The 43395-nt window shown below is 46.5% G+C and carries 43 protein-coding genes; 20 read left to right on the top strand and 23 right to left on the bottom strand.

The window, feature by feature from the left end; genetic code table 11:
- Positions 1–318 precede the first annotated feature (318 nt).
- From V4C51_RS06560 to V4C51_RS06485, 16 genes are all read right to left on the bottom strand, one after another.
- Positions 319–810 carry a hypothetical protein gene (locus tag V4C51_RS06560; protein WP_330925344.1) on the bottom strand — a complete coding sequence of 164 codons (492 nt, stop codon included), beginning with the start codon at positions 808–810 and terminating at the stop codon, positions 319–321.
- Between the two features lie 214 nt (positions 811–1024).
- A complete protein-coding gene (locus V4C51_RS06555; protein WP_330925343.1) occupies positions 1025–1546 on the bottom strand; it encodes a hypothetical protein in 522 nt (173 codons plus the stop codon).
- A gap of 214 nt (positions 1547–1760) precedes the next feature.
- On the bottom strand, positions 1761–2273 hold the full coding sequence (locus V4C51_RS06550; protein WP_330925342.1) for a hypothetical protein: 513 nt from the start codon (positions 2271–2273) through the stop codon (positions 1761–1763).
- Positions 2274–2512: 239 nt separating this feature from the next.
- A complete protein-coding gene (locus tag V4C51_RS06545; RefSeq protein ID WP_330925341.1) occupies positions 2513–3022 on the bottom strand; it encodes a hypothetical protein in 510 nt (169 codons plus the stop codon).
- Positions 3023–3236: 214 nt separating this feature from the next.
- Positions 3237–3752 (bottom strand): hypothetical protein, encoded by a 516-nt coding sequence (locus V4C51_RS06540; RefSeq protein ID WP_330925340.1) that lies wholly within the window; start codon positions 3750–3752, stop codon positions 3237–3239.
- Positions 3753–3991: 239 nt separating this feature from the next.
- On the bottom strand, positions 3992–4492 hold the full coding sequence (locus V4C51_RS06535) for a hypothetical protein (RefSeq protein ID WP_330925339.1): 501 nt from the start codon (positions 4490–4492) through the stop codon (positions 3992–3994).
- Between the two features lie 241 nt (positions 4493–4733).
- Complete coding sequence (locus V4C51_RS06530) at positions 4734–5246, bottom strand: hypothetical protein (RefSeq protein ID WP_330925338.1); 513 nt, start codon at positions 5244–5246, stop codon at positions 4734–4736.
- 577 nt (positions 5247–5823) lie between these two features.
- Positions 5824–6234 carry a hypothetical protein gene (locus V4C51_RS06525; protein WP_330925337.1) on the bottom strand — a complete coding sequence of 137 codons (411 nt, stop codon included), beginning with the start codon at positions 6232–6234 and terminating at the stop codon, positions 5824–5826.
- A gap of 627 nt (positions 6235–6861) precedes the next feature.
- A complete protein-coding gene (locus tag V4C51_RS06520; RefSeq protein WP_330925336.1) occupies positions 6862–7365 on the bottom strand; it encodes a hypothetical protein in 504 nt (167 codons plus the stop codon).
- Positions 7366–7691: 326 nt separating this feature from the next.
- Positions 7692–8204, bottom strand: coding sequence for a hypothetical protein (locus V4C51_RS06515; protein ID WP_330925335.1), 513 nt, complete (start codon positions 8202–8204; stop codon positions 7692–7694).
- Between the two features lie 33 nt (positions 8205–8237).
- Positions 8238–8774 (bottom strand): hypothetical protein, encoded by a 537-nt coding sequence (locus V4C51_RS06510; RefSeq protein WP_330925334.1) that lies wholly within the window; start codon positions 8772–8774, stop codon positions 8238–8240.
- Positions 8775–8955: 181 nt separating this feature from the next.
- Positions 8956–9462 (bottom strand): hypothetical protein, encoded by a 507-nt coding sequence (locus V4C51_RS06505; protein ID WP_330925333.1) that lies wholly within the window; start codon positions 9460–9462, stop codon positions 8956–8958.
- 34 nt (positions 9463–9496) lie between these two features.
- Positions 9497–10033: a hypothetical protein gene (locus V4C51_RS06500; protein WP_330925332.1), complete on the bottom strand. Its 537-nt coding sequence runs from the start codon at positions 10031–10033 to the stop codon at positions 9497–9499.
- Positions 10034–10344: 311 nt separating this feature from the next.
- Entirely contained in the window at positions 10345–10839 is a 495-nt protein-coding gene (locus V4C51_RS06495) for a hypothetical protein (protein ID WP_330925331.1), read from the bottom strand.
- 859 nt (positions 10840–11698) lie between these two features.
- The gene (locus V4C51_RS06490) at positions 11699–12265 is read right to left on the bottom strand and encodes a hypothetical protein (RefSeq protein ID WP_330925330.1); all 567 of its coding nucleotides are present in this window, start codon (positions 12263–12265) and stop codon (positions 11699–11701) included.
- A gap of 201 nt (positions 12266–12466) precedes the next feature.
- Positions 12467–13516, bottom strand: a complete 1050-nt coding sequence (locus tag V4C51_RS06485) for a GlxA family transcriptional regulator (RefSeq protein WP_330925329.1) — start codon at positions 13514–13516, stop codon at positions 12467–12469.
- Between the two features lie 120 nt (positions 13517–13636).
- Here V4C51_RS06485 and V4C51_RS06480 point away from each other — a divergent pair, with 120 nt between their 5' ends.
- The 7 genes from V4C51_RS06480 to V4C51_RS06450 all read left to right on the top strand — a co-directional run bounded on the left by V4C51_RS06480 (position 13637) and on the right by V4C51_RS06450 (position 21538).
- Positions 13637–15475 carry a beta-ketoacyl synthase gene (locus tag V4C51_RS06480; protein WP_330925328.1) on the top strand — a complete coding sequence of 613 codons (1839 nt, stop codon included), beginning with the start codon at positions 13637–13639 and terminating at the stop codon, positions 15473–15475.
- A gap of 281 nt (positions 15476–15756) precedes the next feature.
- The gene (locus V4C51_RS06475; protein WP_330925327.1) at positions 15757–17130 is read left to right on the top strand and encodes a hypothetical protein; all 1374 of its coding nucleotides are present in this window, start codon (positions 15757–15759) and stop codon (positions 17128–17130) included.
- Between the two features lie 667 nt (positions 17131–17797).
- Positions 17798–18598 carry an ankyrin repeat domain-containing protein gene (locus V4C51_RS06470; RefSeq protein ID WP_330925326.1) on the top strand — a complete coding sequence of 267 codons (801 nt, stop codon included), beginning with the start codon at positions 17798–17800 and terminating at the stop codon, positions 18596–18598.
- Positions 18599–18825: 227 nt separating this feature from the next.
- Positions 18826–19797: a cysteine synthase A gene (cysK, locus tag V4C51_RS06465; RefSeq protein WP_330925325.1), complete on the top strand. Its 972-nt coding sequence runs from the start codon at positions 18826–18828 to the stop codon at positions 19795–19797.
- 15 nt (positions 19798–19812) lie between these two features.
- Positions 19813–19935, top strand: a complete 123-nt coding sequence (locus V4C51_RS06460) for a hypothetical protein (RefSeq protein ID WP_330925324.1) — start codon at positions 19813–19815, stop codon at positions 19933–19935.
- Between the two features lie 206 nt (positions 19936–20141).
- On the top strand, positions 20142–21086 hold the full coding sequence (locus tag V4C51_RS06455; protein ID WP_330925323.1) for an SPFH domain-containing protein: 945 nt from the start codon (positions 20142–20144) through the stop codon (positions 21084–21086).
- On the top strand, positions 21086–21538 hold the full coding sequence (locus V4C51_RS06450) for an NfeD family protein (protein WP_330925322.1): 453 nt from the start codon (positions 21086–21088) through the stop codon (positions 21536–21538). The genes V4C51_RS06455 and V4C51_RS06450 overlap by 1 nt, the downstream gene beginning before the upstream one ends.
- Positions 21539–21611: 73 nt before the next feature.
- Here the strand turns inward: V4C51_RS06450 and V4C51_RS06445 are convergent, their stop codons facing one another.
- Positions 21612–22601, bottom strand: a complete 990-nt coding sequence (locus tag V4C51_RS06445; protein ID WP_330925321.1) for a fumarylacetoacetate hydrolase family protein — start codon at positions 22599–22601, stop codon at positions 21612–21614.
- Positions 22598–23743, bottom strand: a complete 1146-nt coding sequence (locus V4C51_RS06440) for a homogentisate 1,2-dioxygenase (protein WP_330925320.1) — start codon at positions 23741–23743, stop codon at positions 22598–22600. The genes V4C51_RS06445 and V4C51_RS06440 overlap by 4 nt, the downstream gene beginning before the upstream one ends.
- A 173-nt stretch (positions 23744–23916) precedes the next feature.
- Between V4C51_RS06440 and V4C51_RS06435 the strand changes: the two genes are divergently transcribed.
- From V4C51_RS06435 to V4C51_RS06415, 5 genes are all read left to right on the top strand, one after another.
- On the top strand, positions 23917–24123 hold the full coding sequence (locus tag V4C51_RS06435; RefSeq protein ID WP_330925319.1) for a hypothetical protein: 207 nt from the start codon (positions 23917–23919) through the stop codon (positions 24121–24123).
- A gap of 244 nt (positions 24124–24367) precedes the next feature.
- A complete protein-coding gene (locus V4C51_RS06430; RefSeq protein ID WP_330925318.1) occupies positions 24368–24874 on the top strand; it encodes a hypothetical protein in 507 nt (168 codons plus the stop codon).
- Positions 24875–24980: 106 nt separating this feature from the next.
- Positions 24981–25481, top strand: coding sequence for a hypothetical protein (locus V4C51_RS06425; protein WP_330925317.1), 501 nt, complete (start codon positions 24981–24983; stop codon positions 25479–25481).
- A gap of 110 nt (positions 25482–25591) precedes the next feature.
- The gene (locus tag V4C51_RS06420; protein ID WP_330925316.1) at positions 25592–26140 is read left to right on the top strand and encodes a hypothetical protein; all 549 of its coding nucleotides are present in this window, start codon (positions 25592–25594) and stop codon (positions 26138–26140) included.
- Positions 26141–26227: 87 nt separating this feature from the next.
- The gene (locus tag V4C51_RS06415; RefSeq protein ID WP_330925315.1) at positions 26228–26764 is read left to right on the top strand and encodes a hypothetical protein; all 537 of its coding nucleotides are present in this window, start codon (positions 26228–26230) and stop codon (positions 26762–26764) included.
- 249 nt (positions 26765–27013) lie between these two features.
- Here V4C51_RS06415 and V4C51_RS06410 read toward each other — a convergent pair whose 3' ends face one another.
- Entirely contained in the window at positions 27014–28960 is a 1947-nt protein-coding gene (locus V4C51_RS06410; protein ID WP_330925314.1) for a fructose-1,6-bisphosphatase, read from the bottom strand.
- 304 nt (positions 28961–29264) lie between these two features.
- Between V4C51_RS06410 and V4C51_RS06405 the strand changes: the two genes are divergently transcribed.
- Positions 29265–30317 carry a potassium channel family protein gene (locus V4C51_RS06405; protein ID WP_330925313.1) on the top strand — a complete coding sequence of 351 codons (1053 nt, stop codon included), beginning with the start codon at positions 29265–29267 and terminating at the stop codon, positions 30315–30317.
- A 31-nt stretch (positions 30318–30348) separates the two neighbouring features.
- Here the strand turns inward: V4C51_RS06405 and V4C51_RS06400 are convergent, their stop codons facing one another.
- On the bottom strand, positions 30349–31131 hold the full coding sequence (locus V4C51_RS06400; RefSeq protein WP_330925312.1) for a class II glutamine amidotransferase: 783 nt from the start codon (positions 31129–31131) through the stop codon (positions 30349–30351).
- A 53-nt stretch (positions 31132–31184) separates the two neighbouring features.
- Positions 31185–31574 (bottom strand): hypothetical protein, encoded by a 390-nt coding sequence (locus V4C51_RS06395; RefSeq protein WP_330925311.1) that lies wholly within the window; start codon positions 31572–31574, stop codon positions 31185–31187.
- 193 nt (positions 31575–31767) lie between these two features.
- Between V4C51_RS06395 and V4C51_RS06390 the strand changes: the two genes are divergently transcribed.
- Complete coding sequence (locus tag V4C51_RS06390) at positions 31768–32481, top strand: DUF599 domain-containing protein (protein WP_330925310.1); 714 nt, start codon at positions 31768–31770, stop codon at positions 32479–32481.
- A gap of 2 nt (positions 32482–32483) precedes the next feature.
- Here V4C51_RS06390 and V4C51_RS06385 read toward each other — a convergent pair whose 3' ends face one another.
- Together V4C51_RS06385 and V4C51_RS06380 are read right to left on the bottom strand one after the other, a co-directional pair.
- Complete coding sequence (locus V4C51_RS06385) at positions 32484–34808, bottom strand: diguanylate cyclase (RefSeq protein ID WP_330925309.1); 2325 nt, start codon at positions 34806–34808, stop codon at positions 32484–32486.
- A gap of 417 nt (positions 34809–35225) precedes the next feature.
- Positions 35226–36416 carry an aminopeptidase gene (locus V4C51_RS06380; RefSeq protein WP_330925308.1) on the bottom strand — a complete coding sequence of 397 codons (1191 nt, stop codon included), beginning with the start codon at positions 36414–36416 and terminating at the stop codon, positions 35226–35228.
- A gap of 84 nt (positions 36417–36500) precedes the next feature.
- On the opposite strand from V4C51_RS06380, the gene pxpB reads away from it, so the two are divergent.
- From pxpB to V4C51_RS06350, 6 genes are all read left to right on the top strand, one after another.
- Complete coding sequence (pxpB, locus tag V4C51_RS06375; protein WP_330925307.1) at positions 36501–37190, top strand: 5-oxoprolinase subunit PxpB; 690 nt, start codon at positions 36501–36503, stop codon at positions 37188–37190.
- On the top strand, positions 37187–38146 hold the full coding sequence (locus V4C51_RS06370; protein WP_330925306.1) for a 5-oxoprolinase subunit C family protein: 960 nt from the start codon (positions 37187–37189) through the stop codon (positions 38144–38146). The genes pxpB and V4C51_RS06370 overlap by 4 nt, the downstream gene beginning before the upstream one ends.
- The gene (locus V4C51_RS06365) at positions 38143–38910 is read left to right on the top strand and encodes a 5-oxoprolinase subunit PxpA (RefSeq protein WP_330925305.1); all 768 of its coding nucleotides are present in this window, start codon (positions 38143–38145) and stop codon (positions 38908–38910) included. The genes V4C51_RS06370 and V4C51_RS06365 overlap by 4 nt, the downstream gene beginning before the upstream one ends.
- 348 nt (positions 38911–39258) lie before the next feature.
- A complete protein-coding gene (gene topA / locus V4C51_RS06360) occupies positions 39259–41904 on the top strand; it encodes a type I DNA topoisomerase (protein ID WP_330925304.1) in 2646 nt (881 codons plus the stop codon).
- A gap of 222 nt (positions 41905–42126) precedes the next feature.
- The gene (locus V4C51_RS06355; protein ID WP_330925303.1) at positions 42127–42609 is read left to right on the top strand and encodes a DUF6586 family protein; all 483 of its coding nucleotides are present in this window, start codon (positions 42127–42129) and stop codon (positions 42607–42609) included.
- 93 nt (positions 42610–42702) lie between these two features.
- Positions 42703–42948, top strand: a complete 246-nt coding sequence (locus V4C51_RS06350; protein ID WP_330925302.1) for a hypothetical protein — start codon at positions 42703–42705, stop codon at positions 42946–42948.
- The last annotated feature ends 447 nt before the right edge of the window (positions 42949–43395 follow it).

The raw sequence follows: 43395 nt of genomic DNA, 5'->3' as shown, positions 1-43395 counted from the left end.
TTGCGCGAATAGTTGACCTATTTAAGCAAATTCATCGGAAAATATGGCCGCTCTTTCTGGATTTCAGGCCGAAATTGCCTTAAGTCCGACAGGCTCCTACTGTTCATTGCTGCTATCAGATTACAGATAGCGAGAGCCATGGGGTTAATACGTAACGGGTGCCAGCGAAGACGCTTTAACCCGCTTTTTAAAAGAATGCGTGTGCTGAACGAGTTGGAGATTGCTTGAAATAAAAGTTTGCGCAAATTAAATAATAATCTCACTCTTCAGTTACTCATTCCTTTTTCTCAAATCAACAGTTTACTCAATATTTTTCATTTAGTAGCCCCCAGGTATGATATTTAATTTGTTGGGTTTAGTTATTAGAATTGCAAACGCCATAAAGTTCTCAGGGTTTTCTATCATTTTTATAGTGGGTCTAAAGCCTAACGGCTTATACCATGTAAACCTGCCCACAATATTTCCTGTATCCATGTTTGTTACCTTAAAATTCTGAGTACTTTTGTGATTCAGACAACTCCCTGCAGCAGAATAATGTATGCCTATTTTAAAACAGCGTTTACTGTAACGGACAGTTTGTGAAATGGGACTATACACTCCGATCATGCAGTAACCTTTGCCCTCAGCTTCAACTTTATAGCCGTTTTTTGAGTAATAGGGATGATGTGGAGGTATTAGATTTTTAATTTGAATAATAGTATTTAAGCCATAAGCGTTACCTATGATGGATAAGCTCAAGAGGCCAGTAAAAAAAATAAACGATTGGTTTACCATGAATTTTCTGACTCGTGATTGATATTTCTTGTGCATGATATACACCTACCGTTCATTGCTGCTATCAGATGACAGATAGCCAGAGCCATGGGGTTAATACGTAACGGGTGCCAGCGAAGACGTTTTAACCCGCTTTTTAAAAGAATGCGTGTGCTGAACGAGTTGTAGGTTGCTTGAGGTAAAAAGTTTGTAGCCATTAAATGACAACCTTAATCTTCAGTCACTTATTCCTCTTTCTCAAATCAACAGTTTACTCGGAATTATCCTCTAAATTGTTATTGCTACACTTGAGATTCAATTTGTCAGGCTTATTCATTTTACCCGTCGCTTCTACCATAAAGTTGCCAGGATTGTTAATTATATATATTTGCGGTCCACCCTGTGGTACCGACCACATACAATGAAATACGCCCGCAGTATTATTTGTGTCATTATTTCTCACCTCAAAGCGCGCCGAATTGAATTCGCGGTGCGCACAATCCCCGGTGGTACGATAATTTATTCTAATGTGTTGCCCAGAGGAGCCACCATAAATGGCAGTGTATGACTTTGGATTCACTGAGGCAACGCAGTGACTTTTGCCGTCATTTATAACGGTATAGCCTTTTTTTGAGTAATGTGGGTGATTTGGAGGTATTAGATTTACAATATAAACAACAGTATTTATGCTATAAGCGTTGCTGATGATGGATAAGCTCAACAGGCCAGTAAAAAAAATAAATGACTTGTTCGCCATGAATTTTCTGACTCGTGATTGATGCTTCTTGTACATGAGATACACCTACCGTTCATTGCTGCTATCAGACTACAGATAGCAATAGCCGTGGGGTTAATACGTCACTGGTGCCAGCGAAGACGCTTTAACCCGCTTTTTAAAAGAATGCGTGTGCTGAACAGGCTGTAAATTGCTTGAGGTAAAAGGTTTTCACCCATTAAATGACAACCTCGATTTTCAGTCACTCATTCTGTCCTGTCAAATCAATATTTCACTCAACATTGTTCCCTCTATATAGCTTAAGATTCAATTTGTTGTTCACATTGGTTTTAAGTCCCGTTACATTCACTATAAAGTTGTCAAGGTTTGTTGATATTTGCAGATATCCAATTTTTTCTTTGGAATCATGCCATTTAAATCTGCCCACAATCTTTCCTGTATCATTGTTTATTATCTTAAAATTTTGATAGCTTCCAAGTCCTAAACAGGGAGGTAAACTATGTATAGGATATACGCCTATTTTACCATAGGGCGCACCATAAATGGCGGTGTATGAGGTTGGAGACACTCCGAACATGCAGCAACCCTTGCCAACAGGTTCAATTTTGTAGCCTTTTTTTGAGTAATGTGGCTGACTTGAAGGTATCATATTTTTAACTGAAACATAGGTATGGATATCGCCATAAGCGAAATCTGTGACGGATAAGCTCAACAGGCTAGTAAAAAAAATAAATGACTTGTTCGCCATGAATTTTCTGATTCGTGATTGATGCTTCTTGTACATGATGGATTCCTACTGTTCATTGCTGCTATCAGATGACAGATAGCGAGAGCCATGGGGTTAATACGTCACTGGTGCCAGCGGAAGCGTTAACCCGCTTTTTCAGAGGATAAGTGTGCTGAGCAAGGTGTAGATTGCTTGAAGTAAAAGGTTTTCACCCATTAAATGACAAGCTCGATTTTCAGCCACTCATTCCCCCTCTCACATCAATGTGTCGCTCGGAGTTGTCCCCTAAATGATCATCAATAGTTAGTGTTGAAATTTAATTTGTTCTCCTGATCTCTATCTTTAAGTTTCGTTACATCCACCATAATTTTTCCAGGATTTTGATACAGAGTTACATAATTCCTTTTATTATATTGGTATGAATGCACCCATTTGATTTTGGCCACAACCTTTCCTGTATCATTGTTAATCACGTTAAAATTATGCGTTGCAAAAAGTTCTCCACAACCCACGTCCCCCCAATCGTCATTATATTTTATGTTTATTTTACCATAGGGGGCACCATACATGGCTGTGTATGACGTTGGACTCAGATGCTTAATGCAGTCCCCAGATCCAATGCTTTTAACTGTATAGCCTTTTTTTGAGTAATAGGGGTTATTTGGAGATATATTATTTTTGACTGAAAGAGAGCCATCCAAGCTATAAGCGAAATCTGTGACGGATAAGCTCAACAGGCCAGTAAAAAAAATAAATGACTTGTTCGCCATGAATTTTCTGATTCGTGATTGATGCTTCTTGTACATGAGATACACCTACCGTTCATTGCTGCTATCAGACTACAGATAGCGATAGCCATGGGGTTAATACGTCACTGGTGCCAGCGAAGACGCTTTAACCCGCTTTTTAAGAGAATGAGTGTGCTGAACAGGCTGTAAATTGCTTGAGGTAAAAGGTTTTCACCCATTCAATGACAACCTCGATTTTCAGTCACTCATTCTGTCCTGTCAAATCAATATTTCACTCAACATTGTTCCCTTTATATAGCCCAGCCCTAAGATTCAATTTGTTGTTCACATTGGTTTTAAGTCCCGTTGCATTCACTATAAAGTTGTCAGGGTTTGTTGATATTTCCAGATATCCACCTTCGGACTCATACGATTTAAACCTGCCCACAATCTTTCCTGTATCATTATTTATTACCTTAAAATATTGATAGCTTCCAAATCCCCAACAGTGAGGTGGACCATCTCTATAATGTACGCCTATTTTAACATAGGGTGCACCATAAATGGCGGTGCATGAGGTTGGGTGATACACTCCGACCATGCAGTGACCCTTGCCATCAGGTTCAATTTTGTAGCCTTTTTTTGAGTAATGTGGCTGACTTGAAGGTATCATATTTTTAACTGAAACATAGGTATGGGTATCGCCATAAGCGTTATCTATGACGGATAAGCTCAACAGGCCAGTAAAAAAAATAAATGACTTGTTCGCCATGAATTTTCTGACTCGTGATTGATGCTTCTTGTACATGATGGATTCCTACTGTTCATTGCTGCTATCAGATGACAGATAGCGAGAGCCATGGGGTTAATACGTCACTGGTGCCAGCAGAATCTTTAACCCGCTTTTTAAAAGAATAAGTGTGCTGAACAGGCTGTATATTGCTTGAGGTAAAAAGTTTGTAGCCATTAAATGACAAGCTCGATTTTCAGTCACTCGTTCCCCCTCTCAAATCAATATGTCGCTCGGCGTTTTCCCCTAAATGTTCATCAATGGCTAATCCTGAGGTTTAATTTGTTGTTCTGATCTTTTTTATATTTCGCTACAACCACCATAAAGTTGCCAGGATTTTTATACAGAGTTATATGATCCCCATCAACTCTGAATGAATGCCCCCATCTGAAGTTGCCCGCAACCTTTCCTGTATCATTGTTAATCACGTTAAAATTTTTCGATGCAAAAAAATTTTTACAAGACTCGTCCCCCACATCGTAAAAGTTTATGCCTATTTTACCATAGGCGGCACCATACACGGACGTGTATGACGTTGGATGCACATGCTTAATGCAGGTACCAGTGCCAACGCTCTGAACTGTATAGCCTTTTTTTGAGTAATAGGGGTTTTTCGAAGGTATGTTATTTTTGACTGAAACAGAGGTATTCCAGCTATAAGCGTTACCTGTGAGGGATAAGCTCAACAGGCCAGTAAAAAAAATAAATGACTTGTTCGCCATGAATTTTCTGATTCGTGATTGATGCTTCTTGTACATGAGATACACCTACCCTTCATTGCTGCTATCAGACTACAGATAGCGAGAGCCATGGGGTTAATACGTAACGGGTGCCAGCGAAGACGCTTTAACCCGCTTTTTAAAAGAATGAGTGTGCTGAAAAAGGTGTAAATTGCTTGAGGTAAAAGGTTTTCACCCATTCAATGACAAGCTCGATTTTCAGTCACTCATTCCCCCTCTCACATCAATGTGTCGCTTGGAGTTGTCCCCTAAATGATCATCAATAGTTAGTGTTGAAATTTAATTTGTTCTCCTGATCTCTATCTTTAAGTTTCGTTACATCCACCATAATTTTTCCAGGATTTTGATACAGAGTTACATAATCCCTCCTATCATATTGGTATGAATGCGCCCATTTGATTTTGGCCACAATCTTTCCTGTATCATTGTTAATCACGTTAAAAATCTGCGTCGCAAGAAGTGTGTCACAAGAATCAGCATCCGCAAAATCGTCATAATATTTTATGTTTATTTTACCATAGGGGGAACCATACATGGCGGTGTATGACGTTGGATTCAGATGCCTAATGCAGCCCCCAATGCCAACGCTTTTAACTGTATAGCCTTTTTTTGAGTAATAGGGGTTATTTGGAGGTATGTTATTTTTGACTGAAAGAGAGCCATTCAAGCTATAAGCGAAATCTGTGACGGATAAGCTCAACAGGCCAGTAAAAAAAATAAATGACTTGTTCGCCATGAATTTTCTGACTCGTGATTGATGTTTCTTGTACATGATATACACCTACTGTCATTTATTAACAAAAAGTTATCTTAAAAGTCACAACCTGTTAACATCGCGAGAACATATATAAAATACCATTGTTGCTTGATAATAAACGGAGTCAGACTTTTACTATCTGCTCAATGTACTAACCCATGGAGCAGAGGAGGTGAGCGAGTTCTGACCCTTTCTCTGGAGCATCGGGTGCAGGGTTTGGTAATACGGCAATTCATCTTGAATACTTGAATCAGATAATGGACCAACCAGTGATATAAGGCTTGCTCGACTAAAGGAATGAGTCAGCAGACAACGTTTTCACCTCTAGGAACCTGTCGGGCTTAAGCTTTCGAGTATAAAATTCAGTAAAGCGAGTCAGGTTTTTCGATGGATTTGTGCGAATAGTTGACCTGTTTAAGCAAATTCATCGGAAAATATGGCCGCTCTTTCTGGATTTCAGGCCGAAATTGCCTTAAGTCCGACAGGCTCCTGGCCTTAGCCTTTATGGTGCCCAATCCTGAAATTTAACGCGTTTTTCATATCGCTTGGAAAATTCGTTGAATCCACCATCAAATGGTTATAACCCCTCATGTTATATATACGGGTCAACCCCAGCATGCTTTATCCATTCAAATGTGCCCACGAGTTTTCCTGTGTCATTGTTTGTCACCTTAAATTTCTGAGTGCTTTTATCGTCCCAACACACACCTGAAGACTTAAAATGTATGCCTATTTGACCATAGCCTCGATCATAAAGGGCAGTGTGTGAAGACGGACTATATACTCCGATCATACAATAACCCTTGCCCATAGCTTCAATTTTATAGCCATTTTTTGAGTAATAGACGTGATGTGGAGGTATTAGATTGATGATTGAAATCTCGGTATTTCTGCCATAAGCGTTACCTAAGGCGCATAAACTCAAGACGCCAGTAAAAAATACAAAGGACTGGTTTGCCATGCACTTTCTGAGCTGTAGCTGTAGTAGAGGCTTTTTGCACATGATAGACTCCTGTTGTTTATTACTGCCAACAAGTCATCTTAAAAATCATCCACTGTGAGTGTTATGAATATATATATAAGACTATTGTTGCTTGATTATAGCCCCAGGCAGGCTCCTAGAGCCTCTTTAGCAAGGGTTCGCACTAAGGCCATTCATGTCTGGTACTTGAATGGTTGATAACTAACAACTAGCGATATCGGTTTGCTCGGCTGAAGGAATTAGCAAGTAGACAACACCTGTCCTTTGAATATTCCCTGTACAGGTGATGAGATACCGACCATTGCGACACTTCTGTAAAAAGCAAATTAAACAGCGGCAACCTGACATTCAGAAGTGGGCAAGTTATGAGAATAATATTGTTTTCAGAGTAATATAAAAACACGAAAGTGCAAGGCCGTTATGTGATGCGCAATGAAAAGTGTACGGGGTATTACCACTAGGAGCCTGTCGGGCTTAAGCTTTCGAGCATGAAATTCAGTAGGGCGAGTCAGATTTTTCGATGGATTTGTGCGAATAGTTGACCTATTTAAGCAAATTCATCGGAAAATATGGCCGCACTTTCTCGCATTTTCTCGCATTTTCTGGATTTCAGGCCGAAATTGCCTTAAGTCCGACAGGCTCCTGGCCTTAGCCTTCATGGTGCCCAGTCCTGAAATTTAACCTGTGTTTCATATCGAATGGAAGATGCGTTACATTGAACATCAACCATCTATCACCCTTTATGTTATGTATATACGGGTTATCCCCTGCCTCCTTTTTCCATTCAAATGTGCCCAGGAGTTTTCCCGTGTCATTGTTTGTCACCTTAAATTTCTGAATGCTGTCCCTGAATGCACACCCCCATGCAGACTTATAATGTATGCCTATTTGACCATAGGGTTTACCATAACGGGCGTTGAGTGAATGGCGATTATATACTCCGATCATGCACTGGCCCTTGCCCATAGGCTCAATTTCATAGCCCTTTTTTGAGTAATACGGGCTATCTGGAGATATTAGATTTTTAATGGAAATTTCGGTATTTCTGCCGTAAGCGTTACCTAAGACGCATAAACTCAAGACGCCAGTAAAAAATACAAAGGACTTGTTTGCCATGCAAGTTCTGAGCTGTAGTAGAGGGTTTTTGCGCATGATAGACTCCTGCCGTTTATCGAATAGTTCAGGATTAAAGCCCCCACCAGGCTCCTGGCTTGGTGGAGCAAGCAACCACAGGCATTTTGGCGCTTTGCCTCGAAGATTGTGTCGTTTAGGTGGCGTTCACTCGCCACCTGAAACGTGTGGAGCGAAGCGACATCCTTTTTGACTGGGGGATTGATGTCAACCTGAAGAGACGTTAAGGGACTTTTCCAGAGCATGAGCCGTGCTGAGCAAATGACAGAATGCTCGAGGAAAATAGTTTGCGCTATTTTGAACAATACCGGTTTTCAGCCACTTATTCCACCAATCCAATCAACATGTCATTCGATAGTGTTCCCTTTATGGTGCCCACACCTGAAGTTTAATTTGTTGCTCGAATCGTTTTTATGACCCGTTACATCCACCATAAAGTTTCCAGGATTGTCTATCATATCTATACGCGGATCAGCCCCTGTATTCTTATACCAGGTAAACGTGCCCACAACATGGCCGGAATCCCTGTCTATCACCTTAAAATCCTGGAAGCTGTCCCACACTTGACACCACCCTGAAGACTTAAAATGTATGCCTATTGTCCCATACCCTTCACCATAAATGGCAGTGTGTGAATAGGGGCTGTATATTCCAATCATGCACTGACTTATGCCATCAGGGACAATTCTAAAGCCGTGTTTTGAGTAATGGGGGTGATGTGGAGAGATTAAATTTTTAATGGAAATTTCGGTGTTTCTGCCGTAAGCGTTACCTAAGACGCATAAACTCAAGACGCCAGTAAAAAAAAACGACTTTTTTGCCATGATTTTTTTAACGCGTAATAGAGACTTCATGTTCATGATATACTCCTGTTTTACTTCTCAAATAAACATTTAATCGAAATTGGCCCCTGAATGTTTGCTACACTTTAGATTTAACGCGTTGGGTTCAGAAGGAAGACCTGTTATATCCACCATAAAGCTATCAGGATTTTCCTGAAATATTATATACGGCTTTTTCTTCTTGGCTGGAGGCGGAAGACGGTCTGCTTTCTTTTTCCATTGAAGCGTGCCGACAACTTTTCCAGTATCATTGTTTATCACGATAAAGTTCTGCGAGCTGTCCTTGAATGCGCAGCCCAAAGAAGACTTATAATGTATACCGACAAAACAAAAGCCGTCACCATTAGCGACAGTGCATTTATGGGGACCATACACTCCCAACATGCACGAACCATGACCACTGGCTTTCAGTGTAAAGCCTTTTTTTGAGTAATAGGGTTGACCCTGGGGGATTGCGTCTTTCATTAAAAGAAAGGCATCTTTACTATAAGCGTTGTCTAAGGCGCATAAGCTCAACACGCCAGTAAAAAATACAACCGATTTGTTTGCCATGCACTTTCTGAACTGTAATAAAGGCTTTTTGCGCATGATAGACTCCTGCCGCTTATCGAATAGTTCAGGATTAAAGCCCCCACCAGGCTCCTGGCTTGGTGGTGTAAGCAACCGCGGGCATTGCGGCGCTTTGCCTTGAGGGTCGTGTCGCTTAGGGGGCGTTCACTGGCCACTTATTCCGCCAACCCAATCAATATGTCATTCGATTTTGTTCCCTTTATGGGTGCCCACACCTGAGATTTAATTCGCCTTGCGCATCGGTTTTATGACCCGTTACATCCTCCATAAAGCCTCCAGGATTGTTTATTTCTATTATATCTATACGCGGATCAGCCGCTACCGGCTTATACCAAGAAAACGTGCCCACAACACGGCCGGAATCTTTGTTTATCACAGCAAATTCCTGGGAGCTGAAATCCCCTATACACGACAACCCTGAAGACTTAAAATGTATGCCTATTTTCCCATACCCTTTACCATAAATGGCAGTGTGTGAAGAGGGGCTGTATACTCCGATCATGCAATGACCTGAGCCATAAGGGACAATTTTAAAGCCTTTTTTTGAGTAACTGGCGTAGTACTGTGGAGAGATTAGATTTTTAACATAAAGTTCGGCATTTCTGCCGTAAGCGTTACCTAAGACGCATAAACTCAAGACGCCAGTAAAAAAAAACGACTTTTTTGCCATGAATTTTTTAACGCGTAATAGAGACTTCATGTTCATGATATACTCCTGTTTCACTTCTCAAATGAACATTTTAATCAAAATTGACCCGTGAATATTTGCTACACTTTAGGTTTAATGCGTTGGGTTCAGAAGAATGACCTGTTATATCCACCATAAAGCTATCAGGATTTGCCTGAAATATTATATACGGCTTGTTCTTCTTACCTGGAGGCGCAAGACGATCTTCTTTCTTTTTCCATTCAAACGTGCCGACAACTTTTCCAGTATCATTGTTTATCACGATAAAGTTCTGCGAGCTGGCATTGAATGCGCACCCTCCTGAACACTTATAATGTATGCCGACATAACAAAAGCCGTCACTATTAGTGACAGTGCATTTATGGGGACCATACACTCCCAACATGCACGAACCATGGCCACTGGCTTTTAGTGTAAAGCCTTTTTTTGAGTAATGTGGTTGACCCTGAGGGATTGCGTCTTTCATTAAAAGAAAGGCATCTTTGCTATAAGCGTTGTCTAAGGCGCATAAGCTCAACACGCCAGTAAAAAAAACAACCGATTTTTTTGCTATGAACTTTCTGACTTGTAATAGAGACTTCATACTCATAATTTGCTCCTACTGCCCAATTTTTATACCTAGGAGCCTGACCGAGAATAGCGCCCGTAGCGAGGATTACGAGAAATTGAGGATAAAAATTTCTGCTTCTGAGGATAATAGTGGGGCTATTTGACGAAGAAGCAGGAATTTTTAGACCAATTTATCGCAACCGCAGTAGGGCAGTCTATTCTCGGACAGGCTCCTAGCACACGGTCTGCGTTTTTTTCCATGTAAGGGTGCCGACAGCTTCTCCAGTATCGTTGTTTATCACGATAAAATTCTGGGTACTTCTGGCGAATTCACACTGAACGGCTGTCCGTTCAATCTTTTTTAGTCATGAAATTCAATGCGTTGGGTTCAGAAGAAAAACCCGTTACATCCACCATAAAGTCGTCAGGGTTTTCTTTGATGTTTATAGTTGGATTATGTCCCGCCCGTTTTATCCATTTAAGCGTGCCGACAACTTTTCCAGTATCATTGTTTATCACGATAAAATTCTGGGTACTTCTGGCGAATCCACAATGAAGGGCAGAAGCATAATGTACGCCGACATGACAAAAGTCATCACCATTTCTGGAAGTGCATTTAGGGGGACCATAAACTCCCAACATACACGTACCATGACCACTGGCTTTCAGTGTATAGCCTTTTTTTGAGTAATGTGGTTGAATTTGGGGGATTGTATCTTTCATGTAAATACGGGCGTTATTGCAATAAGCGTTGCCCATGATGATCAGGCTCAAGACGCCAGTAAAGAAAACAAACGATTTGCTTGCCATGGACTTTCTGACTCGCAATAGAGACTTAACACTCATGATATACTCCTATCGTCCATTACTACCAAGAAGCCATCTAAAAATCATATTCTTTTGACATCAGGAGAACGGGCATAAAAATTGTTGTTGCGTGTGATCTTAATCAGAGGCAAAGGTTTACTATCAGTTCTTCCTGCTAACCCGTTGAGAGGGTGTCACAAAAAGGTTGTCACAAAAAGGTTAAATACACTTGTCTGAGCCTTTTCTGTCCTTCTTGCGAAGGCAGGAATCCGTTGTCAGCGCTGACGCCAACGCTTTACAGGTATGACGAAAGTGGAGGTGATTGCCAGTCTATAGCACTTTTGCGACACCCTGGTTGAGTAGTGGGGGGGAGCGCTGGCTTTTTTCTCAGGCCATCCAGCGCAAGGTTTCGCACTACAGCAATTCATATCAAGTACTCTAATGATTGATAATACCCAGCCTGTGATATCCGGCTTGTTCGACTCAAGGAGTTATTCGTCGATCGGCGTTTTGTTTTTGCTCACTGGCTGTACAAAAAAATAAAACACGGAATTTTGCATTACATACACAAAGAATAAGAAGAATACAAAGAGGAAAATAAACGACAATGATTTTGTATTCAGAAGTTGGCTGGTTTTGAAAGTACATAAATAATGGGAAAAAATCTGTAATGAGAATAATATAGAATCATGAAAATGCAAACCGTTATTTGGGGGAACAATGAAATATCCGGGCTAGGAGCCTGACCGAGAATAGCGCCCGTAGCGAGGATTACGAGAAATTGAGGATAAAAATTTCTGCTTCTGAGGATAATAGTGGGGCTATTTGACGAAGAAGCAGGAATTTTTAGACCCATTTATCGCAACCGCAGTAGGGTAGTCTATTCTCCGACAGGCTCCTAGGAGCCTGTCGGACTTATTTGATGGCGGTATAAGTAGACAGGTGTTTTATAAAGATCACCGGCTGTGATGATGTGTTCGGGAAGCCAGCCAGGTAGCTGGAAGGTATGGCTGATTACCCAACAGTTCTCAGGCAATTGTGACTTCAGTTGTATCGCCAGCCGCTGCATACCTTTGGTGTAAAGATAGCATACGACCAGTCCCGCCTGTGACAAATTGACGGTAAAAATATCTTCAGCGGTGATGGTGGTGCCCTTGGTGCAATAACAGTTTTTCACCAGTTTTGAAAAGGCGCGTGGCAGTGGTGATCGTTCATGACCAAACAGGCGGTGTTGTGGATAATGACTGCTCAGCAGAGGCAGTAAATGCCCCCAGCCAGCCCCCAGTTCGTGGATTTCCCCTCTCACGCGGTCAGCGCAAGGCAGCATTTGGCTCAGTGCCTTTTTAACTGAATGGGATGTGGGCGTCGGTGTAATACCGAGGCGCAGACTCCAGAGAACCAGTGAAAAACAGCATACCAGCAGACTTGCGACTATTATCAGTTTAAGTAATGCAGTGGCATCCAATGCGATGGCTCCTTGTTTCCAGTGCTCTGTATTGCCAGCTCCTTAGCCCACCATGTATAAGCCTTTTTCCTGCCTCAGGATTATCACCGTTATTTTTCAGGCTTGTGAGCGACCGAGTAGTAACAGGGCGGGATCACCAGGCTTCCAGTATACCGCTCTTATCAAGGCGTGTCATAGGGGGAGTCCACCGCTTTTCTTCAGTTAAACCGAACCACCTTGCCCTGGTGAAAATTCTGCTTTGTTGATATGGAACAGCTTCTCCCGCACGCTTTTTTTGTAATTAGAAGGCGTTATTTGGCAATGCTTGAAAAAAAGGCGGGAAAAATAGTCCGGGTCATTGATGCCTACCATCATACCAATATCGGCAATACCAAGGTTAGAATCTTTCAGGAGCGCTTTCGCCTGTCTTATGCGACAGTGGGCCAAATAGACCATGGGCGTACAGGTGGTAGCCTGTTTGAAGCGTCGGCTCAGAGTGCGAGGGTGCAAGCCGGTATAGTCAGTCATGGTTTTTAGTGTAATCGCGCTGGCATAATTAATGTCCAGCCACTCTTGTAACTGAATAACGGACTCGTCCTGATGAGCGCGCGCGTCTTTTTCTGTGAACCCGTTATCTTCAAAGGATTTTCTGATTTCATGGGAAAACTGCTGCTCAACCTTTGCTGCGACGGTAGAACCCATAGTGAGCTTGATGATATGCACCATTAAATCTGCCATGGAGTTAACGCTGCCGGCACAGTAGATACGATTGGAGCACGTCATTAAATGATGGGGTTTAAAATGCACCAGAGGGTATTGATGTTGCAGGCGCTTGAGGTAGAACCAATGCGTTGTCGCGGGCTGGTTGTTGAGAAGGCCGGCTTCGGCCAGAAAGGTAACGCCCGTTCCCCCCACGGCAAAAAAGGGCTGACCGGACTGTTGTTGCCGTAACCAGCGCAGTAATGCCGTGTGACGGCGAACCTGGGGAATAGGATTACGCCAGAGGGCGGGTACCAGAATCAGGTCTGCCTGTCCGGTATCGTGATAGCAGGTATCAGGCGTCAGCATGAGGCCACCTGTCGTTTTTACCGGTGAGAGCGTTTCAGCGCATAGAATGATCTTCAGTGTTTTGTGGTGATGGGTCAGGGCACAATAGGCGCGGGCAGCTTCCAGCATTTCCAATGGCAGAGTAATGCTGGTGGCAATCATACGGGGTACCAGTGGAATGGCGATGGTTGACAGTGATGGCAAAGGTGTTTGTGAGGCGGTCATGTTGTCTTAAATATCGGGTCTTTTATCTTCTTTGTCCAGTTTAGACCATGTAAGAGATCTTAAACTACTCTATATTCATTTTTTACTCCATATTCCATAAACGCTACAGGGAGTTGTCACTTGTCCAGATTACCCGTTATTGTTGCCCAAGGTGGTGTCAGTCCTGCTGGCCGGACATCCGGCTTTCATGGGTATCGTCGCCTGGTTATTGATGCGCTGTCGACACAGGACAGGCAGCGGACACTCCAGTCACTGTCCGCGCTGACTGGCGCTTCTCCAGAAACGCCAGATGACACGCTGTTGTCCCGCAGCCTGATTCGCAGGCTCGATAACTCACAGTTTGACCGTGACGCGTTGTACTACCATCACCCCGCAACGGTAACCGGTGACTCGGTTATGGTGATGGCTGAACGGGGTTTACCTGATCGGTTGCCGGAAAACTGGGAAATAACAAAAAAGGAAGCCGGGCAGGTATATGTGAAAGTAAAAGGGCAACAGAGGGTGATGATGCCAGCCTGTCGCCCGTCTGTGGTGAATGCCGCGGGGCAGCTGCCCAGTGGATTTCAGCCTGAGTCCTTGTACCAGTCACGGCATCATCCACGCTCATTGGCAATGACGGTATTTGGCGCGTCGGACGCCATTGGCTCTTCAGGACTGGACTGGAGTGATTTAAAAAGGCGGTTATCCCCGGATGAAATAGCCGTTTACGCCGGTAGTGCCATGAGTCAGCTCGACTATAACGGCAATGGTGGTATGTTACAGGCTCGTTTACTGGGTAAACGGGTGACGTCCAAGCAATGCCCCCTCGGTTTTGCTGAAATGTCCGCCGATTTTATTAACGCGTATATTTTAGGCTCCCTGGGGGCGACAGGTACCAGTATGGGGGCTTGCGCGACCTTACTGTATAACCTGGAGCAAGGCGTGGCGGATATTTGCCGTGGCAAAAGACGCCTGGTGGTTGTGGGTAACAGCGAAGCCCCTATTACGCCTGAAATTATGGAAGGTTATAGCATGATGGGAGCGCTGGCCAGCGACGAGGCGCTGCGTAAACTGGATAACCTCAGCAGTGATGATCCTTTGGATTTACGCAAAGCCTGTCGTCCTTTTGGCAATAATTGCGGGTTTACCATTGCCGAATCGGCGCAGTATTTCGTGCTGATGGATGATCAGCTGGCTATGGAGTGTGGTGCTGAAATCCTGGGGGCTGTCGGAGATGTCTTTATTCATGCTGATGGCTATAAGAAATCCATTTCAGCGCCAGGGGCGGGTAATTATCTGACCGTGGCAAGGGCAGCGGCATTAGGCCGGGCTATTGCCGGTGAAGAAGCCTTGCGTCAACGCAGCTTCCTTCAGGCACACGGTACCGGCACACCACAAAACCGGGTGACTGAATCCCATATTATGGACCAGGTGGCGCGCGCTTTTGGTATTAACTCCTGGCCGCTTTCGGCAGTGAAAAGTTATGTTGGTCACTCCCTGGGAGCAGCAGCGGGAGACCAGATAATGTCAGCCCTTGGTATATGGCGTTATGGGCTGATTCCGGGTATTCAAACCATTGAAGCGCTGGCAGATGATGTTCATGCCGACTCGCTGAATATTCTTATGGCGCACCAACACATCGATAAGGCCGCGATGGACCTGGGACTGATTAATGCTAAAGGGTTTGGGGGTAATAATGCGACGGCGCTGATGCTAAGCCCACAGTTGACAGAAAAAATGTTGCGTGCAAAGCATGGAAGGCGGGCGATCGCTCAGTGGCAAAAAACGCGTGAAGGCGTCGCGGAGCAGCAGGCTAGCTACGAGCGCCACGCGCAGGACGGGACGGCAACCCCTGTTTACCAGTTTGGAGTCAAGGTACTGGACGATATCCACCTGTCCATGACCAGTAGCCAGATTCGTGTGCCTGGTTATGGTAAGCCGTTGGATCTTGACGTTGAAAATCCGTTTTGGCAGTTTTAACAAGGGGAGCGGGCTAAACGTGTCATGTTCAGTTTTAAAATATCCAATCATCAAGGATGTCGCTTCGCTTCACATGCTTTAGGTGGTGAATGAGCGCCACCTAAGCAACACAACCTTCGAGGCAAAGCTTCGCGATGCCCGCGGTTGTTTCCTCCACCAAGCTAAAGCTCTGGTGGGGGTTTTGACCTTGCGCTATTTGATAAAATACGGGCCTGCTTTTATGTCCGTCCCCGCATGTCTTACACTGTTAATTTTCATGGGTATAGCATGGAGTCTTTCTGATGATGATAAAAAAGCACGCATTTCTCCCTTTAGTCATCTGCCTGGTTGTTCCTTTACCGGTGTTTGCGACAACAGCCGGGCGATTACAAATTGAGAATGCGCAAAGCAGCGAGATTACCTTGTACCCTGATAAAGCCCTGGTTAAGCAGAGCTTTGCTACCCTGCCTGACGATAAAGGTTCCCTGGTGCTCGATGACGTTGGGGAGGACTGGCAAGACAATAGCTTTTCCCTGGCGTATGTGGATGGAAGCCAGCGATACATTCCCAACAGTATCTGGTGGCGGCAGGATAGGCTTGACCGTGACGTCATCTACAGCAAGTTAGTAGGGCATTCTGTCGAACTGATGGGCGGTGGCATCAATGTGCCTGTTCAGGGTGAGCTGCTGGTGTATGGTGAGGGTATTGGTCTGGTTCAGGGCAATAATGGGCGACAGTATATCGTCGATTGGAACGACGCCCAGGGCGTGAGGATGGCGTCTCGGGAGACTATTTTTGCCGGTAAGGACTACGCTGATCGTATGGTTGCCGAGTTCGGTGATCAAAAACCACAGGGACAACTGCAGCTTTCCTATCTTACCCACTCGTTAAGTTATACCAGTTACTATCAGTTATCGAAAGAGGCTGACGGGCAATCACGCCTTGAGCGTCAGTTGATTGTAAAAAACAAGTCAAGGGTGGATTATAACAATCCCACTATCCGGCTGGTTTCTGGTAATACGAATGGAATAGCCAGCAACGCGCGTTCCATGAATGGTACGGTTGCATTATACAGCGCCGCGCAAAAGGATGAGCGGATGGGAGAGCTGATTGTTACGCCATTGGCAGGCATCAATAAGTTAGGGGGGCATACCAGTATCCAGCTGACACAGTATAAACAGGAAAAAATCAGCCTTGATAAACGCTATGTACTGGATGTTTATGGCAGGTCGTATAACAGTCAGCCTGCCAAGCTGGAAAATCCCCGAACCGTGTTGCGATTTAAAGCCGGTACTGACTTGCCGGCGGGGCGTTTGGAATTCTTTGAAACGAATAAAGCCGGCGCGACCTTACTCAGTGGCGGTACCTGGTTGCCAGCTACAGTCAAGGGTGATTATGCCCGGTTGATAATGGGCGAAGCGTTAACCGTCAGGGTGGCGCGTAAAAAAACGGATAACCAGCAAAAGGAGGGGCAGTGGCTCACTCGTTGGGAGATGACCGTGTATAATGACCAGAAAATTCCGGTGAAATTTATCCTGAATGAGCGTGATCGCAACTTGTTGACGTTATCAGACGTACAAGGTGGACAGCTTCACGGCACTGGTACGATTGAGGTAAAGGTGCCTGCCAAAGGTGAGCAAAAAGTGATGTATATTGCTACCTATGGTAAATCTTGACATCCTCCCCGACGTGAAGAGGGTGTCGCGAAACGCTGAAATACGCCCCGCGCCGTCATCCTGTACAGGGAATGTACAGGAACCACACGCTATGGAAGGCACTTCCTTATGGCATAGATCCCTTGCAATCCCTGTATGGGATGACGACGGAAAAAATTAAGCGTTTCGCGACACCCTCTATAAGTACGGATATAAGTACGGGGCTTTCCGCGCTTTTGGTAAATACCCGCTTGAAGCTTTTCCAAACCTCGTTTCCCACAACCGTTTTATGGAGCTGATCAAGCAATCATTGCTTCCTTTGACGGTCTATCTTAGCAGGCGCTGTATGGGGCAAGTTACAGGACTCGCGGCTTTTTCTATTAGTGATGAATCAAAAGATTCAAAAATGTGGATGACATCATGTATGGTCGTACCGGAAAAATTACCAGCTCACTTGTTAAGCAATCTTCCGTTATCTGCGATATATGCGGGAGAGTTTGTTATGATGAGGACGTTCTTGCTTATCACAATAAGATTGACCACCGGTTCTTTATTCAACAAGCAGCAACGAGAGGGGGGCCAGTAAGAGCATTCACTCGCCACCTGAAGCTTGTGGCGCCAAGCGACATTCTTTTTGTCTGCCCCAATTTTCGGATTTATCTCCTTACCCAAAAATGTGAATGATATCATGCCCAGATTCACTCCAAGCTCCGCAAGACCCTCAACAGCAAACCTCCAAGAAATCAGAAGTGATAGTCGTGATTTAACAATTATCAGAAGTAGTCGAATAACTGACGAAAGACCCCATTCAACTCAGCGTTTTCTCTGCGACAAATGCGGCAGATTTTTTGGTGATTTGGTTGAGCATGCTGATCATCGTGCAGCCGTTCACCGATTGACCAGGGATTTATTTCAAGCAGCAATTCATGGGTTTGTCGATCGTGTGGAATATCACTTATCAGCAGGAGCGGACATTAACGGCAAATGCGGTAAACACGGCAGCAAGAATGCTTTGATGCTCGCCGCTTTGCACGGAAATACCGCTGTGCTCCATCACTTGATTCACGCTGGCGCGGACCTTAATCAGGTTGATGATTATGGCCGGAGCGCGCTGGGATATGCCATATCAAGTTTCAGTTTGGCGAGTTTCAGTACACAAAAAGATATGGTTATCGCACTACTTCAGGCAGGCGCAAACCCGCTTATAGGGTCAGATCATCCGCCACCCATTATTCAGACAGCTGCCTTAAAGGGCGATGTTGAATTTGCCGAACAATGCATGACCCTCGGTGTCAAACTGCTGCCCTGGAAGCGGCTTAAGTATGGTAGAGATGTCTCTTATGAGACCAGCGTAGAATTCGACAAGCTGGTACGGACTCCCTTGCCACTGGAGAGGCTGGCGAGCCTTGTCATCAAGTCCCAGGTGAGCAAAGAAAACATAGCCGAATTACCCTTACCAACCCTTATAAAAGAAAAGTATTTAATGTAAGTTCGACGGTTTAAATCGTCATCGGGAGTCCTTGCGTTTGGCAAAAATCCGGGAAAGCGCTGATGAACTTTCGGGGGAGGTGCGAAGTACCCCTTGATGGCCGTATTTTTATTGACATTTGCATCGAAACAACACATTACTCATTCATTACTTTACGAACTCTCACCTAACAGGATAACGTCATATCTCTGGCATACCGTCGACAGCAAAAAAAACCGAGTGTAATTATGCTTGTTCCTTACGATGATAACTCCCTGTCCATTGGCAATACACCGTTGGTGAAGTTGAACCGCCTTGCTCCGGGGCACCGTATTTTTATGAAAATGGAGTCAAGGAATCCATTGAATTGTGTGAAGTGCCGTATTGGGGCCAGCATGATCTGGGATGCGGAAGCGTCGGGCCAGTTAAAGCCCGGTATTTCGTTGTTGGAGGCCACCAGTGGGAATACGGGCATTGCCCTGGCGTTTGTGGCCGCTTCACGGGGCGTGCCCTTGACATTGACCATGCCGGCATCAATGAGCCTTGAGCGACGCAAAATCCTGAAAGCCTTCGGGGCGACACTGGTGTTGACAGAGGCCGCCAAAGGCATGAATGGTGCCGTGGCCAAAGCAGAAGCCATTGCCGCGGATAACCCAGGCAAGTACCTGATTTTGCGACAGTTTGAAAATCCGGCTAACCCGCGTATTCATGAACAGACCACGGGGCCGGAAATCTGGAATGGCCTTGAGGGGGATATTGATGTGTTTGTGGCGGGTGTCGGTACCGGTGGTACGATAACAGGCGTATCGCGTTATCTGAAAAATATTCGCAAAAAAGCGGTAGTCTCTATTGCCGTGGAGCCAGAGGCTTCGCCGGTCATTACCCAGACCATGGCCGGAAAAGAAGTAAAGCCGGCGCCCCATAAAATACAGGGGATAGGCGCGGGTTTTGTTCCTGAGAATCTGGATTTGTCATTGCTCGATCAGGTTGAGCGGGTATCGAATGAAGAGGCCATCGCTACAGCGCACCGACTGATGAAAGAAGAAGGCGTGCTGTCCGGTATTTCCGGCGGCGCCGCGGTTGCTGCGGCACTGCGGGTGGCTGAGCAACCACGATACAAGGGTAAAACGATTGTGGTGGTGGTGCCTGATTCTGGCGAACGGTATTTGTCGTCTGCCTTGTTTGAGGGGGTATTTTCTGAGAATGAAACGGTGCAGTAACGAAGTGTCTGGGGTATGGGCGTAAACCAAAACCCACTTGAAAATACCCCTGCCGTTGATGATTTTAACGTGACAACCAGAAGTACCCATGGGCCTGCGTTATCAAATGCGCTTTGGTTTAAGCAACAAAGTCAATAAAGCGCAGGCTCCCGGGGTCACTGTGTTGTTATCATCTTGGAAAGCGAAATTCACTTCGTGGCAGATTCTCCCTTGTGCCGAATGACGACGCCAAGGTTATTAACGCTTAACTGTACTGCTATGCTTGGAGCCTGTCGGACTTTGCGATTGTCTTAAGTCCGACAGGCTCCTTGGGGCCGTGAAAAAGAAATAAGGAAAGAGGTAGCATGATGACCTATCAAATTGCCATTATTGTGTTTGTGCTCCTGGTGATTATCCTGATTGCTCGTGGGGTAAAAATGGTTCCGCAGGGGTATAACTATACCGTTGAGCGTTTTGGAAAATACACGCGGACGCTGCCGGCAGGGTTACATGTGATTGTGCCGTTGATTGACGCTATTGGGCAGAAAATTATTATGATGGAACAGGTTCTGGATGTGCCGCCCCAGGAAGTGATTTCTGCTGATAACGCTCAAGTAACAACAGATGCCGTTTGTTTTTTTCAGGTGCAGGATCCGGTGAAAGCCTCTTACGAAGTAAATCACCTTACCCGGGCCATGCAAAATCTGGTGATGACCAATATACGAGCGGTGCTCGGTTCCATGGAGTTGGATGATATGCTTTCCAACCGTGACAAGATCAATAGTCAGCTGTTGCATAAGGTGGATGAGGCTACCGACCCCTGGGGTGTTAAAGTGACCCGTATTGAGCTGCGGGATATCGCGCCGCCCGCTGATCTGGTGGAATCCATGGCCCGGCAAATGAAAGCTGAACGGGAAAAGCGCGCCCAGATACTGGAAGCTGAAGGTGCCAAGGAAGCTGCCATTAATGTCGCGCAAGGGGAAAAACAGGCACAGATTTTAAAGGCGGAAGGTGAGCTTGAGGCAGCCCGGCGCCAGGCAGAAGCACGGGAACGTTTAGCTGAGGCGGAGGCAAAGGCAACTGATGCTGTCTCTAAAGCTATTGCCGAAGGCGATCCGCGAGCTATCAATTACTTTATTGCCCAAAAATATGTGGATGCCTTGAAGGATGTTGCCTCTGCTAATAATAATAAAGTCATTATGATGCCCCTTGAGGCGGGCAATGTGATTGGTGCGCTGGCAGGTATTAAAGAGTTGGTGGGTGAGGCCAGGGCAACGACGAATAGAAAAGATAAGACGGTGAGAGAGTAATGGAAGAGCTGATCAGCTTCGAGTTCTGGCACTGGTTGATTGTGGCGTTTGTCCTACTGGGTATTGAAGCCCTGGGAGCTGGCGGTTTTTTTCTGGGTGCTGCCGGCGCTGCTGTGTTGGTTGCTTTTTGCGCCTGGTTGGGGTGGGTGACTGGTTGGAGTGGGCAGCTGGTGCTGTTTGGCGTTTTTACGCTTGTGTTCACTGTCGTTTATTGGAAGGTGTTCCGTAAAGTCAATGAAAAAACCGATGCTGTTGGCCTGAATGACCGGGCTTCTCAATTGATTGGCAGGTCAGCACTCATTGAAGAAGACATGCCTGACGGGAGAGGGAAGGTTCAAATCGGTGATACGTTATGGAAGGTCGAAAGTTTAACCGCGCTGAATCCCGGTGATCGGGTGAGCGTTGTGGGTAGCCGTGGGATGGTGTTGCTGGTGGAAAAAAACAACGATTAGTACATCCTTTATACCCACGGTTACCCATGGTACTTATCGTTATACGCCTTCTTGGCGTATTGACGACAAGCGTTTACACAGAATTCCTCAAAGTACGGCATTTCTGATCAATAGAGCCAAACAACGTGTTTTGGTCTTCTGTCTCCATGCTGATAGTGACGGTATCACGGTTCCTTAGCCATGACGTTATCGCTTTTCCCCCCGACAGGTGTTCTAACATTCGTTTTTCAACAAGACAGCAAGCACCTTTTGAACGGTTTTTATTGGAAATCGTTCCTGAGCCTATAATGGTGCCTGCCCCTAAATGGCGGGTTTTAGCCGCGTGGGCAATCAGCTCATAAAAGTTGAACACCATGTCTGTACCACAGTCAGGCTCGCCAAACGGCTCACCATTTAATGTAACGATCATGGGTAAATGTAACTTCCCATCTCGCCAGTGATCACTGACCTCATCGGGTGTCACAGCGACAGGACCGAAGGCGCTGGCTGGTTTGCTCTGGAGAAAGCCAAAGCCTTTGGCAAGTTCATTGGGTATCAGTCTGCGGTAGGAGATGTCATTACACAGGGTCAGCAGTCGTATAGAGGGCCTGGCATTTGCCGCTGAAGTATCCATGGGCACATCGCCGGTAATGACGGCTAATTCCGCTTCAAAATCAATGCCCCATTCCTCTTTACCGACAATGGGTTCACAAGGTCCCAGCAGATTATCTGAAACCCCCTGATACATCAGTGGATCTGTCCAGAAACTTTCAGGCATCTCGGCACCGCGCGCTTTACGTGCCAGCTCAACATGATTGACATACGCGCTGCCATCAAGAAACTGGGTCGCTCTGGGTAAGGGTGCGGTGAGTTGCCTGGCATTGAAGGGTTCACTTTGTGTCACTCCGCCTTCGTTGAGGGTATTGTAGACGGTTTCAAGGGCAGGTAGCACCTGCTCCCAGTGATCCATAGCCTGCCGCATTGTCCGGGCAATATCAGGCACGGGCATCATGTGTGTTAATTCTCGGGAGACAACGACGAGTTCACCGTCGGGAGATAAAGACTTTTTGCTGGCCAGTTTCATGATGTTGCCCCTTCTGGTGATTTCCAGGAGTGGACATATTCTTTGACTTCAACGGTATGCGCGGCCTCCGTTACCGTTAGTGGGTGACGGGTATCAATCATCACGGCCACCTCATCGGTGAATGTGGCTGGATTTTCCTGGCTTTTTTTCAGAGCCTTTGGGTGAGGGCCGTGAGGGAAACCGCAGGGATGAAAGGTAACCATACCAACATCGATATGGTCACGGCTGAAGAAGTTCCCCTTATGGTAAAAAATGACCTCATCGTAATCATCATTATTGTGGAAAAAGGGTACCTTAAGGGCATTGGGGTCTGATTCTATGGGGCGTGGACAAAACGTACAGACCACGAAACCTTGACCCACAAAAGTGGTATGAACTGAAGGCGGTAAATGGTAACGATGGCTTATTAGTGGTCGTATATCTCGCCAGTTGAGACGCACAACGGTATTTGTACCATGCCAGCCTACGGCATCAAGAGGGTTAAAGGGGTAAGTCAATTTAGTGATAGCATCGAGTCGTTTAATATGGATTTCCCAGGTATTTTCATCCTGCTGTTGTTTAAACGTACTATTGATGCGAGGGTGATCAAGGGTGGCAGGGTCATAGAATGCATTGTAGCCAGCAAACCCTTTATCTGGAAAGCGGTAACTGCCATTGCGGTTTTCAATCATCAGCAGTTTCAGGGAGGAGGCGGTGTCAATGCGCCAGGCAGTGCCTCGGGGGATAACGATATAATCTCCTTCAACAATAGGGAAATGTCCGTAATCACAATAGAAATCACCCTGCCCCTCATGAAGAAACAGCAACTCGTCACCGTCACTGTTTCTGACCAGGTGGGACATGGACTTGGCTATTGTCCATAGACGTATATTGGTTTCCGCGTTTTTAAGGATGACAGGGGCACCCCAGGGACTGTCCACTGTGCTGGGTAGTTGATTTAAATCGAAGGCATGGGGGGAGAGGGGGCCTTCAAATGACACCCAGCCCGTTGGAGGATGCTGGTGGTGCATATGAGAAACAGGTCCATAAAAACCTTCCCGGCCAAGTTCCCGCTCGTAGGTGTTATCGGGCAGGTCACAATGGGCTTGTCTGGAATGCTTGCCTTCGCGTATTGGTAAATTGATCCAGGGTTTATGGCTCATACCTGACTCCTGCTGTGCCATTTATCATTATCATGGGTTATTTTGCCCATGGTAGGGTAATTGGTAAGGTATCGCTACGCCTGTTTTTCTATTTGTTTACATTCACTAAAAACAGCTTTACGTGGCTATAACTAGTTTAAGAGAAATTAGTTTTGTTTGAGAAGGAGGTGTTAATGGCAACGGGGTTCGTTAAGGAGGATTATTGCTGGAAGGTGTGTAACGTGACAGGATTCCATCGTGTAGAAGTGGTGAATCAACCAACACGGCAGCATGTTGGGGTGACGGATGACAAAGACACTGATCCCAGGCCATTGGTGTTTAATGTCGAGCAATGGCAACGCTTTATCAGGGCTACCCGGTTGGGGTGGTATGACCTTTAAAGAAGCAGGGGGCAAAAAATATAAGCATTCTGCATACTGCGAAACAAGCAAATTCTGGAGGTACTTAAGAGGCTGTTTTATCGTAATGTCTATGGCTGTTGGTGCAATCATCAAGCGTTCAGGAGGGGTTGAAACGTGTTATTTCGCTCAAAATTATCCATATCTCTATCCTGAGTTAATCCTGAGTTAATCCTGAGTTAATCTGTTGGTTATGGATCCAGTGTATTTTATTGAGGTCAATTTAATGAATACCTTCGCTAGAGCATTTATTGGCGTGTTTGTTTTGTTGTCGTCTACCTTGAGCTTTGCGGTGGATACAGGCACTGAAGTGTCTGCTTTTACACTTAAGGGTGGCCTTTTTATCTCTGGTACGGGGTCGGGTAAAGGCCATTGGGGCATCAATCCCGTTAATCCCGATGAAAATGAATACAGCAATCTCTTCATCCATGATACAAGCACTCACCATATAACGCTTGCGAATCTCGAGTTAGAAACCTCAACACATTTGCATTACAGTTCTCCGACCAGTGAATGGGATGGTACGGTTTCTGTGTTGAAATGCAAAGATCTCAGTAATCACCTTGTTAGTATTGATGCGTGTAAATTCATTAAGATCGCTCAGCCTATGGACATAAAAGATATTAAGGTAGATCTGGATTCAGATAACCTTGGCACTGTTTCAGGTGAAATTGATTTCAAAGTCTCTGGTCATTCTACTTCTCTGAAGGCTTCATATAAACTGGCTAAATGAAGCGTTAAAACGGTTTGAAGCAGACCAGTTGTACGGACAAAAGCGTTTTTTTCCTTGAGACAAACTCCTGGAAATAAATGCGGTGTATTTGGTTGAGGGTGATTCAGTGAACATCTTGGCTAAAGTTCTGGTTGGCGCGTCCATCGGGTTGTTGACCACCGTGAGTTTTGCGGCAGGTACGGGCAATGAAGTGTCTACCTCTAAAATCAGTGGTGGCTGGTTAGGGAGCGGTATAAGGTTAGGTAAAGGCTATTGGAGTATTGCGGAATCTGTTGATGATTATGATGACGATGGCGACATTCGAACCGATATTATGATCTATGATATCGCGGCTCAGAAGACAGCGTATACCAATACTACCTCAGAGGCCTCATTGCATTTGTACAAAGATGTAAATACCTATAAATGGTACGGCACGTTTTTTGAGATACGGTGTAAAAACCTCGGCGGTATGTTTGATGGTTGTCATCTTGGTCTTTCAACCCACCTAAGCGATATCAAGGTAGAACTGAATCCAGATAATGTTGGCATGATTGCCTTTAAAAGGTATATCAATGTTTTAGGGAAAACGTCTGTTGTAAATGCTACTTATAAACTGTCTAAATAAAGCGATGAAAGGATTTGAAAAGGTTTAATTCGGTGGCAAAAACAGTCTTGTTTTTGCCTTTATGAAAGCTGTTGGTAATAAATACAGTGTATTTGATTGAGGATGATTTAATGAATGTCTTGACTAAACTTCTTGTGGGCGTATCTATTGCTTTGTTGGCTACCATGAGCTTCGCCGCGGATGTCGGCAATGAAGTGTCCACGTATAAAATTGATGGTGGCAATCTGGGCAGTGGTTCGGGGTCAGGTAAAGGCGATTGGGGTATCAAAAAAACAGAGGGAAAGTATCAAAGCAATAACGAAACGTTAGCGGCTGGAAAAGGTCAGACTGATATTACGATCTATGATACAAATACTCAAAAGACGACGCTTACCAATACCCGTTCAGTCATTTTGGTTAGTTTGCATAATGACGCGGCAACAAATAACTGGCGGGGTACGCTTTCTGTTTTGAGTTGTAAAAATCTGGGTGGTAAAACGATTAATGGTTGTAATCTTGTTAAACTGATTAAGCCTATTGATCTGTACGATATTAAGGTGAACCTGGATTCAGATAATTCTGGCACTGTTTCGTTTAAAAATGATCTCCATGTTTTAGGTGTAAAGGCTGTTGCTACAGCTTCTTATAAGCTGTCAAAGTCAGGCTTTAAAAGGGATTGAAGCCATTTGATTTGGCGGGAAAAAATTTTTTGCCCTTCAGGCAAGCCGTTGGTAGTAAGTACAATGTATTTGATTGAGGTTGATTGAATGAATGTTTTGGTTAAAGTCATTATAGGCGCTTCTATTTCGTTGTTGACTACCATGGGTTTTGCGGCAATAGGTAAAGAGGTGTCCACGTATAAAATTGATGGTGGCACGTCTGGCAGTGGGGTGGGGTTTGGTAAAGGCTATTGGGGTATCGCGACATCAGATGGAGAATATCAAGATAATAGTGAAAGTTTAGCGGCTGGAAAAGGCCAGACTGATATTGTGATTTATGATGTAAATACTCAGAAAACACCGCTTACCCATGTTAAGTCAAAAATTGCGGTGAATTTGCATAACGATGCAGCAACAAATGTCTGGAGTGGTAAGCTGTCTGTGATGGAGTGTACAAATCTTGGTGGTAAAGTTGACGGTTGTGATCACGTTAAGATTGAAAAGCCGGTCAAGCTATACGATATCAAGGTTAATATGGATTCAGAAAATTCTGGCACCGTTTCGTTTAAAGAGAATGTCTACACCTTTGGGATAACTGCTGTTGAAACGGCTTCTTATAAGCTCACTAACGGCTTTTGGGAGTGACGAAAAAATAATCGAACAAGTGCAAGTGGTTGAGTCACTATTAAGCCTGTTTCGGGACGTACCATTAATACCGGCAGTTCCTTGTATTCTCCTCCCCACCTTGTCGGTGGCAACAGGTTGGGGAGGAGCATTCGCTAATACCCACACAGTCGTCATTCCCGCGAAGGCGGGAATCTACCAGAAAATGGACTCCCGCCTTCGCAGGAGTGACTAAAGTGGTGGTTGTATGTATATTAACGCTTGTTTGCGCTAGTCGATCTTGGACTCTGCCACCTGGCCGGTGCGATAGGCCTGCAACAGCTGCTTTAACCCTTTAATTTCTTCCTTGATTTTCAGGCCGGCATCAGTATCCATCACTCGCTTGCGGTGTGTTTTTTTCAATACACGGATATCTGAATTTATCTCCAGCCCTTCTTTTGTGACTTGTTCAATGGAGCTAAAGGGTTTATGGGAGACCAGACGGAGTCCCCAGGAGTTGTAGATCAGGGTATAGCCGCCAATCCCGGTGGTAGACTGATAGGGGCGTGAAAGCCCGCCATCAATGACCAGTAAACGGCCATCGGCTTTAATGGGGCTTTCCCCCTTGGCTTCTTTAACGGGGGTGTGGCCGCTGATAATATGACCATTATCCGGGTCAAGTCCAAAGTCAGACAGAATTTTCTGGCAAATTTCGGCATGCTCACGCAGTTTGAAGTAAGGGTTCAGCTGCTCTTTGTGCAGAGCTTTCTCTTTCAGGAAGTATCGCTCAAAGGTAGCCATTTTTTGCTTGGCAAACATGGGAGATTTTGGCCCTGTCCATAAATACCATAACCAGTCAGTATCGTGACTGTTTTGAGTATACTGTGCTTGTCGTACAAGCTCATCAAATTTATCCAGCAGTGCCTGGCCCTCGTATGGCCTGCCATTAATATCGAGTTTCTGATACTGACCTTCTTCGTCCAGCACAATACAACCATGGATAAGCAGGTTACCATTGCAGGTTAAATACAGGGAACCATTAGTGTAGAAAAAGCGGATGTGCCTTTGTAGCTTGTCACTGTTTAAAAAATAAAAGGTCATTTTATCGATGACGGCCTGTTCATCGGCTGTTAAAGCGAGGGGGTCAGCAGGATCGATAGTGGGGAAAAAGTTACTGGTCAGTGGATAATCGCCATCAGGTGTAGAAAAAGTGCCTTCGTCATAGTTAATACGATTTAAACAATCTCTATCGTTCATAGAAAAATCAGGTCGACGCTTGAGTAGTTTTCCTTCCAGCTTGAACTGAATAATTGCAATTGCCTTGTGCATACGAGCAATCAGCAACTTGTCTTTTTCGGCATAGAACTCTTCGTTGCCGCTGAGCCTTGGCATAAATTCTGGGCAGGGGTCATCCCCATAGACTTCCATGGCTAGCTGACCAAGGGGAAGCAGGTTTATGCCATAGCCTTCCTCGAGACATTCAAGGTTGGCATAACGTAAGGCAATACGGATCGCTGTGGCCACCATCAGTGGGTGACCGTTGGCGGCTCCCATCCACAAAATATCGTGGTTTCCCCACTGAATATCCGTGTCATGGTGAGCCATGATTCTATCCATGACTTTATCGGGATAGGGACCCCGGTCGTAGATATCACCAATAATATGCAGGCGGTCTACGGCCAGTTGCTGCATGACCTTACAGATAGCAATAATGAAGTCATCTGCCCGCTCCAGTTCTATCACAGTATTGATGATCTGGTTGTAGTAATCTTCCCGGTTAAGTTGACTGATCTCAATGTGGAGCAGTTCATCAAGAATATAGGCGAAATCCTGTGGCAGAGCCTTGCGCACTTTAGAGCGGGTATACTTTGACGTTAATACTTTGCAGATGGTGATCAGACGATGGATATTCACCTGATACCAGTCTCTATTGTTGGCACTTTCCGCTTTTAGTATTTTTAATCGCTCCTCTGGATAGGCGATTAAAATTGCCAGCATTTTTTTTGCCTGGTTGGAGAGGGAGTAGCCAAAAATATCATCGACTTTAAAGCGCATAACACCTGAAGCCGTGCGCAAATGGTGAGAAAAAGCACCGTACTCGCCGTGGATATCGGTTAAAAAATGCTCGGTGCTTTTGGGTAAATTAAGAATGGCCTTCAGGTTAATCAGTTCGGTGGTTACATCACCAATACCGGGATACTGTCGGGCGAGAAGTTGCAGGTACTCTGTATTTTTCATAATGCCTCTGAAGCTGGCGCCTTACAAAAGCGCACGGTCGGTATTGTAAGAAGGATCACATTTTATAACAAACATCAGGCTCTGTTGATATAAGAAGGCAGTCTCACTGATAAGAAAAGCGGCTTACCAAAAAAGCAAGAAAATGGATGTGTAGCGATGAACTGCATCCTTACTAAAACGGCTACTGTTTTTTATAGAGTTTGCGTATTTATGTCAACAGCGCTTGACCGGCAATGGTGCAGGGAAAATAATCGATTTCGGCAACGGGTATGCTTACTGGGCAGAATTTTAAGGAGGGCGCTCATTGGAGTCGATCAACCATACAATCAGATTTCTATATCATCAGTTGTTAAAATTAAGCTGGCTGGCATTGATGGTTCTGTTATTGGCTCATTACAGCATCAGTTGGCTGCTGTTTCTCTGGGCTGGTGAAACAACTATTACCAGGCCGGAAAACTGGTTTTATTATTACGTAACAACGGCAACAACAGTGGGCTACGGTGATTTAAGCCCAGACACTGTTGCCGGTCGTTTTGTTGCGGCGGGATTGCTTATGCCTGGCAGCGTAGTATTTTTTGCCGCGTTGCTGGGAAAATTCTCTTCCCTGTTTATCAATGTCTGGAGAAAAGGTATGCAAGGTAAGGCTGATTATTCCGGCTTGCAGGATCATGTTGTTATTCTGGGCTGGCATCCGGAAAAAACCAAGCGCATGGTTCAGCTGATTTATGGCGATGCAAGGCGGCAGAAAAGGGAGGTCGTGCTTTGTACCGATCAGGATATGGAAAACCCTTTCCCTGACCGGGTATGTCTTGTCCAGGGTGAGCGATTGACAGATGAGGATGTGTTTCACCGGGCTGGCATTGAGCAGGCCAGCCGCATTATTATTCATCAAGGCACAGATGATCAAACCCTGGCTGCGTGCCTGTCTGTTTCGGCATCCGGGACAAATGCGCATATTGTCGCCTGGTTTGAAGACGCTGCCATGGCCGCATTGGTAAAAACGCATTGTCCGAAAGTAGAGTGCCATACCAGTATCGCAGTGGATTTACTGGTGCGTTCTGCCCAGGACCCGGGTTCTTCTCGCCTGCAGTCCCAGTTATTGTCAACCCTTGAAGGTCCGACACAATTCAGTGTACAGGTGCCGGATAATTTTAAGGGAACAACGTTCGGGCAACTGATGAGGGTGATGAAAAACAAGCATGAAGCTATTGCGTTGGGGGTGGCTGATACGGCCATTGGTAACGATCTATTGTTGAACCCGCCAACAGATTATCAGATCAGGGCTGGACAGCTGATTTATTTTATGGCTCAGGAGCGTATAAAAAATCGGGAGGTATCCTGGAAGGATATGACATAAAAGGGCAATAACTTCTGCCCTTTTTATCAGGTTAACGGGGTCGCAGCGTTTTAGTCAGCGTGCCTTTTGTAAATACGACCATATCGCCGGCAGCCAGTTTGTGCCATTGCTCGTTATCTGTCAGTGGCTCAGTGGCAATGACTGTCACGATATCATCCGGCGTTGTTTCCTTTTCAAAGTCAATGGTAAATTCATCGTCCTTTAAGGTGGCCTTTTCAAAGGGTGCCTTCCGGGTAATCCAGCTGAGTTTGGTGCTGCAATAGCTGAACAAGTGCCTGGAATCGGACATTAGCATGTTAAAGACTCCCTGCGACCGCAGCTCTTCGCTGAGCTGATGGAGTTGTTGATAAACGCTGCCATAATGACGGGGCTTGTTAGGAAATTTTTCGCGTAGCTGATCCATAATCCAGCAAAAAGCATGCTCGCTGTCTGTGCTACCCACTGGAAAGTAATGGCGAAGCGTTCTTTTTTTGATACCTTTTAGCTGACCGTTATGAGCGAAGGTCCAGTATTGTCCCCATAGCTCACGAGTAAAGGGGTGGGTATTTTCAAGGCAAACCTTACCGGCATTTGCCTTTCGAATATGGCTGATCACAACATGACTTTTAATAGGATAGTTGCGCACCAGCCTGGCAATTTCTGAGCGATAGCTGGGAAATGGGTCCTTGAACTCCCTTAGCCCCCGTTTTTCATAAAAGGCAATGCCCCAGCCATCACTATGATTGCCGGTTTTACCACCACGCTGCATCAGTCCGGCAAAACTGAAACAAATATCTGTCGGAACATTAGCGCTCATCCCTAATAATTCACACATGCTCGTTGTTTTGATCCCTTAGGGTTAATAATAAAAAGTTACTGTAAGCGTGTTTATTCGCCATAAGTTGGCTCTTTTCGTTTTGTATGAGAGTGACGGGCTTTTTTTTCCTTACCGGCATCATTATCTGATTGCCTGATGGGTAAAAGCAGGGCAATAAGCGTACTGGCGGCCAGAGCTGCGACTGCTACCAGTCCGGCTCTTTCCATGGCTTCAGGGCCTTGGCCTAATCCATCGAAGATAGCCGTGAGGAAGGCCGGGGCTAAATAGCTTGTGTTAGCTTTTGTCCACCAGGGGGTGTATAACAGTGCGGTAGCCCCCAGACACAAAACTCGCTGGATGCGAACAGGCAGCTGGCGGGTGATAAGCCACAGGGAGAACAGACACCCGGTGGCTCCCGCCAGATAGACGAGCCAGCCCAGTAAGTATTGTGTACTTGTCATGTGGAGTCCTGAACCGGCATTTGCCGGTAGTGTGATAGAAAGTTTGGCCGATAGAAAATTCAGACAGATACGGAAAGAGAATGTTCATACCGTTTTTTGTCTAGGAGCCTGTCGCACTTCCTGGATTTCAGGCCGAAATTGTCTTAAGTCCGACAGACTCCTAATCTATGGATTTTATGGATGGAAGGCCCTTATGGCAAATACCACAGGTTCACTATTGGACTGGTTGGCCTTGGCAGTCATGCTGCTATGCTGGGGTGGCTATACTGTCTATGCCAGAAGGAAGGCTCAAACGACTATCTGCCTTGCCAGTATTCTTGCTATGTACCGGCGGGAGTGGATGCTACGGCTGCTCAATCGGGAGAACCGGGTATCTGATGCCTCGTGGTTAACCAACCTCCGTGCTGGCGTTACTTTTTTTGCTTCTACCAGCATCCTGGTTATTGCCGGGTTAATTGCTGGCATTGCCGCGTCTGAGGAAGCTGTTGGTGTCCTGTCCACGCTCCCTTTTGTGACCACCAATACCCGTGAGTTGTGGCAGGAAAAACTCATGGTGATGGTGCTGATTTTTGTTTACTCCTTTTTTGAGTTTACCTGGAGTCACCGGTTGTACAATTTCATCTGCGTCATCATGGGTAGTGCCCCGTTGTCTGTTGATATTGAGAAACGTCCCATTGAACAACAAGTTTTTGCTACGCGCACCAGTAAGATTATGAGCAATGCGGCCTACCACTTTAATTTAGGTTTGCGGGCATACTATTTTGGGATGGCTGCCATGGCCTGGTTTATCAGCCCCTGGCTTTTTGTGATGGCCTCCTTGTTTGTTTCAGGTGTATTATACCATCGGGAGTTTCACTCGCAGGTTCTGAAAACACTGGCATACAGCCAGAAAGAGACGAACTTGTAAACTCACGATGATGTTACATGCTGACAGGATTGGGCCAGCCCAATTTGATTTCGTCCTGCTTTTTTAGCGCTGTAAAGGGCTGTATCGGCAGCTTCAATCAGTTGTGGCAAGGTGTAGATGATTGCGCTGGAGGCAGCCAGACCAATACTCACGGTAATACCTATGGTGGCCGGAGACTGTTCAATCGCTTTACGCAGCCGCTCAGCAACGTGCCAGGCGCTTTGTGCTGGCGTATGGGGCAGAAGAGCAGCAAACTCTTCCCCGCCAAGTCGGCACAGCAGGTCTTCCTGGCGAAGGTTTTGTCGGCACAGTTGAGCAATAGCTGTTAATACTTCGTCGCCTTTAGTATGGCCATGCGTGTCGTTAATATTTTTAAAATTATCGATATCAATAAACAACAGGCTACATTGTTTGTGTTGTTGATTACTTTGTTTATTCCCACGAGGGTCAAGGCTGCATAGGTATGACTTGGCTTCTTCGGTAAAGGCGCGTCGGTTCAGTAGCCCGGTTAGTGGGTCCACTCTGGCCTGGGTCTTCCAGAACTGCATCTGATGATAGCCCTGGTATAACGTTCTGGCGTGACTGGCAATATCACTGGCCGTATCCCAGTCAGCATCCTGGTGTTTTGTTTTGGCTTGAAGCAGGAGGAACTCATGGTTACCGTCCTGGTGACCTATGGAAAATAGCCAGCTGACTTCCCCGTTATGTGCTTGCGCGTGAATATCTTGCTGGCCGGCCAGTATATGTTTTATGGGTGATTTCAGTGTTGGCAGTTGTTGTTCAAAGTGCGTGGTCAATGCACTGGACGTGGCGTTGACGTGATAGGTATCTTTTTGTTGGGCGGATTGATGGGTTTGGTGAGTGATCATGCAGGCCCTTAATGTTGGCAAGGCTACTTCACAAGTGCTGAGTATTCGCGCGGTCAGGTCGTTGGCAGATAATACCATATCGGGTTTATGCAGGTGTTTGCGCAGGGCACCCGCAAAGATTTTCCGTTGTTTTTTTGCGGGCACGTCGACCCCCAGCGTGACCAGTTGCTGTGAACCCTTGTAATCAGCGTACCAGTAGGCCAGGTACAGACAAATACTGTGGAGCACCAGTATGGCAGACTCAAGCAGTGTTGGAATGGTGCGTGGTAGTGGTGAGAGTAGGACGGTCGTCGTCGCCAGTGTTCCTGATAACAGTGTGAACAACAGGAGGGATATTCTGGCATGCCTGTTGCCTTTTACGCTGGAAATTAACAGGCCAGCATAAGTCAGTATTGCGGTTATTATCATAACGAAAAAGCCATAGGTGACCAGTGACTCAGCTTGCGCTGGCAAGAACAACAGGCTGTCCAGGAAACTGACAGAAATATAACAGCCACCGAGAATCAGTGTGCTGATGACGGGGGTATGTGCTGGCATGTCAGCTAGCTGCCGGTAACAGGCCAAAGCCGTCAGGCAGGTAATCATGGCAGTGACCAGAATCCAGTGGCCAGGGTCGCCCGCAACGGGTAACTGCGCAAATAATCGGGTATGAGCAAAGGCCAGCAGGAGTAGTAGCGATACCATATGACTGGCTGGTAGCAACATGCGGGGGGTTTTTGTGAAAATGCTTTTGACCAAAGCGGTAAACAGGACGAGAACAGCCACTCCCATTAACAAGGCGGTAAGCAACCAGTTCTTTGACTGGCTCAAGACATGGATACCCTCTGGCCAGAGGGTGGGTGTAAACTGGTTTGGGTAAGGTGATTCCACTGCCAAATAATAGGTACCGGTTGACCGGGGGGGGGGTAATACAATGGCGGTGCCGTCTTTTCCATGGTGGTGTTGTGTATTGGAAACACCGAGTTCTGTCAGGGTAAAACCTGTAGGCGTCATTGTGTACACATTTAAAAAAGTGTACGGCACTTCCCGGAAGGCAAGTATCCAGCGTTTTTGCAAATCATCATTGTTTTGCAGGGTAAACCGGAACCATTGAACGGTATCTTTGCTGGCAGGGTCATCAGGAGCAATCAGTGCAGAAGGCGCGTTAATCGGTAATAAATGGTCGGTGAGAGAAATCGGTGAAAAGCCCGTGACATTGACGGGTATGCTTGAGGCATGGGCAGGGCTTGAAAGCCCTGCCAGGCAGATCAGTAGCAGTATTAACAGTCTCAGGCTCTGTTGACACAAGCGCACGATCCCATTGACGGGGGCAGGGGTCTTACGCCAACCAGGCGGGTGAAGGGGGAGGCATTTACGTGAAGCAAGCTGCGCCTGGTTGTGCCGAGTTTGCCTTCTTGTGTCAACAGAGCCTGAGTAACAAACACCTTTAGAACCTTTGCCCTGGAAACATGCCCACATGGTAAGGCCTCCCTGCTGTCATCCGTTACCTTTGCCCAATAGTGTTATGGGTGTTAATTGGGGCCAGGGTCGAATAGTTATTAGATTATTTTTAATTCTGACACAGGACGTGTACGGGCGGGAAGAGCTGAATGCTTTTTGGCCCTGAAGAAAACGATCCAACCCTAACCCGGATATTTCATAAACATGCTCCTGGCCTTGCTTGCTCCTTGCGGCTCTAAGGGAGTTTCGCTCAGTCGGCCGTACTCCCCGGTACGGCGCTCCTTCGCAAAATCCCCTAGAGCCGCAAGGTTCCGCGCAATTCTCAGGGCAGTTTATGAAATATCCGGGCTAGGACAGGAGGCCGTCTTAACAAGTCGTGTTGCTTCTGAGGCCACCGAAGCTGGAAAATCGCTTTTGTTTGTTCAACAGAACCACTCAGCCACTATTGGTGGTCACTGGATTATCGCTGGTTGTCGAGTTTAGAATCCTTTCAAGTTGCTGCTCCCTTTGGGCGGGCTTCATTTTAGCTAACTTACTGACATTATTGAAAAAAACCTTCCAGTCGGCAGACAGGTTAAATAATTTTTTGAAATGGGGGACCCAGCGACGATAGCTGGAAACACTGCCAAGCTTGGCATTGTTGATAGGTGATTTCATCCAATAGTCAAATGGCTGAGGTTTTTCCAAGTCTTGAGTTAACCGTTTATAGTCTTCCCTGAGAGCGTCAATTAAAGCCTGTTTTTGCACTCGCTTGCGTTCATCGGATATAGATTGACTGTATAACGCTTTTAACTTTGAGCGAGTATTGATAATTAACGTAATGGTCTTTTCAGCCACAGGACTTTCAATAAGCTCTCCTGCTCGTCCCTGGCTCAATAGCCACTGCCTGGTTCCCTCCAACTCAACAATGGTGGCAAAACTTTCGTTAAAATCTGTGTCGCCGGGTACGTATAATTTTTTATGTGCCAGCTCATGAAAAATCAATCGCGCCAGATCAATATCATCATAATAGATAAATGTGTTTAGTAGCGGATCATTAAACCAGCCTAAGGTTGAATAGGCTTTAACACCGCCCATATAAACATCATACCCTTCTTTATTAAGCTGTCTTTCGAGTGTTAACGCCTGTTCCTTATCAAAAAAACCACGATAGCCGGCACAGCCTATGAAGGGGTAACACCAGTACTTGGGGGTTATGGAAAACTCAGGTGCCGCAAACAGATTCCACACAACATAGGGGCGTTTTAAATCTGCGTAGGTTGTGTAGTTTCCCCCCGCCGGCAACAGCAGCTGCTTCTGCGCGAAAAGCAATAATTCCTCACTCAGCAGTAACTGCCGGCGTAGCCTGGGATCGAGGTCTTTAGAACGTAAAAGGGAAGAGACCGACTTTCTCTTGGCGAGTATCTCAAACTGACCGTGCACAGCCTGGGCATAATAATTGATTGATGAGCAGCCACTTAACATCCCGCAACCTAGCGCTACCAAAATGATTCGAAATAAATAAGCGAGTCGCCACCAGAGGTCAGTACTACTTATCAAAGGGGGCGCCAGAGTGTTGACACTATCTTGTGATGCCCCATTCAAGGTGGTCTTTGTTCCGGGTATCGCTCGGGTACACCATTTCATGCCGTTAACCTTTAACGCTGTTTCAGGCTTGGAGTGAACATCATTTTATAGCAATATGTTCAGGTCTTCACGGCTATGTGATTTATGTTATCTATTTCTATAAAAACCAGACCATTAGGTGATAGCGCCCTTGTTCTTACCTTTGGCAATGTGATGTCAGACGCGGTAAACAGGCGTGTTCATCAGGCTACCGGGCGATTGAGGGAAGCCCGACTACCGGGTATTGTTGATCTGGTGCCGGCATTTGCCAGTTTAACGGTATTCTATGATGGGTGCCTGGTAACCTATACAGCGTTGGTTGAGGCTATTGAAATGGCGTTAACAGCGGTGGAGGAGAGCAAGGTCAGTCCCGGGCGTGTTATTGAGCTGCCAACGTGTTATGAACCGCCTTATTCGCTCGATATTCAGCAGGTTGCAGAGCATTGTCAATGTACTGTCGGGGACGTGGTTGCCCTGCACAGTGAACCGGAGTATCAGGTGTATTTTTTAGGCTTTATGCCGGGGTTTCCCTACTTAGGCGGCATGTCGCCCGCATTGGCGACGCCGAGAAAAACAACACCTGTTTTAACAGTGCCAGCAGGCGCTGTGGGGATTGCAGGGGGGCAAACGGGTGTGTATCCCATGGAAACGCCCGGTGGTTGGCAAATCATAGGCCGTACACCAATACCTTTATTTGTCCCGGGACTGACGCCGCCTGCTGTGTTGCGGGCAGGAGACCGACTGCGTTTCAAACCGGTGAGTGCCTGTGAATTTGAACAGTGGAGACAGTCATGAGCATTCAGGTAGAAGAGGCGGGCCTGTTAACCACGGTGCAGGATTTGGGGCGTCCGGGTTACCGGCATTTCGGTGTCATGCCGGGGGGGGCTATGGATCAGCAGGCCGCTGTGCTATCCAATATTCTGTTAGGCAATGCCCCATCTAAAGCAGTGCTTGAATGCACGCTGACAGGTCCCTGTTTGCGTTTTACGGCTGCTGCCTGGATCTGTTTGATGGGTGCCGATATGCAGGCATCCTGCGACAGCCGACGCGTGGCCCATGGGCAGGTATTTTTTGTGGAAGCCGGGCAGCGGTTATCCCTCGGTTATGCCCGCAACGGTTGTCGCAGTTACCTTGCCATACGCGGTGGGGTGGACGTTCCCCTTGTTATGGGCAGCGCCAGTACCTTTCTCAAAGGCGGATTTGGTGGATACCATGGACGTGCCTTGCGAGCAGGGGACCGGCTGGCGGTAGTCAAGGCACCAGCAGGGGAGCCGCAACGGCAGGGATGGTACGCTTCTCCTGCTCTGACAGAGTATCTGGACCGGATAAACTGTATTCGTTATTTTCCTGATATCACCATCAGTCGTTTTCCTCGCCAACAGCTTGAAGCGCAGTCGTTCACGGTGAGTCAACAGTCAGATCGTATGGGCTATCGGCTAAGGGGAAAGGCATTGCCCAGGTGGCTTGACCATGAGCCGTTGAGTGAAGGTGTGTGCGCGGGCACGATACAAGTTCCCGCTGATGGTCAGCCCATTGTCCTGATGAATGACTGCCAGACGACAGGCGGGTATCCGGTACTGGGGCAGGTGATAACCGTTGATTTGGCTAAAATAGCGCAGTTGAAGCCCGGGGATTTCCTGCGCTTTGTCCCTGTGACACTAAAAGAAGCTCACACTGCTTTAAAGCAACAACAGCAGGGAAGGGCGCGCCTGGCCATTGCGGCCTGTTACCACTGGAGGCAAAAACAATGAGTAAGCCACTGATTTCGCTGGATATAAATTGTGATATGGGGGAAAGCTTCGGACGTTATTTTTTAGGCAATGATGAGGCATTGATGCCCTGGATCAGCTCTGCCAATATTGCCTGCGGCTTTCATGGTGGCGATCCGTCGGTCATGGCAAAAACGGTCAGGCTGGCGTTGAGTCATGGTGTTTCCATTGGAGCGCATCCGGGTTTACCGGATCTGGCAGGGTTTGGCCGTCGGTCGATGGCCGTTTCGCCAGAGGAGGTTGAATCCATGGTTCTCTATCAAATGGGTGCCCTGGCCGCGTTTACCCGGGCTGAAGGGGGAGAGCTACACCATGTCAAGGCCCACGGCGCTCTTTATCATATGGCAGGCAATGACGCTTCAGTGGCTGCCGCCATTGCCCGGGCTGTCCACCGTTTTGACGCGGGTTTGAAACTCTACGTTATGGCTGGCAGTGAAATGGTGGCTGTTGGCAAGAAACATGGCTTAAGCGTTGTCGAGGAGGTGTTTATTGATCGTCGCTATCGCTCAGGACAGGCGTTGGTTCCACGAAAGGAAGTTGGTGCAGTGATTGACAGTGAGATCTCTGCTATAGGCCAGTTGCAAATGCTGCTTGATGAAGGGGTGGTGAAGACGGACAGGGGACAGCGCTGTGCCATTAATGCACAAACGCTGTGCTTGCATGGTGATCATCCACAGTCTCTGCGCTTTGCTAAAAAAGTATTCCAGTGCCTTGAAGGGCAGGGTATTTCTGTATCGACGCCCTGAACAGGCTCAACCACCATCAAGGCCTGTCGATAATTGAGATCAAGAAGATGATCACCATAATGATACTGTGTCTGCTTTAGTGAGACGCTCAGCCTTGTTTTTTTTGGTGCTGGCGCGTGTTTATTATGGGCATTGTGGTACTGATGGCTGGCTGGATAATGGGTTTATGGAATGGATGCGGATGAAACTAAATAACAGTTTTCCTTGACCGATTATTTTCTTCGCCTTATATATTGAACCAATTTCTATCCCGGCTTTCATTGAGCTGACGTTTTGAATACATATTTGAGAGTCAGGTCTACAGTGTAACTGGGCTAGTGGAAACGAATACAGGACGTGTAAGGTCGCATGGGAAAATCGCTGGTTATCGTAGAGTCGCCTGCCAAGGCGAAAACTATCAACAAGTATTTGGGCAGTCACTTTGTTGTCAAATCCAGTGTCGGTCATATTCGTGATTTGCCGACAGCGGGCGGGACAAAAAAAACGGTTGACCCAAAAGCGCGCGCAAAAGCTGCGGCACAGTCCCGGAAGCTTTCGCCAGAAGCGCGCGCGAAGCAGAAAAAACAGAAAGCCAAAACCCAGCTTGTTGAGCGCATGGGCATAGACCCTGAGAACGACTGGGCCGCGCATTATGAAGTGTTGCCCGGTAAGGAAAAGGTGGTAGATGAATTGCGCCGGTTGGCACAAACAGCTGATACGGTTTATCTTGCGACCGATCTGGACCGTGAGGGGGAGGCGATTGCCTGGCATTTGCGGGAAGCTATCGGTGGTGACAATGACCGTTTTCGACGGGTCGTATTTAACGAAATCACCAAAAATGCCATTCAGGCCGCATTTAAACAGCCTGGCCATCTGAATATTGATCGCGTCAACGCGCAACAGGCCCGTCGTTTTCTCGACCGGATTGTAGGGTATATGGTTTCTCCGCTATTGTGGACGAAAATTGCCCGGGGTCTATCGGCTGGCCGGGTGCAGTCCGTTGCCGTCAGGCTGGTGGTTGAGCGTGAGCGGGAAATTCGCAAGTTTGTCCCTGAAGAATACTGGGAAGTCTATGCAGAGCTGTTAACACCTGATGGTACACCGATCCGCTTTCAGGTAACAAAAGACCAGGGCGAGACTTTCAGGCCGACTGATCAGGGGGCAGTGGATGCTGCGCTTGCTGTGCTCAAAGGAGCGGATTACCGCCTGACTAAAAAAGAAGAAAAGCCCACACGCAGTAAGCCTTCCGCGCCGTTTATTACGTCAACACTCCAGCAAGCGGCCAGCACCCGACTGAGCTTCAGCGCCAAGAAAACCATGATGATGGCGCAGCGGCTTTATGAGGCAGGGCACATTACCTACATGCGTACTGACTCCACTAACCTCAGTGCGGAAGCGCTGGAGAGTGTTCGCGGTTTTATTAATGATCAATACGGTTCGCAGTACTTGGCCGACGAACCGAGGCGTTATTCCAGCAAAGAAGGGGCACAGGAAGCCCATGAGGCCATCCGCCCCTCTAATGTGAATGTGTCGCCGGGGTCGCTCTCAGGGATGGAGCACGATGCAGAGCGTCTCTACGATCTGATCTGGCGACAATTTGTTGCTTGTCAGATGAAATCAGCGCAGTACCTGAGTACCAGTCTGACTTTGGCGGTTGATCGTTTCACCCTGAAAGCGAAAGGGCGAGTGCTTCAATTTGATGGTTACACCCGTGTGCAAAAGCCACAGGCGAAAAAAGGTGAGGATACCATGTTGCCGGCATTGGAGCAGGATGACCCATTATCACTGGACGCTATTGATCCCAGGCAATTATTCACCCGTCCACCGGCACGTTTCAGTGAGGCTTCTTTGATTAAGGAGCTGGAGAAATGCGGTATAGGTCGGCCATCGACGTATGTACCGATTATTTCTACCATCCAGGATCGGGGCTATGTTTCTGTGAGAAGTCGCCGCTTTTATGCTGAAAAGATGGGCGATATTGTTACAGACAGGCTTGTGGAGTCGTTTAATGACCTGATGGATTTCAGCTTTACGGCCAAGATGGAAGAAAACCTTGATGATGTTGCTCAGGGTCAGGTGGATTGGAAATCAGTGTTGAACGACTTTTATGGTGATTTTTCAGATAAGCTGGAACTGGCATCGGCGGAAGAAGGGGGAATGCGCGCGAATGATCCTTCGCCAACAGATATTAAATGCCCCACTTGTGAGCGAAATATGATGATCAGAACCGCCAGTACAGGGGTGTTTCTTGGCTGCTCCGGGTATTCGTTGCCTCCTAAAGAGCGTTGTAAGACCACGGTTAACCTGGTGCCGGGCGAAGAAGTTGAAAGTGATGATGAGTTTGTTGAAGTGAATCAGCTCAGAGCAATGCGTCGTTGCCCAAAGTGTGCCACAGCAATGGAAAGTTATTTAATTGATGAACAGCGCAAATTGCACATCTGTGGCAACAACCCTGATTGTACCGGATATGAAGTCGAAATGGGCAGTTTCAAGATTAAGGGCTACGATGGTCCTGTGCTTGATTGCGACAAATGCGGCGCTGAAATGCAGCTGAAAACGGGGCGGTTTGGCAAGTATTTTGGCTGCATGAACAGTGACTGTAAAAACACCCGGAAGCTATTGAAAAATGGGGAAGCCGCACCGCCGAAGATGGACCCTGTTCCCATGCCAGAGCTGAAGTGCACAAAGGTTGATGATCATTATATTCTGCGTGATGGTGCCTCAGGCCTATTCCTGGCAGCCAGCCAATTTCCGAAAAATCGTGAGACACGTGCGCCTCGGGTTGCTGAGTTAAAGCCTCACCAGGGGGAGATTGACCCTAAATACGGTTATTTGCTTGATGCGCCGGTGGCAGACCCTGATGGTAATCCGGCGATTATCCGTTATAGCCGTAAAGCCAGGCAGCAGTATGTGATGAGTGAAGTGAATGAAAAAGCGACAGGGTGGACAGCTACATTTGAAGGGGGTCAGTGGATCGAAAAAAGTAAGAAAAAAACGAAAAAACAGGCCGACTAAGCTATTAAATCATATCAGGGGAGCATTAACTAGGAGCCTGTCGGACTTATGCTTTCGAGCATAAAATTCAGTAGGGCGAGTCAGAATTTTCGATCAATTTGTGCGAATAGTTGACCTATTTAAGCAAATTGATCGGAAATTCTGGCCGCGCTCTCTCGCACTTTCTGGGTTTTAGGCCGAAATTGTCTTAAGTCCGACAGGCTCCTAGGGAGTAGTAATACAATGGACGACTGGCGACGATTTACCAATAAAATGCTATTTCATGCCCGTACGCATCTCCAATTGTGGCAGCAGCACGAAGATACGATGGCTTGTGTATTTCGGGACGCCTGTCTTCATTCCATGTCAAAAGCTTACCAATCGTTACTGGCTGAAATTTTGGTGGTATACCAGGTACGGGTGAGCCATTTACCGGATTTGAATGAGGCCAGCTTATTGCTCCAGAAAAAACAGAAAATATCTTCTGAACTCACTTATCTTCAGGAGCTCGAGCAGAAGCAGGGTTGGTTATCTGACCTTCAGCGGGCCTATCATGAATCACTTTTACCCGCGTTTGGTGAATCTGGCGCAGGGATTAACAGAGGGGGGCTATCCCTGAAAATAGTGGATGAATCTTTGCTGACGACTGTTGTTGATATGAAACGTGTTTATGAAGCACTGGTTGAGTTCGTAACTTATAGCAGGAACTATAGTTTAGAGTGGTAGCTTTTTTCTTGCTGTTGCCGGGGGATCTCTTGAAACCCCACTGACCTTCCTGCACAATGTTCTGCAATTGCAAGTAACCAATGGGTGATGGAGATGGCGGGTAACTTTCTGGAAATCGTTGAATTAGCCAGCGGTGAGATTGTGCTCAGGCGCAGTGGTGATGAAGATAACAAGCCTCTGCTAACGCTCAGTTTTTCCAGTGAGGCAAAGTCGTTTTTACAAGGAAATCACCTGGGTATTGCCAAGGTGATGTTTGATGCGGGTTTGAATGAAGTGAGCCGACAGGGTGAGTCATCAGCGCGGGCTGAAGACCTGGCTGAGGACCGGGTTTTGCATTGATAATCGTTCTCTTCCTCGGTGTTGATCGTGAAAAGTCTGCCCTGCCATAGTTAACATTATTTCTTTTCGACAATAAGGCGCTGGTGCTGATTTGCCAGATGGATGCGCAAGGTTTTATGTTGGCAACAAAAAGAATCAGCGCTGGCTATTCTATACGTGGAAACCTCGCTACAGGAAGGGTTATTTCATACGTTATTAGTCGTTTAATCAAGGAGACGCTGAAGACCGACTGAAGCGGTTAACGCGTATCTCCTTCAGAAGAGCTGCACGACAAGGTCGCGGCGTTTATCTCCAGAACGTGGTATCAGTCTGTTTGAAATATGATCCAGTTCGTAGTGTTATTATTTTGGCTCTTAATGGATTCCGGGGAGTTATCCAAACAACACCTCCAGAAGGCCGGATAGAGCCGCTTTCCCACGCTTCCTGATGTTATGCAGGCATTCAAAG

Source organism: Candidatus Sororendozoicomonas aggregata, from assembly GCF_031528575.1.
GTDB lineage: Bacteria > Pseudomonadota > Gammaproteobacteria > Pseudomonadales > Endozoicomonadaceae > Endonucleibacter > Endonucleibacter aggregata.
This window is presented reverse-complemented; position numbering and strand designations above follow the sequence as displayed.

Coding starts and splice junctions, on each gene's coding strand:
- V4C51_RS06560 (WP_330925344.1), bottom strand. CDS start 810: ATGCACAAGAAATATCAATCACGAGTCAGAAAATTCATGGTAAACCAA.
- V4C51_RS06555 (WP_330925343.1), bottom strand. CDS start 1,546: ATGTACAAGAAGCATCAATCACGAGTCAGAAAATTCATGGCGAACAAG.
- V4C51_RS06550 (WP_330925342.1), bottom strand. CDS start 2,273: ATGTACAAGAAGCATCAATCACGAATCAGAAAATTCATGGCGAACAAG.
- V4C51_RS06545 (WP_330925341.1), bottom strand. CDS start 3,022: ATGTACAAGAAGCATCAATCACGAATCAGAAAATTCATGGCGAACAAG.
- V4C51_RS06540 (WP_330925340.1), bottom strand. CDS start 3,752: ATGTACAAGAAGCATCAATCACGAGTCAGAAAATTCATGGCGAACAAG.
- V4C51_RS06535 (WP_330925339.1), bottom strand. CDS start 4,492: ATGTACAAGAAGCATCAATCACGAATCAGAAAATTCATGGCGAACAAG.
- V4C51_RS06530 (WP_330925338.1), bottom strand. CDS start 5,246: ATGTACAAGAAACATCAATCACGAGTCAGAAAATTCATGGCGAACAAG.
- V4C51_RS06525 (WP_330925337.1), bottom strand. CDS start 6,234: ATGTGCAAAAAGCCTCTACTACAGCTACAGCTCAGAAAGTGCATGGCA.
- V4C51_RS06520 (WP_330925336.1), bottom strand. CDS start 7,365: ATGCGCAAAAACCCTCTACTACAGCTCAGAACTTGCATGGCAAACAAG.
- V4C51_RS06515 (WP_330925335.1), bottom strand. CDS start 8,204: ATGAACATGAAGTCTCTATTACGCGTTAAAAAAATCATGGCAAAAAAG.
- V4C51_RS06510 (WP_330925334.1), bottom strand. CDS start 8,774: ATGCGCAAAAAGCCTTTATTACAGTTCAGAAAGTGCATGGCAAACAAA.
- V4C51_RS06505 (WP_330925333.1), bottom strand. CDS start 9,462: ATGAACATGAAGTCTCTATTACGCGTTAAAAAATTCATGGCAAAAAAG.
- V4C51_RS06500 (WP_330925332.1), bottom strand. CDS start 10,033: ATGAGTATGAAGTCTCTATTACAAGTCAGAAAGTTCATAGCAAAAAAA.
- V4C51_RS06495 (WP_330925331.1), bottom strand. CDS start 10,839: ATGAGTGTTAAGTCTCTATTGCGAGTCAGAAAGTCCATGGCAAGCAAA.
- V4C51_RS06485 (WP_330925329.1), bottom strand. CDS start 13,516: ATGACCGCCTCACAAACACCTTTGCCATCACTGTCAACCATCGCCATT.
- V4C51_RS06475 (WP_330925327.1), top strand. CDS start 15,757: ATGATGATAAAAAAGCACGCATTTCTCCCTTTAGTCATCTGCCTGGTT.
- V4C51_RS06470 (WP_330925326.1), top strand. CDS start 17,798: ATGCCCAGATTCACTCCAAGCTCCGCAAGACCCTCAACAGCAAACCTC.
- cysK (WP_330925325.1), top strand. CDS start 18,826: ATGCTTGTTCCTTACGATGATAACTCCCTGTCCATTGGCAATACACCG.
- V4C51_RS06460 (WP_330925324.1), top strand. CDS start 19,813: ATGGGCGTAAACCAAAACCCACTTGAAAATACCCCTGCCGTTGATGAT.
- V4C51_RS06455 (WP_330925323.1), top strand. CDS start 20,142: ATGATGACCTATCAAATTGCCATTATTGTGTTTGTGCTCCTGGTGATT.
- V4C51_RS06450 (WP_330925322.1), top strand. CDS start 21,086: ATGGAAGAGCTGATCAGCTTCGAGTTCTGGCACTGGTTGATTGTGGCG.
- V4C51_RS06445 (WP_330925321.1), bottom strand. CDS start 22,601: ATGAAACTGGCCAGCAAAAAGTCTTTATCTCCCGACGGTGAACTCGTC.
- V4C51_RS06440 (WP_330925320.1), bottom strand. CDS start 23,743: ATGAGCCATAAACCCTGGATCAATTTACCAATACGCGAAGGCAAGCAT.
- V4C51_RS06435 (WP_330925319.1), top strand. CDS start 23,917: ATGGCAACGGGGTTCGTTAAGGAGGATTATTGCTGGAAGGTGTGTAAC.
- V4C51_RS06430 (WP_330925318.1), top strand. CDS start 24,368: ATGAATACCTTCGCTAGAGCATTTATTGGCGTGTTTGTTTTGTTGTCG.
- V4C51_RS06420 (WP_330925316.1), top strand. CDS start 25,592: ATGAATGTCTTGACTAAACTTCTTGTGGGCGTATCTATTGCTTTGTTG.
- V4C51_RS06415 (WP_330925315.1), top strand. CDS start 26,228: ATGAATGTTTTGGTTAAAGTCATTATAGGCGCTTCTATTTCGTTGTTG.
- V4C51_RS06410 (WP_330925314.1), bottom strand. CDS start 28,960: ATGAAAAATACAGAGTACCTGCAACTTCTCGCCCGACAGTATCCCGGT.
- V4C51_RS06400 (WP_330925312.1), bottom strand. CDS start 31,131: ATGTGTGAATTATTAGGGATGAGCGCTAATGTTCCGACAGATATTTGT.
- V4C51_RS06395 (WP_330925311.1), bottom strand. CDS start 31,574: ATGACAAGTACACAATACTTACTGGGCTGGCTCGTCTATCTGGCGGGA.
- V4C51_RS06390 (WP_330925310.1), top strand. CDS start 31,768: ATGGCAAATACCACAGGTTCACTATTGGACTGGTTGGCCTTGGCAGTC.
- V4C51_RS06385 (WP_330925309.1), bottom strand. CDS start 34,808: ATGTGGGCATGTTTCCAGGGCAAAGGTTCTAAAGGTGTTTGTTACTCA.
- V4C51_RS06380 (WP_330925308.1), bottom strand. CDS start 36,416: ATGAAATGGTGTACCCGAGCGATACCCGGAACAAAGACCACCTTGAAT.
- pxpB (WP_330925307.1), top strand. CDS start 36,501: ATGTTATCTATTTCTATAAAAACCAGACCATTAGGTGATAGCGCCCTT.
- V4C51_RS06370 (WP_330925306.1), top strand. CDS start 37,187: ATGAGCATTCAGGTAGAAGAGGCGGGCCTGTTAACCACGGTGCAGGAT.
- V4C51_RS06365 (WP_330925305.1), top strand. CDS start 38,143: ATGAGTAAGCCACTGATTTCGCTGGATATAAATTGTGATATGGGGGAA.
- topA (WP_330925304.1), top strand. CDS start 39,259: ATGGGAAAATCGCTGGTTATCGTAGAGTCGCCTGCCAAGGCGAAAACT.
- V4C51_RS06355 (WP_330925303.1), top strand. CDS start 42,127: ATGGACGACTGGCGACGATTTACCAATAAAATGCTATTTCATGCCCGT.
- V4C51_RS06350 (WP_330925302.1), top strand. CDS start 42,703: ATGGCGGGTAACTTTCTGGAAATCGTTGAATTAGCCAGCGGTGAGATT.